The sequence below is a fragment of the Bifidobacterium sp. wkB338 genome (genome assembly GCF_003688325.1).
Lineage (GTDB): Bacteria > Actinomycetota > Actinomycetes > Actinomycetales > Bifidobacteriaceae > Bombiscardovia > Bombiscardovia polysaccharolytica.
This window is the reverse complement of sequence record NZ_NPOR01000011.1, coordinates 288,358-346,028: the sequence shown is the minus strand read 5'-3', so window position 1 is coordinate 346,028 and position 57,671 is coordinate 288,358. Positions and strand designations below refer to the sequence as shown.

Below are 57,671 nucleotides of genomic sequence, written 5' to 3'. Positions count from 1 at the left end.
ATAGGCATGGGCCTGCCGGCCAACAGGGCAAAGAGGGCCGGGGCACCCTGCACCTGGAAGGTCTGGGCAATCTGCGGATTGGTCGCGATGTCGATGCGGGAGAGCTGAATGCGCCCCTCCTGGGCGTTAACGGCCTCGGCCAGGCGTGTGGCCAAGGGGAAGAGACGATCGTCGGTGGGTACCCAGAGCAGGACCAGAATGGGAAAGGTGGTCGAGGTCTGGACCATGGCCTGGAAACTGGCCTCCGTGGTATCAATCACGTAGCCACCGGCAGCGGGCGCCCCTCCCTGCTGCCCTGGCTCGGCATCAACCTGGTGCTTAAGCGCGCCCAGGTCGACTGCTCCTGCCAGCGAGACGCCCGGCTGCCCCTGCCCGTTCTTGTTCGCCATGTCAGTCCTCCTTAACCTGGCGGACGCCGACTGCAGCTTCGGTCCGCCCTCGAATGCAAACTCCTGGAAGCCAATCTAGTCCAAGGCCCGGGCGTTCACCCAGCGCAATCCCGCCGTTCAGACCGCTTCCACCTTGATGGGTTCACGCTCGGCGCCCACGGCCCTGATGGGCTCGTGCGAGTCCGCCGACGGCACGTAGAGGGCGATCACGTTGACATAGGTGACCTTCATAGTACTGGTGGGCTTGCCCTGTCCAAAGAGGGCCTTCTCGGCATCCGATGCGGGCGAGGACTCCCGGCCCTCACCCGCCTGCCTGGTCCATACCGAATCAATCCGGGCCACGACCAGGTCGCCCCCATCGGAAGAGTGCATGACCCGCAGCTGCCCCTGTGCCGGGGTGAAGGTCTGCGACTGGCTGCCCTTGTTGGCTTCGATTCCCTGCTGAACCACCTGAGTCAGCGTACCCAGAGAGTTGCGGAAGTCATCCTGGGCGAACTCCTTGGCATATTTGCTGCCCTGGGGATTCTGCAGGAGGTCGGCATAGCGGCGCACGGCCTCCACCGGCGTGGCCTTGAGACCCTGATCGTCGCCCTGCCCCATCCTGGCACCGATGGTGGCCACCGGGAACTTGGGCAGCTGGGCTCCTTGGAAGAGCCGTGCCACACCCCAGAGCTTATAGTTCTCATGGGCGGACTCCTGGTCCAGAACCAAGAGGCGCTTGGACTGCTGATCCTGCGTGGTGGTGGTAATCGAGAAGACCGAACGTGGCCACCCCGGATCGCCGGGAATGACCGTCTGGGCGATGGTGGTGGGAATGGTCGTCTTGGGATCCAGCTGCCCGGTGGCCCGGGCTATGGTCAGCTCGCTAGTGCGGATCTCCAGCTGGGGTCCGCTGACTCGCCGGTCCAACCCGGCCGGGTCCCTGGCCTCGTTGGCCTGGTCCAGAACAGCCCCGATGCTCTTGCGGATGCGGGCCTCCTGGGCCGGAGTCAGGTTGGGCGCAGGAGCAGTGGTTGCAGTGCTCTGAGGCTCGGTTCGGCTGGCCTGGGGAACCTGCCCCTCGCAGGCAGACAGCCCCGGCAGAAGGCCCAGGGACAAGGCCAGCGCCGCTGCAACCCCTACCCTGTTCATCGGTTTGTTCATACTCATTGGCGCTCCTCCTCCCCCTCGTGGGCAAGCCTGGCCAGGTAGGAGGCCATCTCCTGGCTGCTGATGACCCTGGTGGCCGACATATCATCGGCTCCTCGGTCGCCGCTGACGGTACGGCCGTCGCCATCCTCCTGTTGGTCAGCGACCAGGTTCCGATTGCGCGGATCAATCACCACGGGTGGCCTGGGCGGGGGTCCTGGATCCCCCTGCCGTGCCTGTCCGCGAGCGTGACGCAGGCGTCGGCCTGAAACCGAGCTATGCCGATTTCCGAGACCAGGCAGAATGGCGCTGCCCAGGGCCTGAGCCACACTGACCTCGGGAGTCTCTTCAGCCTCTTGTTCAGGTTCGGTCTGCTTGCGGCGCTTGACCGGATCCATGGCGAAGACTGTTGCTGAAAGAACGGCCAGCAGGGCCAGCAGCCCGCCGGCAAAATAGAAGGGCATGGCGAAGTTGGGCAGCCTGTCCCGCTGCCAGAGCATTTCCAGACCCAGGGAATGGGAACCCTGAGGAACCGCCACCAGCAGGACGGCCTGCGGATCGTCGGTCTTCAGGGACATGGACACGTCGTTGTCGGAGCAGGTTACCTGTTTCCACATGTCCGAATCCTGAAAAGCCACGCCCTGATTACTTTTGACGGCCTTGCCGGGGCTGGTGTCCCTGCCGACGGACAGGGTGTGCCAATCATCCAAACCTCTCACACGTGCCACATCTTGCCCGGCCGTCCAACCAGCTGCATCCTTGGCCGTGGTCAGGGCCATACAGACGGTAGGCTTGCGTGAATTCTGATCTGCGGACGCGGAGGTTCCATTCGATGTTACATCCACTCGCATGGTCACTTTGCTGTCCACCAAGGGAAGCACGCCTGGATCGGTCACCACATAGGCTGCCTTCGTACGCGCATGCGCATCCACATGAGCCGAAGGCTTCCAGACCGTGGCGTTGAAAATACCCAGCACAATGGCCGTTACAGCCAGCAGTCCGAAGATGGGGGTGACGATGCCGCGCATGATCGTGCTATGACGCGAAGGCTTTTCAGGCCGCGTCATCTCATCTTTTTCCTCGGGTACTCGCTCCATATTATCGACATTCTACCGTCGGCTCCCTATGATCTGGTTCCAAGCACAGGGAAATCACCCATAAGCCCTAAACTGTTCTTCTATGACCATCATCGCAAGGAAATCAGGCAGCAAGCGTCTGCTGGGCGCCATGACGGCTCTGGCCCTATGTCTTGGGCTGTCAGCCTGCAGCGGGAAATCTGACGGGGACGCGCACGCGGGCGACACCATGCAGGGCGTATCAGCCAGTGGCAAACTTGGCAGCAAGCCCGACATCAGCTTCAAGACCCCCTTCAAGGTCGAGAACCAGGCTCATCAGGTCATCCAGGAGGGCAACGGCGAGGTCATCCGCGACGGGGATCGTGTATGCACAAGGAGCCTGGCCCTGGATGCCAAGACCGGCAAGGTGCTCAACTCCACCTGGGACAAGAGCAGTCCGGAGTGCTCGATCGTCATCAGCAAGAAATCCATCCCGGCATACTACGACACCTTCAAGGGCCTCAAGGTCAACTCCACCGTGGCCGTGGGCATCGATGAGTCAGGCTCCGGCAGCAGCCAGGCGACCGACTCCTATATCATGGCCCTGACCTTCGTCTCCCGGTCCAAGAACCTGACCCGCGCCCAGGGACAGAAGGTGACCGATCTGCCCAGCGACCTGCCCAAGATCAGCCTGGACGACAAGGGCAAGCCCTCCCTGGATCTCAACGGCTACCAGCCTAAGGAAGGATTGGTCGTCCAGCCCCTGATCAAAGGCAAGGGGGCCAAGGTCGGCCAGCATCAGAGCGTCAGCGCCAACTACACCGGCTGGCTGGCCTCCAACGGCAAGCAGTTCGACTCCTCCTGGGACCGGGGACAGCCCAGCGATTTCAGCCTGGACCAAGTGGTCAAGGGCTGGCAGCAGGGTCTGGCAGGCCAGACCGTGGGCTCTCAGGTTCTTCTGGTCATTCCGCCCGACCTGGGCTACGGCAGCCAGAAACAGCAAAGCATCCCGGCCAATTCAACCCTGATCTTTGTGGTTGACATCCTGGCCGCCTACTGATTCGGCAATCCATCGAGTCAGACGACAGGGCCCGTACCCATCCAGTCGCATTTGGATGGGTACGGGCCCTGTCATAAGCCAGACAGTCAGGTCAGTCCTTGCCGCCCTCGACCACAATCTCGTCGGGGTTGGCCTCACTTCCATAGACCGGCTCCAGAGTCTTGCGGTAGTCCTCATGGAAGAACCGCTCCTGGCCCAGTTTGACCAGCTCTTTGTTGATGTAGTCCAGCAAAGGCTTGTTTCCCTTGCGCACGGCCGGGGCGATGACAGCCTCATCCCCAAGCTTGGTGATGCCCACCGAGAAGCCCTTGTTGGCCTTGGCCCAGGCCAGCACCTCGGTGTTGTCCGTACTCATGGCGTCGCCACGGTGGTCCAGCAGAGCGTTGTAGGCATCGGCGTACTGGTCGTACTTCTGCAGCTTGACTTCCGGGTAGTGCTGCTCGAAGTAGGGCTCAGCCGTGGTCCCCTTGGCGATGATCAGAGTCTTGCCGTTCAACTCCTTGACATCTTTGATCGGCGCCGAATCCGGGGAGACCACGCCCAGGAAGACCTTCATATAAGGCTTGGCGAAGTCCACCTTGCGAGCGCGATCATCGGTGACGGTGAAGTTGGCCAGAACCACGTCCACCTTGTTGCTGGACAGCACATCCACACGGGCGGCCGGGTCCACCGAGGTGTATTCGGGCTTGACGCCCAGATCCTTGGCCAGGCGCTCGGCCAGGACCACATCGTAGCCCTGGTTCTTGCCGTCCTTATCCACGTAGCCGAAGGGGGCCTTGTCAGTGAAGACCGCCACCTTGAGTTTTCCGGACTTGGTGATCTGCTCCGGGGTGCGTGCAGACCCGGATGCTGCCGAGGAGCCGGAGCTGCTTGCTGAGCCGCTTCCAGCGTCACTGGGGGCGGCCGCCGAAGGGCCGCAGGCCGCCATGGAAGCCATCATCGCGATCGTCGCCCCCGTGGCCAGCGTCGCCCGTATCAATCGGTTCACTACCCTTGCGGTCATGATCCCTCTTTTCCTCTTATCTTTCCTATGGCCGCCCCTGAAGGCGGTTCCGGCGAATACCACCGGACGAATATGCGAAGTCCTCATCAGGACTCCTGATCCTGGTCCTGATCCCGCCTGCGCTCATAGGTGAAGGTGGACAGGAAGCGTTGCGCCCGGTCACTGGCCGGGTGAGTGAAGAAGGCCTCCGGATCGTCGGACTGCTCAACCAGTGAGCCTCCATCCAGGAGGACGATGTGGTCGGCGATGCCCCTGGCGAAAGCCATCTCGTGGGTGACGATCATCATGGTCAGCCCCTGGTCGGCCAGTTCCAGAATGACCTGGAGGACCTCGCGGACCATCTCAGGATCCAGAGCAGCCGTCACCTCATCGAAGAGCATGATCTCGGGATGGAGAATGAGTGCCCGGCAGATGGCCACCCTCTGCCGCTGGCCGCCCGAAAGCTGGCTGGGCCAGGCATCCCGGCGGTCGGCCAGACCTACCCGGTCCAGCAATTCCAGAGCCTCCTGACGTGCCTGGTCCCGCTTGCGCTTCTGGACCAGGACGGGCGCCAAGGTCACGTTATCCAGAACGGTCCTATTGGGAAAAAGATCGTAGCTCTGGAAGACCATGCCGATCCTGGTGCGCAAGTCAGAGCTGCGACTGCCCGACATAAGGCCGCCAGGACCTCCGCTGCGGTTGCCCAGGGGGTGGCCGGTCTCCACCACCTGACCGTCCAGAAGGATGCGGCCGCCCTGTATGGGCTCCAGTCCGGCTATGGTCCGCAGCAGGGTGGACTTGCCTGAGCCTGATGGGCCCAGGACCACAAAGACCTTCCCCTTGGGCACCTGGAATGAGATGTCATTGAGCACAGGGCTCTGCGCCTGCGGATACTGCTTGACCAGATGCTCCACGGTCAGCACCACCCGTTCCTCCTGGTCATTTTGTGGCTGGTTCGCCCTCGTTTGCCCCTCAGTCATGGGCCCACCTCTTTTCCAGATGCCGGGCCGCCAGAGACAGGGGCCAGCAGATGAAGAAATACATGAAGAAGATCACCCCGTAGATCCACAAGGTTGCTTGAGGATAAGCGAATCGGTTGGCATCGATGATCTGCTGGCCGACCTTGATGACCTCGATGACGCCCAGCAGGGCAGCCAGAGAGGTGGTCTTGACGATCCTGGTGGCCAGGTTGACACTTGCCGGCAACAGTCGGCGCAGGGCCTGCGGAAGGATGATCCTAGAGAAGGTCTGCCAGGACCCCAGTCCCAGCACGTAGGCCGACTCCACCTGGGTACGGGGAATGGACTCCAGGGCCCCGCGGACCAGATCGCCCAGCTCGGCCCCGCCCCAAAGCACAAAGACCAGCAGGCAGGCACCGGTGGCGTCAAGATTCAGGTTCCATGCCCTGGACAGCCCATAGAAGGCGATGAAGAGCAGGGCCAGCTGGGGCATGATGCGGATGAAGTCCAGATAGACCCTCATCAGGAAGCGAATCAGGGGGTTGCGCAGGGTCATCAGCCATCCGACCACCAACCCCAAGGGCAGGGAGAGTAGAACCGAGACGCCGGCTATCCAAACGGTCACCCAGAGCCCCTGGAAGAGCCTGGGCATGACCCCTGGCTGGAAGAGCACCTCAACGCCGTGCATAGTCGAACCTCCGCTCAAGAATTGTTCCGATGACGGAGATAGGCAGCAGTATGACCAGATAGGTGACGATAAGCAGGGTCAACGACTCGTATGTGTCGTATGAGGTACCCATCAGATCCTTGGTGACATACATGACATCGGCCAAAGCGATGGCCGAGACCACCGATGATTCCTTGATTAGGAAGATGATGTTGGCCACCACGCCCGGTATGGCGCTGCTCAAGGCCTGAGGCAGCACGATCCTGGACAGGGTCTGGCCTCGGGTGAATCCCAGAACGCGGGCTGACTCGATCTGCACTCGAGGCACCGCCTCCAGTCCCCCACGCATGGCTTCGGCCATATAGGAGCCGCCCAGGAAGGCCAGCCCGACGATGGCGCAGGTCTGGGCGCTCCAATTGACCCCGAGCTTGGGCAACCCGAAGTAGAGGAAGTAGAGCTGAACCAGGAGCGGGGTGTTTCTCGACAGTTCGATGTATATCCTGGCCACCTGCGAGAGCAGAGGGACCCTGAAGACCTCCAGCCCGGCGCAGACCAGCCCGATCAGCATGGAAAACACCACGCCAAAGAAGGAGATGAAGACCGTGACATAGGCTGCATTGACGAAGAAGTGCAGATTCTGCGCCATAAAAGTCCAATTCATACCCTCACCTCCCTACTCGCTTGAGTCCTGTTCATCGTCTCCTCTTCACTGCTTTCCGCTCGCTTCCCGCCGACTGCGGCATATAGTCGCCAATCCTAGAGAAGACGAACCGTTTTCCTTTGCTTTTCGATATACGAATACCGGATACCGCGTTATCATCCGCTCTCACAGCAACTTGAACGGTGATTCGTATCCATGCCGCAGCCGAACGGCAGGAATGAGATGGCCTTAGCCCGCAAAGGCTGATCGACCGGTACACTCCACAGACGACAGATGATCGCTCTGTCATTGCAATACCTATCAACCGAACAGTGCCAAATCAAACAAGGCCAACTCATTAAGCACTTGCAGAACAATAATCAGCCAATTACTCGCCTACCCAACACCTACTAACCAAGTAGGCATACAAGATGATTTTCACTGCCCCGACTGCTCGCCAAACTATCAAAAAAGCCCGGTCCACATATTCGTGAACCGGGCTCCGAGTGCTTTGATCAGGCAAAGACCTTGGCGCTCTGTGCTATCTTCCTGATCAGATCGGGGCGATACCCGCTCCACGTCTCCTGGTCAGTGACTACGATAGGGGTCTGCTTGAATCCCTGGGCGATGAACTGGTCAATCAAGGTCTGATCCTCGGTCAAATCCACCTGCTCGAACTCCAGCCCCTGCTTGGTCAACTGACGCTTGGTGGCATCACACTGGGGACAGTGCGCCTTGGTGTAGACCGTGATGGACATGATCGCCTCTCCCTTAAATGTAGCCGTGGTGTTCCAAGCTCTATAGCCCTCTGCTCGGAACCTGATGATTGCACTCTACACACTCCCAGGCGCTGGCACAATACCACCTGTAGTGGCGTGTCAGGCCATAAACCCCAATATCTAGTAGCCTTTCAAGTCCTGCAGATCTAAGCGAGAATATATGTGAGCTATCTTACATACATGTTGTTTAAGACCGAAAACTGGCTTAGAAGAGGGTCAGTTCGTCGCTGTCAGCGCCCTTCATGGCCTCGTAGTCCAGGATTAGGCACTCGAATCCCCTGTCCTCGGCAAGAACCCTGGCCTGGGGGGTGATGGTCTGAGCAGCGAAGATCCCGCGGACAGGGGCCAGCAGAGGGTCGCGGTTGAGCAGGCGGCAGTAGCGGGTCAGCTGCTCCACCCCGTCAATGCCGCCGTGCCGCTTGATCTCAATGGCTACATGCCGTCCCTGGCCGTCCACGGCCATGATGTCCACCGGGCCGATGGGCGTGGGATACTCCCGGCGAACCAGGGTGGCTCCTGGGCCGATCCGGTCGATCTGTTCGGCCAAATAGCGCTGCAGATGCGCTTCCACGCCATCCTTGACCAATCCCGGATCCTCTCCCAGGTCGTAGCTGTCGTCGGCATATACCTGGTAGAGCCTGATGGTGAGCACATCGCTGGATTTGACAGCCGAAACGCGCAAAACCTTGCGTACATGCCGAGACTGGTCCTGATCCTGCTCCTGGGCAATCAGCGCATCGGGCGCGGCGGCTTCAGCTACCTCATCCGGACCGGTTCCAGCCACGGAACCAGACTTGACGCTCACGCCGTCCTGGCTTGCCTCTTCGGGTTCGATTTCCCTGATGGTACAGGGGGCGCACATCCAGTTCAGTGGCTTGTAGGAGCCCAGCTCCGAAAAGATCAGACAGCTCATGTCGGCCTTGATCAACAGGACGCGTCTGGCCGGCGGCAGGCTGGCATTGAGACGCCCGGAGTATTCGGCGGAGCAGTCGGCAACAATGATTCGCACAGGTGCCAATATATCAGTCGCTGCTCCGGGCGGAAAAGAAAAGCCCGGCCGATGCAAGTGCACCAGCCGGGTATAAAAGGAAGGAAGTCAGGACTTTTGGCCCTGATCAGCGTCCTCCAGGTAGTGGTCCACGGCCACAGTCAGCTTGTTGCTGTCGAAGGAGGCGAATCCGCTGTCCACATGGAAGGACTGACGACCGCCATCGGTGGCCTGAACCCGGATGTTGCCCTCCTGGAGCAGGGCCAGCACCGGCTCGTGGTCAGGCATGATGCCCATGGACCCCTGGGTGCCGGGCACGGTGACCGACCGCGCCTGGCCCGACCAGATGGGCCTGTCTGCCGAGACGATGTTGACCTGCATGGAGGCCTTGCCCGTGTCCGCCATGACTACCGGTATTCCTTCTGCATATCGTGCCACTTGTGTTCAAGGTCGTCGATGCCGCCGATGCCGGAGAATGCCTGCTCGGGCACGTCGTCGTAGGCGCCGTCACAGATCCGGGTGAAGGCCTCGATGGTCTCGTCCGCAGGCACGTAGGAACCCTTGCGGCCGGTGAACTTTTCGGCCACATAGAAGTTCTGGCCCAGGAACTGCTCGATCTTGCGGGCGCGGTTGACGGTGGTCTTGTCTTCCTCGCCCAGCTCGTCGATGCCAATCAGAGCGATGATGTCCTGAAGCTCCTTGTTCCTCTGCAGGATGGCCTTGACCCGGTTGGCGCAGTCGTAGTGGGCCTGTCCCACATAGCGCGGGTCCAGAATCCTGGAGGTGGATGCCAGCGGGTCCACAGCCGGGTAGATGCCCTGGGAGGCGATGTCACGGCTGAGCTCGGTGGTGGCGTCCAAGTGGGCGAAAGTGGTGGCCGGGGCCGGGTCAGTGTAATCATCGGCCGGCACGTAGATGGCCTGCAGGGAGGTGATCGAATGACCACGAGTGGAGGTAATCCTCTCCTGCAGGGCACCCATCTCGTCGGCCAGATTGGGCTGGTAGCCCACGGCCGAAGGCATGCGGCCCAGCAGGGTGGAGACCTCGGAGCCGGCCTGGGTGAATCGGAAGATGTTGTCGATGAAGAGCAGCACATCCTGATTCTCCACGTCGCGGAAGTACTCCGACATGGTCAGGGCGGTCAGAGGCACGCGCAGACGGGTCCCCGGGGGCTCATCCATCTGTCCGAAGACCAGTGCAGTCTTCTCCAGCACGCCGGCCTCGTCCATCTCGCCGATCAGATCGTTGCCCTCACGGGTACGCTCGCCGACGCCTGCGAAGACGGAGACACCGCCGTGGTTCTGCGCCACGCGCTGGATCATCTCCTGGATGAGCACGGTCTTGCCCACGCCTGCGCCGCCGAACAAGCCGATCTTGCCACCCTCCACGTAGGGAGTCAGCAGGTCGATGACCTTGATGCCGGTTTCGAACATCTGGGTCTTGGACTCCAGTTGGTCGAAGGCAGGCGGGTTGCGATGAATGGGCCACCGCTCGGTGACCTTGATCTGCTCACCCTCCTTCTTGTTGAGGATATTGCCGGCCACGTCGAAGACGTGCCCCTTGGTCACGTCGCCCACGGGCACCGTGATGGGCCCGCCCGTGTCGGTGACGGTGGCGCCGCGGACCAAGCCGTCGGTGGGCTTCAAGGCCACGGTGCGAACCGTTGAATCGCCCAGGTGCTGCTCCACCTCCAGCATGATGGTGGTCAGCGACTCGCCCTCGGTGTCCGAAGACTTGCTCAGATTCACGGTCAGGGCATTGTAGATGTCCGGCAGATGACCTGCCGGGAACTCCACATCGATGACCGAACCCTGGACTCGGGTGACGCGCCCCTTGGAGGCCGAATCCGGCTTGTGGCTCGCTGTGGTCGGCTGTTCTTGCTGTGCAACCATTGGCGTTCCTACTCTTCCTCTTTGTTGAGCGCATCGGCGCTGCCGACGATCTCGGTAAGTTCCTGCGTGATGGCCGCCTGACGGGTGGCATTGAGCTTGCGCGTCAGGTCGTCGATCAGCCCCTTGGCGTTATCAGTGGCGGTGTGCATGGCGTTCTGTCTGCTGGCGGTCTCCGAGGCGGCCGAGGTGAGCAGGCATTCATGGATGCGCGACTGAATGTACTTGGGCAGAACGGCATCCAGCACCTCCTGGGCACTGGGCTCGAAATCATAGAGGGCCGCATAGCGGTCGCCCTGGCGTCCATGCTCGTCGTCCGGCACGGGGGCATCAATGGCCTCCTCAGGCTGCTCCTGGTCAGGCCTGATCAGCTCAAGGGGCAGCATGCGCAGCACCCGAACCTCCTGCACCACCATGTTGATGAATTCAGTGAAGACGATGTAGAGCTCGGAAACGCCCCCCTTGGCCGCTGGAGTCATGTAGGTTTCCAGCAGCGCCTGGGAGATCTCCCTGGCTACATCCACACCGGGCCGATCGCTGTCGCCTTCCCAGGTCTTGACGATGCTGCGGTTTCGGTAACGGTAGTAGGAGACGCCACGGCGACCGTAGACGAAGAGCTGGGGCTGTCGGCCCTGCTGGTCCAGGCGGGCCAGCAGAGACTCAGTCTCGCGGATGACCGAGGAGGTATAGGCCCCAGCCATGCCGCGGTCGGCCGTCAGCGCCAGCACAGCCACCCGCGGGTTCTTCTCGTCCTTCCTGACAATGGGGTGACGGATGTCGTCCGTGTGGGCCACCAGGGCCTGGACTGCATCGAAGATCGCATCAGAGTAAGGCTTCGCTTCCAAGGCCACGGTCCTGGCCTTGGCGATATGCGAGGAGGCTATCATCTCCTGGGCATTGAAGATCTTCTCCAATGCCGAAGTGGAGGCGATCCTTGACTTGAATGCGAGTTGTGAGGCCATGGTCTACCGCTTCCCGGCCTTGCTGCCACTCTTGCCGTCGGCCACCAGCTTCTCCTGCTGGACGGCCACCGGCTGCTCCTGATCCTGATCGGCCTTGTGGCCGTCCAGAGTCTGACCCTTGTGGGTCACAAAGGTCTTGGCGAACTCGTCCACGGCCTTGTCCAGGGCCTTTTCGGTATCGTCGGTGAAGTCCTCCGTGTCGCGGATGGTCTTGAGGATGTCGGTGTTGTGATCCAGGTAGTCCAGGAGCCCGGACTCGAAGGGCAACACGTCCTCCAGGTCCAAATCATCCAGCTTGCCATGGGTGCCCACCCAGACCGAGACGACCTGCTTCTCCATGGAGTAAGGCGTGAACTGAGGCTGCTTGAGCAGCTCGGTCAGCCTGGCGCCGCGGGTCAACTGGGCCTTGGAGGCCGCATCCAGATCCGAGGCGAACATAGCGAAGGACTGCAGGGAGCGGTACTGGGCCAGAGAGATCTTCAGAGTCGAGGAGACTTTCTTCAGAGCCTTGGTCTGTGCGGCGCCGCCCACGCGGGAGACGGAGATGCCCACGTCCACAGCAGGACGCTGATTGGCATTGAACAGATCGGACTGCAGGAAGATCTGGCCGTCGGTGATGGAGATCACGTTGGTCGGAATGTAGGCCGAGACGTCGTTGGCCTTGGTCTCAATGATGGGCAGACCGGTCATGGATCCACCGCCCAGGTCATCGGAAAGCTTGGCACAGCGCTCCAGCAGACGCGAATGCAGGTAGAAGACGTCACCAGGATAAGCCTCACGCCCCGGCGGACGACGCAGCAGCAGGGAGATGGACCGGTAGGCCTCGGCCTGCTTGCTCAGGTCGTCAAAGACGATCAGAACGTGCTTGCCGCCGTACATCCAGTGCTGGCCGATGGCCGAACCGGTGTAGGGGGCTATGTACTTGAAACCTGCAGAGTCGGAAGCCGGGGAGGCCACGATGGTGGTGTACTCCATGGCGCCGGCCTCTTCCAGAGAGGAACGGACCGAGGCAATGGTGGTGCCCTTCTGGCCAATGGCCACATAGATGCACCGCACCTGCTTCTTGGGGTCTCCGGACTCCCAGTTGCGCTTCTGGTTGATGATGGTGTCGATGGCAATGGCCGTCTTGCCGGTCTGCCGGTCGCCGATAATCAGCTGACGCTGGCCGCGTCCGATGGGTGTCATGGCGTCGATGGCCTTGATGCCGGTTGCCAAGGGCTCGTCGACGGGATGCCGGTGCATGACGTCGGGGGCCTGCGCCTCCAGAATTCTGCGGCCCTCGCTTTTGATTTCGCCCAGGCCGTCAATCGGCTCGCCCAAGGGGTTGACCGTACGCCCCAGATAGCCGTCACCAACGGGCACTGACAGCACCTCGCCGGTCCTGTGGACTTCCTGGCCTTCTTCGACGCCTGCGAAGTCGCCCAGGATGACCACGCCGATCTCTCGGGCGTCCAGGTTGAAGGCCAGACCCAGCGTGCCATCCTCAAAGGTCAGCAGCTCGTTGGCCATGCAACCAGGCAGTCCCTCCACATGCGCAATGCCATCACCGGCCGTACGGACGTAGCCCACCTCCTGGGTGGGGGTGTCCGTCGGCTTGTAGGACTCGACGAACTGGTCGAGCGCCTTGCGCACCACGGCGGGATCAATGGTCATTTCTGCCATGATCACTCCTTATTTCTGTTCTTGTTCAAGTCTGTCGGTTCTCCGCTCATCCTGCCACGGCCATCCGCCGCCGCAGGTGCTTCAGCTGGGTGGCCACCGTGCCGTCGGTGGAGACCGAGCCGTACTGGACCTTCATGCCGCCCAGGACCGAGGGATCGACCACCGAGTTGATGTGGACCGGCTTGCCCAGCTTGCGCCCGTAGGCATCCTGCAGACGACTGACCTGCTCGTCTTTCATGGAGACCGCCGTAGTGACGGTGACCATGACCTGATCCATGTGCTCGGAGAAGCGGTCCACCAACCAAACAATAGTGTCAGGGAAGCGCCGTCCGCGCAGATCGATGGTGGCGTTCAGGGCCATCTGTTCGGTGACCGGATGCATATGCTGCCCGGCCAGGAGCGCCCTGAGCAGGTCGGCTCGAGATCTGGAATCGCTGTATTCATCCGAGAGCCGGAAGAGCACAAGAGGCATACCCAGCAGGGCCGAATGAATCTCAGCCAGCTCGCCGGCCACCTGGTTGGTGATGCCCAAGGCGTCGGCGTAATAGGCGGTGGCATCCACCGACATGTCCTCGGCCGCGTTGGCGATGTGCACCACACGGCTCCACTGATGATCAGTCAGATCATGGAGGATATCCACGGTCAGCGGATCGGCCTTGTCAGCCAGGATGGTGTCGATCACCTGCCACTTGTCCTCAGCTGGACGGGAGGGGTCGGTCAGCGCACGCTCCAAGGGCCTGTTGGCATCAAGCAGGGCCACGAAGGTATAGAGCTCCATAGCCACGCGGAGGGCATCCTTTCCCTTGCTCTTCAGCAAAGGGGCATACTTGGCCCTGGTCTCCTTGTCGGAGCTCAGCGAAGTCTCTCCTCGCATGTCACCTCCCCTTTCGCGAGACGGGCGCGCCCGTCGTCCGCCAATCAGTCATCATGCCTGCCGCTTGTCCGAGGACTGTCCGCCCTGGTCCGCGATAATCGAGTCGATCATGGAGGACTGCACGGCATCATCCTGAAGCTGCGATCCCAGGATTTTGCCGGCAAGAGCCGTAGCCAGCGTGCCCACCTCGCCCTTGAGCGAGACCAAGGCCTGCTGCTGCTGGGACTTGAGGGATCTTTGGGCGTTCTCGGTAATCTGGTTGGCCTCGGTCTCTGCACGGGTCCTGGCATCCGCCACGATCCTCGAGGCCTCAGCGCGGGCGTCATCCCGGATCTGGGATGCCTCCACACGAGCCTTGCTCAGCTGATCCTGATACTGCTTGCGGGCCTGATCCGCCTCTTCACGAGCCTTGGCGGCCTTCTGGATGTTGCCCTCAATCTTGGACGAGCGCTCATCGAAGATGGCCTGGAACTTGGGCATGAAGAACTTGTAGAAGAAGACGGCCAGGATGACCAGGATGACCAGCGACCACACAATGTCATAGATCTGGGGGATGAATAGCTGAATCCCCTTGCCTGCCGCTAGAGCGTACATTGGCTCCTCCTTTCCCTTATCGAAGCCGGATCATGCAAGAATCGCACGGCTCAGGCGATGAAGAGCGCCACGAAGCCCAGCAGGGCCAGCACCTCGATCAGAGCCAGGCCGATGAACATGGTGGTGCGCAGCTGTCCGCTGATCTCAGGCTGGCGAGCCATACTCTCGACGGTCTTGCCGACGGCGATGCCCAGACCCAGCGCGGGGCCGAGAGCTGCGATGCCGTAACCCAGGATGCTCAGATTGCCGGAGACCTCAGCAAGTGTGATGATGTCCATTTATTTTCCTTTCCTCCACCGTTGCCGGTTCTTGGATTGTGGTTCAGCCCCGACCCCCGTCTACTGGTCGGAACCGACGAATATGTGGGCTGCGACCGCCTGAAGCGCCGACCGCGGCTTTTCTTTTCCGCTCAACCTTCCTCAGGGTAACTCATGGAGATGTAGACCGTGGTCAGGATGGCGAAGATATAGGCCTGAAGGGCCGCCACAAAGATTTCAAAGGCAGTCAGGGCAAAGCCCAGAACGAACCAGCCCACACCAGCCAGGGCCAAGAGCTTGTTGCTGGCCTCAATGATGTAGAACTGCGTGAAGGCCAGGCTGACAGCCACCAGCAGATGGCCGGCGATCATGTTGGCAAAGAGTCGAATGGTCAGGGAGGCCGGCTTGACAATCACCATCTCCAGCAGCTGGATGGGCGTCAGAATGATATAGAGAGGCCAGGGCACTCCAGCCGGGAAGAGCTCCGATTTGAAATAGCCCCAGACACCCTGCTCCCGGAATCCCGTCACCATGTACTGGCAGAAAGTCCAGATGGCGAACACCAAAGGCATGGTGATGGTCGCTGTTGCCGCGATGTTCATGCCCGGCACGATGCCGCAGAGGTTGAAGACCAGGATAGTCAGGAAGATGGTCGTAATCATGGGCACGTAACGCTTGCCCCGAATCTCGCCCAGGGTGTCGTAGACGACTGAGTCGCGGATGAACTCAATGACCCATTCAATAGCCCCCTGCCAACGGGAGGGGATCAGCTTGGCCCTGGCGGCCGTGATTCCCAGCACCAGAAGGATGATGACCATGGCCACGAACCTGATCAGGATGATCCTGTTCATGGCGAAGGGCGTTCCCTGGAAAAGAATCTCAGGAGGCAGGAAATCTTCGATGGTGGGTAGCTCGCTCGGCTTGGCCATGGCCAGACTGAAAGCTTCACTTCCCATTGCCTCTAGCATCTATCGCCTCCTGAACGACACAGTGAACACTATAGCGCGTATGCGACTCATGGCAGCACCGTATCGGTAGTGTAGCCCACACCAAGAGCCACGGTAACCATGGATTCATCCAGTGTGTCACAGATAGTGGCCACAGGTCGAATCCGCCCCGCGGTGTGGACGGGTTGATAACGAATTTAATCCAAACGTCATCAACTATTAACAACGCCAGGAATAAGACCATATCCGTCACCTGCCAAGGGACGATACCCATCAGTGCGTGGACATCCAGGAGCGTGTCTGATGGTTCGGTCGGTGCCTAGTTGGCCCGCCGCCCGCAGAGTCGGCACCTGGTCCAGATCGTAAGGAGTGGTCTCGTATACCCAGTTCAGCCAGTTGCGCCAGAGCAGGTTAGCGTGGGCCCGCCAGGAGAAGACCGGCTCCAGTGCGGGATCGTCATGTGGGTAGTAGTTGACCGGGAAAGGCACCTGGTCCAGGCCCTTGGCCATGTCACGCTGGTACTCGTGAGCGAGAGTGTCACGGTCATACTCCCAGTGGCCCAGCACGAAGATCTCTGAGAAATCCTGGGTGCTGATAAGCCCTGGCCCTGACTGAGGACCCCAGGTCAGCACTTGCAGATCAGGACAGGCCCGCACTTGGCCCTCGTCCACCCCGGCCCAGCGGGAGTGGGGCTGCAGGGCAATCTCGTCGAAGCCATTGGTGATGAAGCAGTACTCGTCTTGCAGGTACTGGGGGAAGACCCCGAAGACCTTGCGATCCAGGTTGCGCTTGGCGATGCCGTGACGGTAGTAGAGCCCGGCCATGGCCCCCCAGCACAGATACATAGTGGAGAAAACGTGGGTGGACGACCAGTCCAGAATGCGGGTCAGCTCCTCCCAGTAGTCGACCTGCTCGAAGTCCATCTGCTCCACTGGGGCACCCGTCACGACAAGACCGTCATAACAGTTGTCCTTGAAGGAATCCAGATTCTCGTAGAACTTGACCAAGTGATCCATACTGGTGTGCACAGCCTGATGAGTGGAGGTCTTCATGAAGTCGATCTCCACCTGAAGCGGTGACTTGGAGATCAGCCGCAGCAGCTGGGTTTCAGTCTCCACCTTGGTAGGCATCAGATTGAGGATGACCAGCCTGAGCGGACGCATCTCCTGGCGCTCCGCCTCGTGGCTCTCCAGGGCGAAGATACGCTCCGAATCGAGGATGGATCTGGCCGGCAATCCGGTGGGGATGGTGATAGGCATGACTCCATTATGGCCCAGCGTAGGCCTTCCCACACACGGACTTGACAAGCGCGCTGGAATCCGTAACATAGATAACTGCTGTGTTGAACAGCCGACGCGGGGTGGAGCAGTTCGGTAGCTCGCTGGGCTCATAACCCAGAGGTCTCAGGTTCAAATCCTGACCCCGCTACCAATAAGGCTCGGAATCGTTTGGATTCTGAGCCTTTATTTCTTTATATCGTTTTTCTGTCTCAGCGTATTTGCGGCCGTTCGGAACACTGGCCAGTATGGTGCAGTCAAATATGGACGGACGATGGACGACCCAACCACAAAGTCAGAGATAGCCGTTTACGTCCATCACCTTACATGACTGCACCGTTCATAGTCTCAGTCTCCTATTGCTTTGGACTTCTTTATTTCGTCGAATTTGGCTTTCATCGTCTCATTGTTTCTGGTCAGTCTTCGTATGGTCACATCCTGCGCCTTGTTGTTGGCCAGACGAAGCTGGTTTTCAGAACCCAGCAGGGCGTCCTTGATCTTGTTCAGGTGATTAATGGATTTGTCGATCTCCTCCACTGCGGTCTTGAACTTCTTAGAAGCAATATCGTAATTGCGGCCAAAAGCACTCTTGAAGGAATCCAGCTCTTCCTCGAAATGCGTTATATCGATGTTCTGTGCCTTCACCTCTTCAAGTTCATTCTTGTATTGCAGAGAGTTCTTGGCGGCATCACGAAGCAGGGTGATTATCGGAATGAAGAACTGCGGACGAACAACATACATTTTCGGGTAGCGATAGGAGACATCCACGATACCCGTGTTGTACAGGTCGCTGTCAGGCTCCAGCAGGGAGACCATGATGGCGTATTCGCAATGCTTCTCATGCCTGTCCTTGTCGAGCTCCTTGAAAAAGTCCTCGTTCTTGTGCTTGGTGGATGTGGTGTCCATCTCATTCTTCATTTCGAACATGATGGACACGATCTCCGTGCCGGAATCATCCCAGTCGCGGAAGATGAAGTCGCCCTTGCTGCCCGTCCTGGCATCGTTGTCCTTCTCGAAGTAGGCATGAGGGAAGGCCGTGGATCGCAGCTTGTTGAACTCGATCTGACAATGCTGCTCAAGCGTCTCTCCCACCATCTTGGTGGACAGCTTCGCCTTCAGATCACGCAGCCGCTCAATCTGCTCGTCACGATCCTGGATCTGGACCTCGTAACGCTCCTTGAGGGACTTGGCCTCGACCTTGCTCTGCAGCTCCGCCTTGTCCAGACTGCTCTTCAGCTCCGCTATCTCGGAATCCTTGTCTGCGACAACCGCCTGCAGCTGCGACTTCAGCTGCTCCTTGGAGAGCTTCTCCTCCGATTCCTTCTGAAGCTGCAGCCTCTCAAGCCTGCCCTTGAAATCATCACGCTCCTTCTCCACCGGACTCAGCGCTTGGGCAAGCTCCTGCTTCTTCTGCAACTCAAAAGCATCCAGTTGATTCTGCAATTTGACGATCTCGGCATCTTTATCTGCAGCCGCCTTCTGCAGCTCGCTCTTGGAATTGGCCTCTGCCAAATCGAGCGCCTGCTGCTTCTCCGACTCGGCCTTGTCCAGCTTGGCGCTCAGATCGTCTTTCTCTTTCTCGACCTTCCTCAAGGCTTCTGAAACAGCCAATTCCTTTGCAGCCTGCTCGGATTCCAGCTTTGCCTGCAGCTCCTGTATCTGGGCGTCCTTAGCACTTTTGGTCTTCTGCAGCGTCTGCTCGGCCTGCGCCTGGTCCAGTTCACGAATCTTGCTATTCTCCCTTTTGGCCTGCTCAAGCCGTTCATGAAGCTGCCTGTCAAAATCCTTGTCACGAACCTGCTTCAGGATATCGGCATATCCGGCCTCGTCAATAGTGAATGCGGTTCCGCATTTGGGACAAACAATCTCAGGCATATACAACTTTCTCTTTCCAAACCTGTGTTAAAAACAACCCTTGCTCTAAGCAGTCTGCATTGAAAACTGAATACTTATGGCACTTAATAAAAAGTATATTTGATCTACGTCGATATCATTACAAGGATTCGATAATCATGGACCAGGTAATAATCTTGCGGATCGCGCCACAAGCCCGGCGATAGTCTCCCGCCTGCCTTGCAGCCTCGAAAGCTGCTGCTACAACCGGCTCTTCAATGCCAACCGCCTCGGCAATCCACAACAGGGACGCAGCGTTCTCCAATTTGTTGAAACATCTTTTGGCGCTGTTATTCGGCTTCTGCCGGGAATAGGCGCCTGATCCATGGGTTGCGTTGTCTGCAAACCAGTGCACCATATGCTGTTTTTCTGTTCTTGTATGCGTGTCCGGCGAATTGTTTACCTCGCTAAGGTACCTATCGGAATAAGGATAATGCGAGCGTTTGAAACGCAACAAATGTGAAAAAGCAACGCAGCTCATATCAGTTCTTCTTGCCACGTGAGCCCTCTTCGTTAAAGGTTAGCTTCAACTGTTACATCAATTATATCAATGGAGAATAATGACATATCCAGTTGGCGACTAGCCTGCCCGCATTGCTCGGATCGCACCTATTCCAAAGAACAAAGTACGTATATGACCCACGTGCATAAATGAACATCAGTCACGACCTGTTGAGGCAGTTATATTCGGTATTCAATTTCACCGTTAACAAGACTCGAGACTGCAAGGTTGAGGACTGGCTGACCCCAAAACTACTCTCAGAAAATAAAGCAACCGGTATCGACGCATTCTTGAGCACTTGACAAAGCAAAAGGACGGACGCGCAGAGGATCCCAAGGCCAGTGTCCACTTGTCTTCGCTCGCCCAAAAGGTCATTACACACATTCAACTGGGCAAGTATCAAGCCCAAAGCCCAACCCTTGCCATCAATAATGACTGCATTCACTCACATTCAAGCTCTTTACCTTCTTATACTGCTTGTTACGGTTCATAACAGGTCATCGATAAAAGGCTCAGACGACCTTTTCTCTGTCTTTGCTCACTGCCCAAACCAAAGAAGTAGACTTCCACCGACTCGAACTTGCTAGCATGATTGCATCTGCACCAAGGAAGGCCAAGGAAGGGGCTTAAATGCAGTACACACAACTAGGCGAAACGGGCATCAACATATCGAAGATCTGCGTGGGGTGTATGAGCTTCGGCAAACCAGGCACCATGCACGACTGGACACTGAACGAGGAGGGGACTGACGCGGTCGTTGCGCACGCACTCGATCTGGGCATCACCTTCTTCGATACGGCCAACGGCTACTCCGCTGGAACCAGTGAGGAGTACTTGGGAAAGGCGCTTAGAAAGCATACAAGCCGCGAGCGGGTGGTCATTGCATCCAAGGTCTATTTCAATGAGGGGCGCCTTTCGTCCAAGGCCATCCATCGGGAGATCGAGGGGACGCTCAAGCGGCTGGGCACCGACTACCTGGACCTCTATATCATCCACAGATTCGACTATGAAACTCCCATCGAAGAGACCATGGAAGCACTGAACGATCTGGTTCAGGCCGGCAAGGTGCGGGCGCTGGGGGCCTCAGCCATGTATACCAGCCAATTTCAGGACATGCAGAAAGTCGCCCAAGACAACGGTTGGACCCCCTTCAGCGCCATGGAGAACCATTACAACCTGCTCTACCGGGAGGACGAGAAGGACCTGATACCCTTCTGCAAAAAGACGGGTGTCTCGCTCATGCCCTACAGCCCTCTGGCCGCCGGCCATCTGACACGTCCCACCTGGACAGCCGACACTCTGCGCAGCGCCACCGACAAGGTCTCGCGTGGCAAGTACGACCGGGCCGAAGACAACGACCTTACCATTATTGGCCGCGTGCAAAGGGTGGCAGAGCGACACAACGTTCCTATGGCCCGGGTAGCCATTGCCTGGCAGTGGGCCAAAGGCGTCGCTTCACCAATCATCGGCGCCACGAAGGCCCGGCATCTTGACGACGCTGCGGCTGCGCTGGATTTGGAGCTCACGCCTGAAGAAATCGCCTCCATGGAGGAGCCCTACCTGCCGCACGAGACCGTGGGAGCCATCGACAGCAATCCGCCCCAGGGAGTGGTGCTGCTGGACGCTGAGGAGAATTGACACCGTCACCCTTCGCGTCAGAACTTCTGCGGCATATGCTTGGAAGCCGATATCCCCAGCTATACGAAGATTCAGCCGTAACGCAGAACTGGCGGCAGTGGGGCCAAACATAAGGCGGGCGGTCCACTAAAGGATCGCCCGCCTCGACCGTTGGACGCTTTTCAGGCAAGTACGAACAGCCCAATCATTCACTTGCCCAGATGTTTACTTTGCGTAGTACTCGTCATAGGCCTTCTGCTCCAGCTTGATGTTCTGGTCCAGATTGGCCTTCTTGAGGGTGTCCAGGTACTGATCCCATTCGGCATCCACTCCCCCCTTGGTGGTCCATTGCGCAAACTTGGTCATGGCCGTATTGAGTATGGTCGTGTTGTTGTTCTGCAAGGTGCTGTTGTCAGCCGAAGAGAATTTGAGCCCACCAGGCAGTATGTCACGCTTGGGATCGACATGGCTGAGGATGGGCTCCAGGGTCTTGACCTGGCTGTGTGCCTCCTGCACATCCGCCGGCAGCTCGATCTTCAGGTCCGGACGAATCCAGTATGGCGAACCATCGGCCAAGGTCTGCGACCACTTCCATGTCGAGGGATCCTTGGTGGAGTCTGCAGGCGGCAGAATCTTATAGGACTTCTCACCGGTCTTCTGGATATCCTTGCCCATGTCGCCCCAGAACTGCTCAAGAGACGCTTCCTGGCCGTAGAGGGCGTTGACCACCTTGAGCACAGCATCCTTGTTCGAAGGCTTGGCTGACATGGCCAAGGCTGATTCATTGTAATCGTACTTGTCGCCCACATGGTCGTAGACCAGCTCGTCAGGATTCTGATCAGGCTTGGCTTTGAGCGTCGACATGGTCACGTACTGCTTGGCCAACTGGGCGCCGAACCGATCAGTAGCCGTCCAGCCCCAGGTGAACCCTACCTTGGCGTTGTCGCCCTGGCCACGGGCGGTGGATTGCGCAGTGGAGTAATCGTGGGTGAAGGCATCCTTGGCGATGACCCCGTCCTGCCAGAGCCTGTTCATAAACTGCACGACCTGCTTATACCTGGGATCAGTGAAGAAGGACTTGACCTGACCCTTGTCCACGTAATACCCCTGGGCGCTTCCCAATGAGGTCACGATTCCCAGACTATTAAGAAAGAGTACGGGCTCGTTCTTGCCGAATCCGGCCGGGGAAGGCGAGTAGAAGTCGAAAGGCACCTCATCAGCCTCGCCATTCCCGTTGGGATCCTGGGTCTTGAAGGCCTTGAGCACATTCTCCAGCTCGTCCCAGGTGGTCGGTACCTGCAATCCCAGCTTGTCCAGCCATTGCTTGTTGATGAATGTGTGGCTGGCATCGGCCGGCATGATCCCCTTGGCCACTGAGGGAAGGATGTATATGGCTCCGTCCTTCATGGTGACCGATCGCTTGGCGGCAGGATCAGTAGTGAACATCTTCTTGACGTTGGGCATCTTGTCCAAGTCCTTGCTCAGGTCCTCGAACAGGGTGCTGTAGGTGGCCAGATCGGCCAGAGTAACGCCCTTGAGGATCAGATCCGGCACGTCCCCGGCTGCGAACATGGCCTGTTTCTTCTGATCCCAGTCGGAGCTCGCCTCCTGCCAGTGGATCTCGCAGCCGCATTCCTTCTCAACCTGCTTGGGCCAGGCCATCTTGGACATCTTCTGCGTCAAGGGGTGCTTAGCCACAGCTATGGTGACGATGGGCTTGCCCTCGGCATTGGTTTTGGGCTTGCTGGATGAGCCGCCACACCCCGCCAGCAGCATGGACAGGGCGACTATGCCCGCGCCCACGACAGCCAAATGGGTGCGAATGCCCCTTGGTTCATGGTTTTTCATCATGTTTCCTTTCTCTCGGCTGATGATTTGTTTGATCACGGCTATGCATTGCTGCAACGATGAAGCAGGGACCGGTCAGCCCTTGATGGCCCCGATCATGACACCTTTGTTGAAGTACTTCTGGATAAATGGATAGATGACAAGCAGGGGCAGGGTAGAGACGATGATGACCCCGTACTTGATCTGGTCGGCGTATTCCTGGCCGTATCCAGCCCCGGAAGTGGCCCCCGATCCGCCCTGGAAAGCCTGATTCGACAGGAGGATGTCCCTGAGCACTATCTGCAGGGGCTGCTTGTCATAGGTGCGGATATAGACCAAGCCGGTGAAGAAGTCGTTCCAGTGTCCCACCATGTAATAGAGTCCGATGACCGCAACGATGGCACTGGATAGGGGCAGCACCACGCGAGTGAGATAACGGAACCAGCCTGCGCCGTCGATCTGGGCCGCGTCATGCAGATCCTCGGGAATGCTGGTCTCGAAGAAGGACCGGGCAATGATCAGATTGTAGACGCTGACCGCTCCGGGAATGACGAAGACGGCCCAGGAATCCAGCAGGCCCATCTGCTTGTAGAGCAGGTAGGTGGGAATCAGCCCGCCGTTGATGAACATGGTCACGGTGAAGAAGAGCATGATCAGACGGCGACCTCGCAGCTCGCGGCGCGAAAGGGCAAAGGCCGCAGGCATGGTGACCACCAGATTCAGGGCAGTGCCGACAACCGTGTACAACAGGGTGTTCCTGTAGCCATTCCAGATGCGTCCGTCGCCGAGGATTTGCCGGAATCCATACAGGGAGAAACCCTTGGGCAGCCAGTTGACCTGCCCGGTATTGACCATGGTCTGGTCGGAGACCGAGGCGATGATGATGAACCATATGGGGTAGATGATGCTGGCGACCACCGCCAGGAGGAGAATGACGATGACCAGATCGGCAAATCGGTCCTTCCAGCTCTGAGGATGGGTCAGCCGCCGGATACCGCTGCTCTTGATGCCATGGTTGATGCTCATGTCGGCTTCCTTCCGGATTCAGAAGATGCTGGTGTCGGAGATACGCTTCGAGATTTGATTGGCGGTGACCAGGAAGATCAGATTGATCACCGTATTGAACAGGCCTATAGCCGTCGAGTAGGAGAACTGATTCTGCAAAATGCCGATCTTGTAGGTGTATGTACTGATGACCTCGGAGGCCGGCAGATTCAGGGTGTTCTGCATGAGGAAGACCTTCTCGAAGCCCACGTTGAGCACACCTCCCATGTTGAGGATGAGCAGAATGCCGGCAGTAGGCAGGATGGCGGGAATGTCGATGTAGCGGATCAGCTGGAAGCGGCCGGCGCCATCCATTCTGGCCGCCTCATAGAGGGCCGTATCCACAGAGCTCAGAGCCGCCAGATAGATGATTGAATTCCACCCCATATGCTGCCAGACTTCGCTGATCCAGTAGATGGGGGTGAAGGCTGCGGGATCTCCCATGAAGTTTGGATTGACCACATGCAGAAAAGCCAAAAAGCGGGTCAGCAGCCCTGAGGAGGGAGTAAGGAAGAGATTGATCATTGCCACAATGACCACGGTGGAGATGAAGTGGGGCATATAGGTAATGGTCTGCACAAATCCCTTGACCTTGCCGGAATGGATCTGATTGATGAGCAGGGCCAGAATGATGGGTGCGATGAAACCCATGACCAGGGTCCACAGACTGATGCGGACCGTGTTGATCATCAGAGGCTTGAACATGGGTGAGGCGAAGAACTGGCGGAAGTAGTGGAAGCCCACCCATTTGCCACCGGTCAGGCCCTTGGTGAAGTCGAAATCGCGGAAGGCCAGCTGGATGCCGTACATGGGACCGTAATGGAATATGGCCACAAAAACGATGGCAGGAAGCACCATCACCCACAAGGGCCAGCAACGATGCGCATATTCAGCGAAGCTCTCCCGACGGCGCCCACGCCTGTCCGAGGTCTGTTGCCGCCGGAAGCGGGATGATCCGCGCTCTGAGTTCAATGCATCCTTGTGCGAGGTCATGACATGTCCCTTCTTCATCGAGTGGGATGCGCAGGAGCCGAAAGGATCAACCTCGATCGCACTTGAAACCGGACCAGACGACCTGCGGCCCTAATGCCTATCGGCAACTCTGACACTGGTCATGATAAGAAGGAAAGAAAAGTTTGTCAAATAAAAAAGTTTCTTAAGATTGAAGGGCGAAAGACTCGCTTATGGTGGTGAAATTGCGATTGCAGTGATATCCGAAATTGAGCGACGGACTGCTTTAGAGCGGCATTCTGGTAGAGGCGCGCTGGACCAGCGTGCCCTTGACGCATTCGATACCTTGGTGACCTCGGCCGTCCAGCATGTCAGCAAGGCAGCTGGCCGCCCTGGTGCCGATGGCTTTCAGATTCAGGTCGACGCTGGTCAGCGGAGGACGCGAATTGCCGACAATGACCGACCGATTGTCAACCCCAACCACCGATACCCTATCCGGAACGGCAATATGCCGATCATGCAGGATATCCAGGCACCCCCGGGCTATCTCGTCGTTGCCGCAAGCCACGCCGTCGAAGTCGATGCCCTCATCCAGCAAGCCAATCATGGTGCGACGTCCGGTCTCTTCGTTCCAGCCCCCATACCGAACTGTACGCACAGCAGCCAGCCCACGGCTATCCAGTTCGGCCATCTCGCCCTTGAGTCTCCTGACCGAGGACTGGAAGGCCGGATCGCCAGCAATCAGCACGATTTTTTCGGATCCACCCTCGACCAGATGCCGTACCATCAGCCGCCCGATATCCTCGTTGTCAGTGACGACCGAGCAGTCATGGGGATCCAGGGACGCCTGGTTGGCATAGACAACCGGCACCGGACAGCTGGTCAGTGCAGGCCGCGGATCGGTACGCCATCCGACCATCAGCAGACCTTTGACTCCATAGGCCAGCAGATTATCTATATGGTGCTGTTCAAGAGCAGGGTCCCTGCCGGCGTTGCAGAGAAAAACAGGAATGGACTCGACTCCGAAGTAACTTTCCGCGCCGATCAGGATGGGCATGGAAAACTGACCGTCCAGGTCCGATGTGACCAGCCCCACCGATTTAGGCAGGCTGGGAGGCTGGGACTGCTTCTGACGCTCATTGAGCGAAAAGGAGAGCTCCGCCGCGGCCTTGAACACCTTGGCCCTTGTCGGACCGCTGACCTGTGCGCTGTTGCGTAGCGCCTTGGAGGCTGTGGACACCGCAACCCCCGCCTTGGCAGCCACGTCGGCCAGCGTCACTTTCTTGCTCATCGGATCGCCTCCCGGCTCTGCTGGACTGTGAGCGTCTCCAACTATGGTAATGGAGGGAGACGGCCATCGAACCTTGTCAGTCGTATTCATTTTTTTGCTCATTGAAAATTTTCCTAATCAGGTGTTAGCCTATGGGTGTCCGAACATAGGCGGCAGAGCATCCGCCTGATCAGCAGACAGTGGGAGCGCCACCATGGTCACCTTGTTTCATCCCCAGCCCGGAACCATCCCAGTGACCGCCGGGTCGGGCGCAGTTCTGGCCGATTCAGGGGTCCGGCCCAATTGGCTGCTGGATCATGGCGAGGATTCGGCCGTGCAAATTGCGGCAAGCAATCTTATGAGGGATTTTGCGACCGTCACCGGCCAGACCCAGAGACCAACCAATCTGATCGACGAGAGTAGCCCGACCATCTGCCTGGGCACCCTGGGCCATTCCAGTTGGATCGATTCGGCTGTCTGCTCCGACCAGCTCGATCTGACCCCGCTCAAGGACCCCCAAGGAGAGCATCGCTGGGAAGGCTTCACCTTACAGGTCATCGACGGCACCCTCTATATCGCCGGGACTGATCGGCGCGGAACCATCTACGGGATCTACGCTCTCAGCCGGGCCATCGGCATCTCACCCTTGCACTGGTGGGGGAACGTGCCGGCACGTCACCATGAACGAATATGCCTGCCCGACGATCTGCGCGTCTTCGACTGGCCCTCGGTCAAATACCGGGGCTTCTTCATCAACGACGAGGAGGAGCTGGACGACTGGGCTCGCCTGCACACTCCCGACGGAACCATCGGACCGACGACCTACGAAAAAGTCTTTGATCTGATTCTGCGGCTGGGCGGCAACTATCTGTGGCCGGCCATGCACGTCAACGCCTTCAATGCCGATCCACGTAACGGCAGGCTTGCCCAGAGCATGGGGATTGTCATCGGAAGCAGCCACTGTGACATGCTCCTGCGGAGCAACCAGCATGAGTGGGACCCCTGGGTGGCCTCGCAGGGCACGCATGTGGACTATGACTATTCGCTGCCCGGACGCAACCGGGATATGATTCGGCGCTACTGGTCGCAGAGCGTGGACATGAACCGGAACTACGAGGTCACCTGGACCCTGGGCATGCGCGGTATACACGACACGGGCCTGACCACGCGCGCCATCGACGAGGATCCGAACCTGGACCAGGAGGGTCGTCTGCGAGCGCGGGTCGATCTGCTCGGTCGGATCATTCGCGACCAGAGGGACATCCTGCGTCAGCACCTGGGTCGACCTCCACAGGAGGTACCTCAGCTCTTCATTCCTTACAAGGAGGTGCTGCCCCTCTACGACGCGGGCCTGGACCTGCCCGAAGACGTGACCATCATGTGGGTCAACGACAACTACGGGTATATGCGTCGCTTCCCCAATCAGGCCGAACGGGCACGCAGCGGAGGCAATGGGGTCTACTACCACAGCTCCTACTGGGCGCCACCGAGGACAAGCTACCGCTGCACCTCATCCACTCCCCTGGCTCTGATGAACGACCAGCTGGGCAAGTGCTGGGATCGGGGCATCCGCCGGGTATGGGTAGATAATCTGGGAGCCATCAAGCGCCTGGAGCTGGAGGGATCCTACTTCCTCCACCTGGCCTGGAATGCAGACGAGGATCACCACAGTCTGTCGGCCCGGGACTTCGTGGCCGCCTGGTTCGACCAGACCTTCGCCGACGATCGCGGCTCTGAGGTGGCCGATCTATGCATGAGCTACTACCGGATCAACAATCAGACCAAAATCGAGCACCTGCACGAGGACTCCTTCACCCAGACAGGTTACGACGACGAGGCCGGCGGCCGCCTGGCAGCCTTACGGGAATTAGCTGAACGCTCGCACGATCTTGGCAGGAGCATGAAGCCAGAGTTTCGCGAAGCCTATCGATCGTTGGTGGATCTGAAGATCGCCATGGCCTACTACGTGAACGCCCAGTTCTACCATGCGGACCGCAGCCGTCTTGAGGCCGCCCGAAGCGCCTTGCCAGCCGCCGACAGGCAGATGAGGATCTCCCATCTTTTCCAGGGGATGATCCGGGCTCTGCTCCATTGGTACAACAAGGAGCTGGCACAAGGCAGTTGGGACGGCATCCTCACTCCCAACAGGTTCCCTCCTCCTACGCTGCCTCAGTACCCGGCTTGCAGGCCGGTGAAGGTCCAACCAAACCAGAGACTGATCCTGACGCCACAGGGAGCACAGGAGGGCGTCATAGTCCCGGGCAATAGCCATCACGCCAAGCTGGTCTTCGATCCCTATGGCATCACCGACCGTTGGATTGACCTGGACCTTATGGGAAGCCCTGCACAGGAAGTGTGCATCAGCGTCGATCAGGACTGGATCCGTCTGCAAGCAGACCGGCGAATTGTCAGGGATGAATGGCGAATCCATGTACAGGTCGAGAACGCCTCAACACATGCGGGTCGCCAGGGTACGCTGACCATCATCACCCGTCCCAGCAAGCCGGAGACAACTGAAAAAGCCTGGTCTACCCCGATCAGGGTCGATGTTCTAGTAGGCGAGAATCCTGGCTTCAGACAAGGATTCACCGGCTTCGTCGAGGCGGATGGCCACATCAGCATGGACCCCTCACGCGGACGCGTCAACCCCGACCTCACTCAGGCCACTGCTTGGCTGGCGACGCAAGACCTGGGACGTTTTGGCCCAAGCCTGATGCAGACCAAGGGCTGGAGCGACCCGGAATCAGGAAGTGGGGCCTGTCTGAGTCTGGACTTCTGGCTGAAGACCCCCGGCCGCCATGGTCTGGAGGTTCACCGGCTGCCCACTCTGAACTCACGCGGGCGAATTCGCCTGCGTATCAGCCTGGATGGCGACCAGGGCGAAATCCTGGAATCATCCACCACTGACGAGTTCCGTGGCGACTGGCAGGAGACCATCGTATACAACGCCGAGCAACTGACCATGACGCTGCCCTATTTGAAGGCCGGACCCCACCGGCTGCAGCTGATCGCTGTGGACGACTCCTTCGGCATCGACAAAGTGGTGATCAACACCGGCCGGGAACGGCCCAGCCAACTGGGACCCGCTTTCAGTACCTGGGTGGCAGATGGTCAACCATCCAAACAGACCGACAACAGGAGCTCTCACTCTTCTCACAAAGACAAGGCTCAGACCGGCAATCAGATTACGGACCATCAGCCAACGCCCACGGCCGAGGTCTTGGACCGCCCCCTACGGAACCTGGCCATCGGAGACTACGGAATCGATCCGGACCACACCCCGGAAGAACCTGTACCCTACTTCGATCAGGACTACTGGCTTCACGGCGGTTTGTATACACGGCCGAAGCTGGTCTGGCCTGCCGGGCATCAGCATGAGCAGAAGCTCAGCCAGGACAATGACGCCAACAAGACCCCAGAGCATATCTACCTTGAGCCCGCCGACTGCCTAAGACAGGACGAAAACGCCTGGCTGTCACAGGATGGTCCACAGAATGGCAGGTGTCGGAAGGGCTGCTGGGTCCCTACCGACGCCCCCATTCACAGGGGCCGAGGCCTGGCCATGCGGACCGAGCCAAGGCAACAGCTCTGGCTCAAACCCGGCCGAGCTCCCGGCATAAATTTTGCCTTCCAGGTTGACAGGCCAGGCAACTACCGGATCTGGCTCCTAGCCCAGTTCGCCTCCGACCTGGAGGACTCCTGCCATGTGATCTTGGACGGCGACCCGCTGGCCCCGGACGACATCTTCCCCCGAGGGGGAAGACTGATGACCTTCGCCACCGAGCATGTCTGGGGTTGGTCGGAGATGGCCGCCGTCCAGCTGACCGGCGGTCGGCACGTGCTGACCTTGGAGCCGGAACGGGCCGGCATGCGCATCGCACGTGTCTACCTGGCCTGCGATGGATCTCAGCCCCCCTTGGATGAGCAGTGGCCCAGCGAGAAAGACGACAGACCAGGGGACACGCATGGGCTGGACGTGTGAAATCAGCGGTCACTGCCGCCCCTACGGCCCTTGGACGCCCGCCTGACCAGGCCGAAGAGGAGCGAGCCGGTCATGACTGCCGCTGCAACAATGGCCAGAGGAAGAGCTACAGCTGCCCCTGTTCCGGGCAATGCTTCCCCAAGGGCGTTCCAATCGTCGCTATTGGAACGGACAGCCCGATCCGAACACAGCAGATGGCCGTCGACCATCACGCCTCGGGAATCAGGCTGTAGAGAAGCCTTACCGGCATCTTCCCGCTCAGGAAGGGCCGCATCATCTTCTACCGGACAGGGCACCAGAGGACTGCCGATCACTCTGACCCTGTCGGTGTGCCTACCTGATATGCCCGTCACCGTGGCATGCACGTCTACAGACTGGCCAGGTCGTAGCATCAGGGTCGACCAGTTGTCGGGATAGCGAATCCCGGTCACCCGCCCCTCACCGACGACTGTCTGATCCTCCAAACGCAGTTGCCGGGCGGGGAAGATGGCTCCGGTCCCATCGCCGGGATCGCGAGGAGAATCATTGGTGATCCGGAAGACAATGGGGACATCATCATGAGTTCGAAGGGCCTGTTCCGGCTGATCCCGATCACCCTTGGGCAAACCGCCGGCCTGATCAAACTTCTCGATATGCAGTGCCGGGGTCATATCGGGCGTTCTGGTCCAGACCGTGTTGGAGACCATGGTCTTGTCCTGATAGAACTCAGTAAATCGGTTCTCATGACGCTCCACGTTCTTCAGCCGTCTGCATTGCAGGTAAGTCCTCCAACCGACCGAGCGGTCGCCTGAAGCGCTGACCAAGGCCAGATATCGGGGTGTGGCCTCCACTTTGACCAGACCTGCCGGGTCTGCGGTCATCGTGAACAGGGGGCCGCCATGAATATCTGCAGATATATCCGAACCAGCCATGATTTGTCCATGATGAATCAGGATGCGCCCATTCTCGTAGAGATCCTGGTTGGCGTAGACGGCCCAATGGCCGGTGAACCGGTCCACCGAGGGGTCCAGCCGATCCTCGATCCGCCAGGTTTTCACCTGCGGATAGGCCCGTCCGGCCGGCAGGAGACTGGAATCCAGACGATAGAGGAAGAGCCGGCCACGGTAGAGACTGCTGCTGTGGGCGCTGTCCCCGCCCACGTCCACTACCACATCCTTGGCGGGATTGAGCGGCTTGACCGGATTAGCGACCACATTGGTCGCTTTGCGCATGTCGTTGACTATCTGAGTTGCCTGGTTGCGCACCACGTGACCAGGCTCTGCACGGATGACCGTGTAAGGCAGGACCAGATCGTAGGTGCGCCCCAGCAACCCTTGGTCAATGGCCGGCTCCCTGAGGGGACTATGGCCTCGGGCAGCGGCATAGGCAGCCAGATCGGGAGGCTGAGGATCTCCTTTGAGGGTCGCACCTGTGGCCGGAACATAGGTGTCCACAGTTTTGGCGAAGACCAGAACCATGCCGTTTCTTACCTGGATATTGAAAGCCTTGGTGTAATCGCGGCCGTCGGAACCCAGGACCTCGATGCTCTTGGGATCGATATCCAGATGCCGAGCGTCGTAGGCATCTGTCATGCCCAGCCGCCAGACCGGATAGGCGGTGTCTTTACGGCGGGCGTCCAGACTGATTCGATAAACTCCCCGGTCACCCACAAAGAGCACCTTGCCGTTGATGCTGATGCCTGGATTATGCACGCTGACATCGCTCTTCGAGGGACGGAAGTCAGCAGGCGGATTGCTCACTTGGTTGGAGGGGGTCAGTGAATTGTTCAGCGTCAACAACCACTGATTTCCCACCCGATGATCCCTTGGGGCCTTGGGATCAACCCTGCCCTCAAAGCGCAGGCGAATTCTGGGGTTGCTCCCGGCACGCCACTGGCTGATCCGGCCGGGATCGGTAATGGTCACACGCAAACTGTGGTCCTTGGCCTTCCACTTTGTGGCGTATCCGGTCTTGGCGATGATATCGCCGCTCTGCAGGTCAGTCACCTCAAGGGTCTGCTTGTCAGGCAAGAACCAGCGGTCATACACATCCGTCAGGATGATTGATTTGACAGGATAGGCCAGATTGCCGGGCAGGCTGGGCTGGGTATCCAATTGATACTCCAGCCGCTGACCAGGGAAGACCACCTTGCCGTCGACGCTGGCCTGCTCCCCGCCCTGACCAGCCTCAGAGATTACGTCCTTGCGTACCGGGGGCAGATATCCGCAAATGCCTGGCTTATTAGTCTCCACGCTCTGCCTGTTGACTGTCTGGGAGCCCGAGTTGGTCAGAGGCTCGCCTTGGCTGCCATGGCTATTAGGAGCCCGGCAAAAGATCAGCTCCTGGTCAGGTGCTCCACCCATATCCTTGCGGACCTTGGCCGCGCCGCCGCCGTTGGCGAAGCTGACCGTGAAGGGAACCAGCATGGTGACCTGCATGGGGTCCTCCATCCCCTTAAGACCGCTCAACCATCCGCTTTTGGCTTGTGCCCGCGCTCGTGTACCGGTCACGCTGATCTCGAAACGATCGGTCACATCCCTGCCCTTGGCCACAATGTCCTCGATGCTGCTGCGCCGGTAGTGCCCGTCCGCATCCGCCTTGGCCTTGGCTACGAAGACGCGAATGGCCCGAGCCCCGTCCTGATCAACCAGATAGTCAGCAGCGCTCCAGTCGTCAGTCAGTGCGAAAACCTTGGGAGCCTCAATCAGATGGGCTTCGACAGTGGCGTTGACCACCGACCCCACCCGGTCCCCGTCCAGAAAGGCATGCCCGTCGGCCCCAGTTCCGTTACTCCACTGCGGGTCTATGACGCTCTTCCACACCCCCGTAGCCGTATCTCGCAGGATCCAGGATTTGTCGGGCCTGGGCTTCCATGTGGGTGTACGACGTTCCGAAGTCGACTGGTCAATCTGCCGGGCGGCGCCCTTCCAGTGGACTCCTCCCTGGTCCAGAATCACCCCGGTCTCTGGCCGCTCGACAGTCACATCCAGCTGCCACACCCAGCGGTGTTTCTGCGGCAGAGCACCGCCCTTCCAGGTTGCTGTGGCCCGGTCACCAGGCGGCCTAGCTCCTTCGGCGGTGTTGAAAATGAATTTGTCAGTCAAATCTTCACCGCTGGTCTGGTCCCTGACATGCTGGCCGCTTATACGGTACTGCTTGCCCTGAGGATTAAAGACATCGCTAAAAGTCAGTTCTCGCCCGCCGTGGCCGGTTTCAGTGATGATACGGGTGCGATTGGTCATCCCATCCGCGCTTGTTCCACGATCTACTTCCTTGTCGGGGGGATCCGGCGGCAGATCTGCCGGCTTGGGCTCGTAGTCATTGAGCATGATCACCACCAGGGAAATGTCATTCTCGTTGCCTGCATACTCGTCAGCAAATTTGTCCAGACTGTCCTCGGGCTGATCCCAGAATGGGTCGCCGGTTCGGTAGGTCACCCCGCGGTTGCTGAAGGTTCTGTTGGCCACCTGGCTGCGCCAGTTATCCATCCAAAGCTTGTGAATAGCCACACAGATCCCGTCAAAGATACGCTGGGATCCCCGATAGCCAGCAACCACTCCCACGCCGGTTACCCGACAGTGGCCCTGTCCTGATTGGTCGGCATGGGCCTCGTTAAAGCGCGCCTGACAGTTGCCGTTAGCCTCATCCAGAGCCTGCCGCTTGACCCGGGCCGTAGTGGCATTGCCCCCATCCACCACACCCATTTGGGACAACGCCCTGTCTATGCTGCCTATCTCATAACCGCCAAAAGCGCCCTGGTCGTCATCCTTGTAGGCCCAGCCCTGCCAGATCCGGACATTTTCGCCGCCGGGGGGCACAGGTCCGCCACCGGCATGACCCGATCCTCCGCCAGCCATGGCAGGAGCCGCCGGACCGGCAAGGGTCGCCAAGGCAACCAGAGCCGCCAAGAGGCTGACCCGTCTATGCTTGTTCATACTCGTCCTCACTCTTCGCCCGCTCCATGCCTTGAGTATGAGCGACTGCCGGGCGTATAGGTGCGTGAGCGGGAGATTGTGGTCGAATGTGCCGCGGGACGGTTATGCTGTGTATAACACATACCTATGCTGTCCAGACCGAGAAGGAGACAGGACAATGGCAGAGACATTCGACGTGTTGGTCGAGATCCCCCGGGGCTCCCGCAACAAGTATGAGATGGACCACGATAGCGGCCATATCAGGCTGGATCGCACCCTCTTCACCTCTATGGGCTACCCCGACGACTACGGCTACATCGACGGCACCCTGGGCGAGGACGGCGATCCCTTGGATGCTCTGGTCATGATCCCCGACTCGGTCTTCCCTGGTTGCATCGTCGAATGCCGCGCCGTGGGTCTCTACCACATGGTCGACGAGGCCGGCGGGGATGACAAGGTCCTCTGCGTGCCTGCCGATGTCCGCTACGATGCCATCAAGGACATCGATGACGTCTCCGACTTCCACAAGCAGGAGATCAAGCACTTCTTCGAGCAGTACAAGGCTCTGGAACCAGGCAAGGAGGTCATGCCCGGCGATTACTGGACCAACGCCGAGGCTGCTGAGACACAGATCAAGGCTGCACGCGAGCGCCTGGCCGCCCAGCACTGACCTCTCAAGGCCGACCAGTCTGCACAATCACCCCGGCAAGGGCCCAATCGAGCGCCCGAACCGGGGTTTTGCATGCCCAAATCCTCCCAAAACGCGTCTGGCCGTCTACGATTGCGAATTGCGGGTGCGCGCGCAAGGGCAGGAGCGGCTATGACTTTCTATACGTACCAATACCTCAAGGGCGGTCAGACCAACTGGACCATGATCAGGATCATCGTTGTCGTCGTTCTGGCCCTGGCCTTCCTCTTCTTCCTGTTCATGTACTCCCGCCACCGCTGGAACCACAAGTACAAGGATCTGTCCATCATCCTGGCAACCCTGCTCCTGTTGGCGGCGGCCATCCAGTACAGCGACTACACCAATCTGCGCACCGCCAGCCTGCAGAGCGGACAGCTGACCACGGTCATCGACAAATCCGCAGCCAAGCTCAAGGTCGATCCTGAGCAGATCAGCATCAACGACACCTCGCGCAACAACGACATGATCATCAAGACCCCCAAGGGCTACTACACCCTGGTATTCAACAGTTCAGGCTCCGAATTCCTGTTGCAGCGCGCCGACCTGTACCACCCAGACATCACCGTGATCGGAGAGTGACCCATGGATATCAATTTCTACGTCAACGTGGCCCTGAAGCTGATCGTCGGGCTGCTCTTCATCACCCTGCTCATCAACGTGACCGGCAAAGGGAACCTGGCGCCCACCTCGCCCATGGACCAGCTGCAGAACTACGTCCTGGGCGGCATCATCGGCGGGGTCATCTACAGCGACAGCATCTCCATGGCCCAGTACATTGTCATCCTGCTGATATGGGCGGCACTGATCCTCATCACCAGGTATGCCAAGACCCACATCCACGCGGTGGGCAAGTACATTGACGGCGAGCCGGTCACCATCATCAAAAACGGCAAGCTGCTGGTACAAAACTGCCTCAAGGTCAACCTGACAGCCAAGGAGGTGGACTTCAAGCTGCGCACCAAGGGCATCAACGACATCCGCGACGTCAAGCGGGGCATCGTCGAACAGAACGGCGGCCTGACCATCATCTCCGAGGGCGACAAGGACGTGCGCTATCCGGTGGTCATGGACGGACGGGTCAATCCCGACGTTCTTGACACCATGGGACGGGACGAGGACTGGCTTGACGAGCAACTGGCCAAGCAGGGCATACACAAGGTCAGCGATGTGTACATGGCACGCTTCCAGAACGGCGAGTTCTACGCCGTGACCTACCAGGACCAGTAAGACCTGTAATACTCGAAAACCGGCAACAGAATCCGTTAGTCACCCGACATCTAGATGTCATGAGCAATTGCTCTAATGTCTACTGTAGTGTACACTTTTCTTGTGGGGAATGGGACGCATCTTCTCGAAAATAAGGGAGGAGAAGCGGCACCATGCCCCTGTCCATCATTGAAGTACTGGAGACTGAGGAATTCAGCCGGTGGATTGATGAAATGAAAGACACCCAGTCGGCAGTACGTATCCTGCACCGATGGGAACAAGTAAAGCTATCCTGGCACCTGTCAGAGGATTGGAAAACTTTGGGAGAAGGCGTATTCGAAATGCGTTTTCACTATGGTCCTGGTTACCACACCTACTTTAGCCTGAAGAACAGACAGGTCGTGTTACTGCTTTGCGGCGGCAGCAAGGCTCATCAGAAGAGGGACATAGACCATGCAAAACATCTGTGGAAGTCATATCTGGAAAGCTGATGTCAGCCAACGGGCAAGGAAACGGACCACATTAAGGACAGGGTTGTGATGATGTTGAAGATCAGGAAATTTCATGCAGGCGACCATATACATAGCGAGCAGGCGGCCGTCACCTACCTGCAGGTTGCCATGGAGGAGGCCGACAAGGCCGAAAACCCTCGGCAAGGAGCTGCCATCATCGCAAATGCACTCGGCGAGGTAGCGCGAGCGCAGAGGCATATGAGCGCCATCGCCTCGGATGCCGACCGATCCCGTTCGGGCATCTACAAGGCCCTGAGTAATCAGGGGGATCCGGCACTGAGCACGGTCATCAGCGCCATCCACGCAGCGGGGGGCAGCCTAACGGTGACTATGGCTCGCTAACGGGCCTGTCCGATAGCCTGTCATGCTTGATTCTCCAGCGCTGACAGGTAAAATCTATGTCCATATTGTTATGGCGTAGCATGTGAACGGCATTCAACGAATTCAAAGCCGACTCGAATCGGCAGTTCCGCGCTCGACGCTCCCGAGGCGTAGGCGGGTTTGAGGAGACCTGGTCGAGGCCCATCCCACCGGGGATGAACCCTTTCAAGGAATGCCGTGTTCTTAAGATTGTTGTTTGTCGCTTTAGGTGTATCTTCTGACGCTTTTGCCGTCTCCATCAGCAAGGGACTGTCTGTAAAGCGACTGCGGGCCCGCCATCATTGGCTGGTCGGACTTTGGTTCGGCGGGTTCCAGACTCTGCTGCCCCTGCTTGGCTACTTCGCAGCCTCCATGTTGCAGGACTCCCTGGCCGCTGTGGATCACTGGATTATCTTCGGCATTCTGTCGGCCATCGGGGTCAACATGATCCGCGAGGGCGTCTACGGCAAGGAAGAAGGAGCGAACGGCGAAGAGGACTTCTCTTGGCGGCAAATGCTTCCTGCGGCCATAGCCACCAGCATCGACTCATTCGGCGTGGGCGCTGGCCTGGCCCTGCTGGGCATCAACATCTTGCTGTCCGCATTGGTCATCGGACTGGTGACGGCTGCGGTCTCCATAGCGGGATTGCGCATTGGATACGTCGTCGGTTCCCGCTGGCGCAAGCCGGCCAGAATCGCCGGCGGCATCATTTTGATAGTCATGGGCATCCAGATCCTTCTGGATCACCTGATGAACGCCTAGCTCAGATCGTCGTCTGAAGGACGAGTGCCGCCAGTACCACAATGGCTCCGGACAGAAGCACCGACATCAGCGCCAGACCAATGGCCCCAGGCCGATCAGCTGCTTCTTCGGCCCAGCGATAGCCTGCGATGATGAGCCCGATCAGCAGCAGCAAGGCCACAAGCACTACCAGGATTGGCATCAGGTCAGGTCCGAAGCCCCTGACCAGCTCTGGCAGGAAGACCCATCCCGAGGCGGCGACAGCAGTGACCCCGCCCATGGCGGTTGCAGAAATGCCCCGGATGACCATCCGCCTGTCCCTACGCAGCATCTGCCGAACAAACATGAACACGGCCAGAAGGGCAAGCAGGAATGCCGCAGTCGACAGCCAGACCCTGAAGGCGTCAGACCCCTGCATGACCAAGGCCGGAACCAGGCAGACCAAGGTCAGCAAACCGAACATGGCTCGGTCTGGGCCGGGGCGAATACCCCGACCCACCAAGGGCCAAGAGGCCAACAGGGCCAATCCCAGCACCAGAACCAGGAAGGCCTGCACCCATCGGGCGACCCGAGGCTCGGCCAACAAGCCCGCCGCCACGCCCGGCAGGATCAGCGCCGCCAGGGCCAGCAGCTGCGTCAGGGCGGGCGCGCGCCCATCCCGGGTTTCTTTTACGGTCTGCGCCATGGGTCCTCCTGCCTGTCCCCATCGGGGAGCCATACGTCACATCCTAGGGCAAGGCCATCCTGTGAACTCGAAGCCCTGTGACGGGCCGATTGTACAATGATGACGACTGTTCAACGAATCCACCCCTCTATGGACGAACGGACAGGGAAGAAGGTACCCCCGTGACGGATCTGACCTTGATGACCTGCGCCGAGGACCCGGCATCGGTTCTGCCAGCCTTGGCCCTGCTCTCCCATCGGGTGCGCGTTCTGCCCTTGGACGCCGCCTCCCTGGTAAGAATGCCCGAGGACACAGTGCTGCTGATCGATGCCAGCGACGACCTGGCCGAGGCCAAGACCCTCTGCAACCTGACCCGGGCCTCGGGCCTGTCCACGCCCATCATCCTGGTTCTGAGCGAGGGCGGCTTCACCGTGGTCAATGCCAGCTGGGGCGTGGCCGACGTCATCATTCAGTCCGCATCCCCCGCCGAGGTCGAAGCTCGGCTGCGTCTGGTCTGCCAACGCGAGACCCCGACACGCAAGCCAGATGCTCAGCCCGAAGAGGCTGAGGACCAGGTGCCCACTGGTCAGGTCCGCTCAGGCGATCTGGTTGTGGACACCGAAAGCTACACAGCCCGAATCCACGGTCGTCCTATCAACCTGGCCTACAAGGAGTTCGAGCTGCTCAAATACCTGGTTCAGCATCCCGGCAGGGTCTTCACCAGGGCGCAGCTCCTCCAGGAGGTCTGGGGCTATGACTACTACGGCGGCACCAGGACGGTTGATGTGCATGTGCGGCGGCTCAGGGCCAAGCTGGGCAGCGAGTACGAGCACCTGATCGGCACGGTCCGCAATGTGGGCTACCGGTTCGACCCGCCCTCGTCAGCACGGACGGCCTCAGCCCCCAAGCCCGAGCCGGATGCCGGGACCAACCCAGATCCAGCCGAACAAGAGGACAGCCAGTCAGAACAATCCCAGGACTCCAAGAAGAAGAAAACCGATCATAGTGACTGATGCATCATCAAATCGAAAGCGTCCCCAAGGCAGGGAAAGCAAGGCCCACCGCCTGGCCCGCATGCACGAGGAGTACCGCATCCTCTGCCAGGTCTTTCCCGAGGCGGTCTGCGCCCTGCACTTTCACAACCCCTTCGAACTGCTGGTGGCCACTGTCCTGAGCGCCCAAACCACCGATAAGCGGGTAAACTCGGTGACCCCTGAACTCTTCGAGCGCTACCCCGATCCCGCAGCCATGGCCCAGGCCCAGCCGAACGAACTGGAGGCCATAATCCACCCGGTGGGCTTCTATCACGCCAAGGCCCGCCACCTGCTGGGGCTCTCTCAGATGCTGACCGAAGACTACGGCGGCAAGGTTCCCCAGACCATGGAGGAACTGACCAGTCTGCCCGGCGTGGGGCGCAAGACCGCCAATGTAGTCCTTGGCAACGCCTTCAACATCCCCGGATTCCCGGTGGACACCCACGTCACCAGGGTCACCGGCCGCCTGCGCTGGCGGACCGACTGGCGCAGCACCCACCCCGATCCAGTGAAGATCGAGCATGAGATCTGCGACTGTTTCCCGCCCGAGGACTGGACCAATCTGTCGCACAGGCTGATTCTCCACGGCCGAGCCACCTGCCACGCCCGCAAGCCCGACTGCCTCCACTGCCCCCTGGCCGAAACATGCCCCAGCGCCGAACTCCTGGCCGGACCAGCCTCTCGATAGAATCAAAACCATGGCACGGGGCAGACACACACAAATCAGATCCGGAATCATCTTTCTGCTGGTACTGGCGATCCTGACAGCGGGCACCTACATAGCCTGGCCGCTGGTGACAGGTCAGGGAAGCTGGCAGCTGCCCTGGGTTCAGGGGAGCACAGGCCAGATCGTGCGCATTCGAGCCCGCCAGGCCCCCGTCTCCCTTGACATCCGCACCGAACCCGGATTTGCCACCGACCAGGCCCTGATGGGCAATGTCTACCAGACTCTGACCAGGCCCGACGCCAAAGGCCGGCCGACGCCCGGCCTGGCTCAAAACTGGGAGGTCTCCTCAAACGGGCTGCTCTACACCTTTCATCTGCGCAATGACGCCCACTTCGTCGACGGACGCCGCCTGACCTCGGAGGATGCCCTCTGGTCCCTGCAGCAGATCATCGACCACCAGTACCAGGGCCATCGGGACCTGGATGGACTGGCCAGGGTCACCAACCCCGATGATGCCACACTGGTAATCGGCCTGAAGAGCCCGAACGCCAGGCTGCTGACAGCACTGAGCGGTCGGGCGGGCATAGTCTACGACCGCCGGGCCCGGGTCAACTATTCCACTCGATCAGCTGGCTCAGGCCCCTACCAGGTGGATGACTGGCAGCCGGGTACCAGCCTGACCCTGACCGCCAGCAAGTCCTACCAAGGCCCGGACAAGGCCGCCATCCACAAGGTGATCATCAGCTACACCGGCAGCCCGCAAGAGACCATCAAGAATCTGGACCAGGGACGCCTGGACGCTGTAGTGGACATGGATCCCGCCACCGCCAAACAGGCCGGCAAGGCGCCGACTGCCACGCCCAGCACAAACAATGTGGTCCTGGCCTTCAACAACGAGGCATCCAGCCTGCTATCCGACCAGCATGTGCGCGAGGCCGTCCGCTATGCCGTGGACCGCCAGGCGCTGGCCGATCTGGAAGGCGGCGGAGCCAAAGTGTTGGGCGGGCCGCTCAACCCGTTGAGCCCCGGCTATGATCCCGGTCTGCAGGCTTTCCCCTTCGACCGCATCCAGGCGGCCCGTCGAAACTCCTACTACGCCCCGTCCTACTATCACGGCGGTCTGCGCCTGATCTACCCCCAGGAATTCGGCAACCAGGTGGGCGATCTAATCAGCACGCAGCTGAAGGCGGTAGGCATCCCCAGCCAGGTCTCCATGGTGGACCAGACTGCATTCCGCGACCAGGTACTCAACCGCCACGACTATGACATGGCCCTGCTGGTCATGGACAATGATGAAATCGACCGCTTCGCTGACCCCGAATCCACGATGCACTTCGACAACATCGATATTCAGAATTCCTGGAAGCAGGTGACGGACTGCACCGACCAGAACACCTATGCCGAGCGACTGAAGGACTTTGCCCGACAGGTCAGCGACCTCTCCCCCAGCGACTGGCTGTATCAGCGTACGCCCCTGGTCCTCACCGCCCCCCGCCTGCAGGGCATGCCCAGCTCTCTGGTGGACCGCTACCTGCCCCTGTGGAACCTGCGCATCCAGGGGTGAAAAGGCCGGTGGCCCTTGTCACTGTTCGTCCATAAAATGCTGGTATGTCTGCTGAAAACCAAGGAATCGTCAATGCCCATCTGACCCCCCTGCCTGACAGGGTGGGCGTGGATGGTCTGGAGGAAAAGTGGTGCCGCGACTGGGATGAGTCCGGCGTCTACCGCTTCCGCAACACCCGCGAGCGCTCCGGCGTCTACTCCATCGACACCCCGCCGCCCACGGTTTCGGGGCATTTGCATGTGGGGCACGTCTTCTCATACACCCATACCGATGTGATCGCCCGGTTCAAGCGGATGCAGGGCTACGACGTCTTCTACCCAATGGGCTGGGACGACAACGGCCTGCCCACCGAGCGGCGGGTCCAGAATTATTACGGGGTCCGCGTGGACACTTCGCTCAAGTACGATCCGGACTTCAAGCCCCCCTTCCACGGGACCAAGGGCAAGAAGATCAGCGCCAAGGACCAGGTGCCCGTCTCCCGGCAGAACTTCATCGAACTATGCGAGGAACTGACCGCCGAGGACGAGAAGCTCTTCGAGCAGCTCTGGCGATCGCTGGGCCTGTCGGTGGACTGGTCGCAGACCTACCACACCATCGGCGAGCATCCCCGCCGGGTGGCACAGAAGGCTTTCCTGCGGAACCTGGCCCGAGGCGAGGCCTATCAGAAGGAAGCCCCCGGGCTCTGGGACGTGACCTTCCAGACCGCCGTGGCACAGGCCGAGCTGGAGTCGCGCGAATATGACGGCTTCTATCACCGTGTGGCCTTCCGGTTTGCGGACGGCACGCCAATTTACATCGAGACCACCAGGCCTGAGCTGCTGGCGGCCTGCGGCGCCCTGATCGCCCATCCGGACGACAAGCGCTACCAGAAGTACTTCGGGCAGAAGGTCTACTCTCCCCTGTTCAAGGTGGAGGTGCCCATCCTGGCCCACCCCGCCGCAGAAATGGACAAGGGCGCCGGCATTGCCATGTGCTGCACCTTCGGCGACGTGACCGACGTGCAGTGGTGGCGGGATCTGAACCTGCCCACCAGGTCCATCATCCAGCGCAACGGACGAATCGTCATGGATGTGCCGGACTGGATCACCGATGAAGGCGGACGGCGAATCTTCGAGCAGACCGAGGGCAAGACCACCTTCTCAGCCCGCAAGATCATCGTGGATGCCCTGCGCGAGTCCGGCGACCTGGATGGCGAACCCAAGCCCACCAAGCGCATGACCAACTTCTATGAGAAGGGCGACAAGCCCCTGGAGATCGTCACCTCCCGTCAGTGGTACCTGCGCAATGGCGGCACCGACCAAAAACTCAACCAGGAGCTGCTGGAACGTGGCAAGGAGCTCAACTTCCATCCGGACTTCATGCGGGTACGCTACAACAACTGGGTCGAGGGACTTAACGGCGACTGGCTGATCTCCCGCCAGCGCTTCTTCGGAGTCCCCTTCCCCCTCTGGTACCCGGTCAGGGAAAACGGCGAGACCGACTACGCCCATCCCATCACCCCGGCCGAGGACAGGCTCCCCATCGACCCCAGCAGCGATGTGCCCGAGGGCTTCGAGGAGTCCCAGCGCGACCAGCCTGGCGGCTTCACGGCCGAGAAAGACATCATGGACACCTGGGCCACCAGCTCCCTGACGCCTCAGATCGTGACCCACTGGGCAGAGCCGGGCGAACAGGACCAGGCCCTCTTCAAGGCGACCTTCCCCATGGACCTGCGTCCCCAGGGCCAGGACATCATCCGCACCTGGCTCTTCAGCTCCATGGACCGCGCCCATCTGGAGAACGGCTGCCTGCCCTGGAGCGACACCACCCTGTCGGGGTGGATTCTGGACCCGGACCACAAGAAGATGAGCAAGTCCAAGGGCAATGTGGTGGTACCCGACGAACCCATCAAGAAGTATGGCGCTGACGCTGTGCGCTACTGGGCATCCTGCGCCCGGCTGGGCCTGGATGCTACCTACGATGAAGGACAGATGAAGATCGGCCGCCGCCTGGCCGTCAAGCTCCTCAACGCCGTCAAGTTCGCGCTGGCCATCGGACGTGAGGATGAAAACCATAAGGTCACTCAGGCAGCGGAGGCCACCTGGGACCCGGCTGATGTGACGGTCCCGCTGGATCGCGCGGTCCTGGCCGGCCTTGCCCAGGTGATCGACCAGGCCACCAAGGCCCTGGAATCCTACGAGCACTCCAAGGCATTGGAAGTGACCGAATCCTTCTTCTGGGACTTCTGCGACAACTACATCGAGCTGGCCAAGAACCGGGCCTACGGGACCGCGGATGCCACCGGCAGGACCCCTGACGAAGCACAGGTGCTGAGCGCCCGTACAACCCTGGGACTGGTCCTGGACGCTCTCGATCGTCTCCTGGCTCCCTTCCTGCCCTTCGCCACCGAGGAGGCTTGGCAGTGGATGCATCAAGGGGACGGATCGGTTCACAGGGCCTCCTGGCCACGTTCAGAATCCTACCGTGCAGCTGCCCAGGGCCAGGATCCGGATCTTTTGGCCTGGGCAGGCACGGCCTTGGCCTCACTGCGGCGAATCAAGTCCGAGGCCAAGGTCTCCATGAAGACCCCCATCCTCTCCGCCTCCTTGAGCGTGGCGCCAGAGGGCCTGGAAGCCGTGAAGGCAGCCCTGGACGACATAGCCGAAGCGGGTAGGGTCACCGGAGATCTGAATCTGGTCGAGGAGACCAGCCAGCCCGATACCAAGGGAGCCGGCGAGGATGAGGAAGGCATCCGGGTGACTGCCAGCCAGCTGGGTGAACCCCCGGCTAAGAAGCCTCGTAAGTAGGTTTCATTCCCGATGGCAACCGGGGCGGTTCGGCCATAGGCACCGCCCCGGTTGCCATCAGTTTGCACTGGCGACAAGGTCGTTATCAGTGCAGCTAGCATTACAGCCTGAAGGCCATACGAACAACCTTCACCCATGCAAAAAGCAGAACCGATCAGCATTCATGCAGTTTTGTAGCCAAAAGCATGCCCATTACGAACTGCTCGGACCGAATTTGCTTGTGGAACGCCTAATTACAACACTTTGTGGCTCGCCAAGATTGTAATGCTAAACTAGAACCAGTAGCGGGATTTTACTTGGTGTGCGTCGACGCAGTTATGGGGACTATGACCTGGGAAGTCAGCACGCTTGGGGAGGAAGATTAAATGGGGAATGCTCATAGCACCCGTAGACTGTTGACCTTAACGGCTATGATTGGACTGGCGCTGCTCGTAGCTTCAACCGGAGCATACGCAAACACCGACGACATGGCGCCTACACCTACAGCAGGAAGCAGCAGCGCGAACTCATTGCTCAAAACAGGTGAGCAGGTAGGGGCTATGATGCCGACCGCATCACCATCGCCGCTGGCCAACAATAATCCCTCGCCGTTCAAGTCCATCCAACCATTCAATAAACAAAAGACCGACAAGTCGCCCCAGACCAGGGATTCATCCTCATATACCCTCACTTTCGACGCTGACGGGGGCTCGCCGGCATCCGGTTCGTCGGCCCTGAGCCAGACGATAGCCTCAGGTCATCTGGCATCCCCTCCCACCGTCACCAAGACAGGCTACCTGTTTGACGGATGGTTCGTCAAAGCAGCCGACGACAGCTCCAATGTGGCCTACGATTTCGGCAAGCCGGTCACCAGCACCAGCGCGAAGTCGCTGATAGCCCATTGGTCATCAGTCAAAGACTCCCAGTGGACGACAGCCAACGCCAGCGGCAACGACACAGGGGGCTCTTCAATCACTCTGACTCCCCCCAAGCCCAGAGGGGTCAGATTCGCACAGGTCAGCGCCGGCCACGACCACACCCTCGCCGTAGGCTCGGATGGTCATGTCTACGCCTGGGGCGACAACAGCAAGGGCGAGCTTGGCGATGGCACCAAAATCAACAAAAACGCACCGGTGCGGATCACCGAAAATGACGCTATAAAAGGAAAGACCTTTATAGCTGTCAGCGCGGGAACCACATTCTCCGTAGCACTGGCTTCTGACGGCAGCGTCTACACCTGGGGCGACAACTCACGCGGCGAACTCGGCAACGGTTCCACCACGGATCCCGATTCCTCAGTACCGGTAAAGGCGAATCTCAACGTCACCATCACCGCCATCAGCGCCGGATACTGGCATGCCATGGCCCTGTCCTCGGACGGGACGATCTACACATGGGGAGACAATCAATACGGCCAGCTCGGCAACGGGCACACGGGGGTCAACGTCAACCCTTCACCCGCGGCAGTGGCCTCTCCATCCGGCGTCACCTTCACCACCATCAGTGCCGGATACGATTTCCAGACGGCGCTGGACAGCAACGGCTATGCCTACGCCTGGGGACGCAACCAGGGCGGCCAGCTTAGCATCGGCACCATCGACGACACCAGCAGCGGTTCCAATGTCTACAAACCAACGCGCATTTACGGCGACTCGACCGGCAACCCAGACAGCACTGTCTACACCGACATCGATGCAGGGTACCTGCACGTCCTGGCACTGAGCAATTCAGGCAAGGTATATTACTGGGGTTATCTCCTGACCAAGACTGACACCAATCCCGGCGTTCACTCCCTCTACCCCAGTCTGTTAAGCCTGCCCCCGGAAGCGGCGACGCCTGTTTCAGTCAGCGCCGGGGACTACTCCTCTGCGGTGGTCGACTCTGCGGGCAGCCTGTACATGTTCGGCAGCAATTCCAGCGGTCAGCTGGGCGACGGAACCACAACTGCTAATTCAAAGATGACCGAGGTGAGCCTGACAGGCGTCACAGTCGCCGCATTCGATGTCTGCCGGCACAGTCTGGCCATCGGCTCGGACGGGCTCCCCTACAGCTGGGGGGAAGCGAAAAGCGGCAAGCTGGGACAGGGCAGCAGCGGACCTCAAAGCGGCTCACAGACCAAGCCTGCAGCGGTCAGCCCACCCCAGATAGATCTGGCCAAGGTGACCTTTGGCAAGACTGATGTTGCCAAGACCGACAGCGGCAGCCCAATCAACCGAACTTCAGCAGGTGACGACACTTGGAGTACGAATACCCCATGGACGGTCACTACCCCGCACCACACCTACGGAACCACCAAGATCAAAATCAATGAATGGACCATTGGCGGCGCAGCACAGCAGGCGCAGCCCATCGCCGACTATACATTCACACCCACTGCTCAGAAGGTCACCTTTGATTCGGACGGGGGTTCATCGGTCTCGGACCAGTCCGTCACTTCAGGCAAGCAGGCTTCGCCTCCCAACGTGACCAAGACAGGTTTCCTGTTCGACGGCTGGTTCGTCAAAGCGGCCGACGGCAGCTCCAATGTGGCCTACGACTTCAGCAACCCGGTCACCGGACCGCTGAATCTGAAAGCCCATTGGTCGTCGCCAGACACCAAATGGAAAACGTCGAATGCCCTCCATGGCGATGACACCGGTGGCTCCACGATTACTCTGACTCCTCCCAAACCCAGGGCAGTGAGGTTCGCACAGGCCAGCGCCGGGCGCTACCACACTCTGGCTGTAGGTTCGGACGGACACGTCTACGCTTGGGGAAATCAGGCCAGCGGGAGTCTGGGGAACGACAAAACCTCAGGCACGGCGACTACACCAGTACGGATCACCGAAAATGACGCCATAAAAGGAAAGATCTTCATAGCCGTCAGCGCCGGCGACGCTTACTCCATAGCCCTGGCCTCGGACGGTACCGTCTACACCTGGGGCAGCAACGACAAAGGCCAGCTCGGCAACGGCACCACAGGAGGCTACTCCGCCGAACCAGTAAAGGCACAGACAGGCAATGCCAAAATCACCGCCATTAGCGCAGGACGGTCATACGCCATGGCCCTGGCCTCGGACGGCACGGTCTACACCTGGGGAAACAACCAGTACGGTCAGCTAGGCAACGGCAGCTCAGACAACAGAAGCCATGCCTCCCCTGCCAAGGTCACGGCGCTGTCCGGCATCACCGCCATCAGCGCAGGGTTCACTACAGGTACTGCCCTGGACAGTCAAGGCCACGCCTGGGCCTGGGGCCAGAACGACAAGGCACAGCTCGGCAACGGCACCCTTAATGACAACCCGACACCGGCACGCGTCCAAGACCTGGGCACCGGACAGCCTGATACGCGGTTCTATATCGCCATCAGCGCGGGCTATCAGCATGTGCTGGCGCTCGATACGGATCACAACGTCTATGGGTGGGGTTCCAGCACCGCCATCGGATCCTCGACTGATACCAATGTCAGCACGAAAGGATCCACTAAGATCAGCTTCGGAGACGACGCTGTCAACATCACCGCCATCAGTGCAGGCGACGATGGATCCGAAGCCATAGACGACAACGGAAGGATCTACACCTGGGGCAATCAGGGTTACGGCCAGCTAGGCAACGGCAATAATGATGCATGGCAGACCAATCCGAAAGCCATCACTCTGGCCCAATCGGTGAAGGCCTGCGCGGTAGCCACCTCCGGCCATCACCAGACGGCCATAGGGTCTGACGGATTGCTCTACACCTGGGGATACAACTACTACAACCAGCTGGGGCAGAGCATATCGGCATCAAGGCCCGGCACCACACAGCCGCCACAAATCACCCTGACCAAGGTGACCTTCGGCACCATGGCCAGCAGCACCAAGCCAGCCACGAACCTGACCCAGACAAGCAAAGACACCTGGGATAAAAACCGGGATTGGACCTTCGTGACGCCCGCGTACCCGTACGGCCCGTCCAGTTTCACCATCACATGGAACATTGCCGGCGATGCCGGGGACTCAACGCAAACACAGCAGTTCGACTACACCTTCGATCCGACCAACAAGCGCATAGATCTTGACCCCGTTGGAGGCGTCGGGGCTGCATGGACAAGCAAGGACATCAAGGAAGGCGAATTGGTGCCCCGACAGACTGTCACCAAAGCAGGCTTCCTATTCGATGGCTGGTTTATCAAAGCATCCGACGGCAGCTCCGATGTGGCCTATGACTTCGGCAAGCCGGTCACTGACCCGCTGACCCTGGTCGCACACTGGACACGTTCGTCTTCAATGACTGTCAACCCAACCATCAGCCCATCCACCGGCGGGTACCAGGTCACCATCACTCCACCCTCGCAGCGTGGCATCCGTTTCGCCCAGGTCAGCACAGGCAAAAACCATTCACTGGCTGTCGGCAGTGACGGCAACGCCTACGCCTGGGGAAACAATAGTACGGGGCAGCTCGGCAACGGCAGCAAAGATAGCAGCAAGACACCGGTCCAGGTGAAGAAGCCCGACAGTGTTGCCGACAAGGACAACTTCTCCTACATCCAGGTAAGCGCAGGTTATGGATTCTCGCTGGCCCTCGGCAGCGACGGCAACGCCTACGGCTGGGGAAACAATAGTACGGGGCAGCTCGGCAACGGCAGCACCGATAGCAGCAAGACACCCGTCCGAGTGAAGAAGCCCGACAGTGTTGCCGACAAGGACAACTTCTCCTACATCCAGGTAAGCGCAGGAGGCTATCATTCCCTGGCCATCGGCAAGGATCATCAGGTCTACGCCTGGGGAGACAGGAGCAGAGGCGGACAGGTGGGCGACGGTAGCACGACTGGGAACGTCCCTACTCCAGTAGCTGTCAACGCAAGCGCCACCAGCCCTGGATTCCAAGTCAGACAGGTCAGTGCAGGATATCAGCACTCGCTGATCATCGGCATAAGCGGGCAAACCTACGCTTGGGGATTTGGCTACAACGGCAGACTGGGCAACAATTCCACAGCCCCACAAGCCAGCCCCGTATCGGTGTCGTCACCCAAGAAATACGAAGACGGATCGACAGGATTCTTCGCCACTCAGGTCAGTGCGGGAGGCTCACACTCCCTGGCCATCAGCAGAGACGGCAAGGCCTACGCCTGGGGTACGAACACCGACGGACGCCTGGGCACCGGAGACACCAACGATGCCGCAATACCTACCCCGGTGGCCGATCCTGACGGAGGCAGCGATGGATTCAAACCCACCGAGGTCAGCGCTGGAGGATACTTATGCACGGGAATCGACGATAAAGGGAAGGTATACACCTGGGGAAGCAATGGTCAAAACGCCCTGGGCAATGTCTCCATCACCGGATCCATCAGTGAATCCCCCGTTCTGGTAAGCAAAGACGGCAGCACCATACAGATCACTGCAGGCGAGCGCCAAGTCCTGGTCATCGACTCCGACGGCAAGGCCTACGCCTGGGGCGACAACAGCGGCAGGCAGCTAGGCACCAATTCCGACAACCCATCCGTCAAGGCGGCCACCTTGGTCTGCCCGCCGCAATTGACCATCAGCTCGGTCACGGTCGGCACGGACCCGGATACCGTTGCAGTTCTCCAACTGACACGGAACGGCACGGCAGAGACTTGGGGATCCTGGAATACCTGGACTTTCTATACCCCAGCGTTCAAGGCAGGTTCAACTACGGTCAACATCACCTGGAACATTGGCCAAGGCAGCTCTCAGACCGACAACCTGGACTTTTCCTACAGGGATGTTCTGCCCCTGACCGGCAGCCAAGGCCTTCTCGCCATACTGCTTGTCGGGCTGTTCGTTACGGTGACGGTCCTGGCATCAAGGCAGCACTACCAGGAAACGGCTCATCAGACTAAAGCCAGCACTCGCTGACCAGGCGATCCCGTCATCGCTGATATCTAGTGGTCGATGGCATAGTAGTTCATCTACGCCATCGACCACTAGCGTGCTATGGATTCCCTCAGCGTGAACCCAGCTGGCTGGCCAACTGTTCGTGGCCCTGTTTAGCAGCGTCAGCCACCAGATGCAGATAAGCCTCAGCCAGATTCGGATCGAGGCCATAATCTTCAGCCTTGTCTCGCAAGGCCGCTATCTGTGAAGCCTCCCGACGTAGGTCAGCTGAGGCGAATCCCGCCTGGGCCTTGAGCAGACCGATGCGGTGGGTCACCCTGAACCGTTCGGCCAGCATGGCGACAATGGCGGCATCGATGGTGTCCACATCGGCACGCAGTTCCCCCACCTGGCGGGCGGCCTCGGCCTGGGGTCCCCCGCTCTGCGCCTGGTCATCGATCACTGTTTCCATCTTCTCAGAGCTCATGGCAACAGTGTAATCCTGCCACCAAAGTTCCGACGGCCTGGTCTAAGGACAGAGCGCTGCTAATCCAATTTTTGGTCATTCCCGAAATCCGCAGGTCATAGATAGTTCCGCTGCAAATCGCGGATCCTCTCGTATTCCTGATGGGCCTTTATCGAGGATTCGATATGAGCCACCTCAGGAGTGGCCACCTCCCAGTAAGCGTCGGCTGCATCGTCACGTTCCACCGGTGCCACCTTTGCATAGATGGCGGTGATTTGATCACTGGCGAGCGCCTTTCGCAAAGCCTGACGCAGTTGGTCCGCATCCTCGACGGTATAGGTTTTGACCCCGTACCCTTCAAGAATCTTGGGAAAATCGACCTGCAGCGGTTCCTTAGGATTCTGCCGGCCGTTATCTCCCCGGTAGTAATACTTGGTCTCAAATCCTTGAGAGCCGACCTGCATGGACAGTGAATGAATCGATCCATAGCCGCCGTTATCCAAGAGCAGCAATATGATTTTCTCCCGCTCCTGAATCGCCGTCAGTACATCCTGGTGGTACATGATGAAGGAGGCATCGCCGATGAAGGAGAAGATCTCCCTGCTCGGATCAGCCATTCGCATACCCAGGGCTGCAGGAATCTCATAACCCATGCAGGAATAGCCGTATTCGACCGAGTAGCCAAGCGGACTACCCGCCTTCCAGAGCTTCTGAAGATCGCTGGGCATGGACCCGGCGGCGTTCACGACCACATCCTGGGGACGGGCGAATTCGTTGACGATGCCGATGACCTCCTTCTGCCCCAGCCCCTCAGTGCCTGGGATATGCTGGACCATGCGGTCCACAGCCTGCCGTTGCTCGTCGGCCTTGGCCACGGCCTCACGGCGATAATCCTCGTCCACCTGCCAATCGCCCAAAACCTCCTGCAGCTCGCTCAGCGTCTCACGGGCATCGCCAATGACCGGAATGGCTGCCTCCTTGTGCGCATCGAATGACAGGACGTTGATATTGACGAAGTGCACCTGGGGATTCTGGAACATCGTGTTGGATGCCGAGGTGAAATCCGTATAGCGTGTGCCGACACCAATGATCAGGTCTGCAGTGTGGGCCAGGCGGTTGGCAAAGCGCAGTCCCAGAGCACCCATGGGGCCCGAGTTCATCGGATGGTCATAGGGCAGGGCGCCCTTGCCTGCCTGGGTGCTTCCGACCGGAATCCCGGTCCTTTCGGCGAATTCCGCCAAAACCTTACTGGCTGACGAATACACGACACCTCCGCCAGCAATGATCAGCGGGCGCTTCGAACTCTTGATGGCCTCAGCAGCCTGGGCCAGGGAATCCTTGTCTGGTCTGGTCCTGGGGATTCGCCAAATCCGCTCACGGAAGAGGTCGAGGTCGAAATCATAGGCTTCGGCCTGCACATCCTGGGGCAGACAAAGCGTCACAGCGCCGGTGGTAGCTGGGTTGGTCAAAGTCTCCATGGCTCTCATCAGGGAGGCCGACAGCTGCTCGGGCCGGTCGATTCGGTCCCAGTACCGACTGACGGCCTTAAAGGAGTCATTGGCGGAAATATCGTTGGACTGTTCATTCTCGACCTGCTGCAGAACCGAGCCTGTCCGCCGGGTCGAGAAATAGTCGCTGGGAAGCAAAAGGACCGGCAGACGGTTGACCGTCGCAGTGCCAGCCGCAGTGATCATATTCGCTGCACCAGGCCCTATCGAGGTAGTGACGGCCATGGCTCCCATTCTGTTCATCTGGCGGGCGTAGCCGACGGCTATATGTGCCATGCCCTGCTCGTTCTTCCCCTGGATGAAACGGAATCGGTCGATCTCCTCCAAGAGCGCCTGCCCGACCCCGGCTACATTGCCATGGCCCAGAATGCCCAGAGCCCCACCGAAGAAGGTGGATACCTGCCCATCCCTTTCCACTTTCTGGACCTCCAGAAAGCGAACGACGGCCTGTCCAACAGTCAGCCTGACTGTATTATCAGTCTTGCTCGTCCCTATCATTTCCTCGCACCTTTCCTATTAGCCGCCGTGACCCTCTCAAACTGGGGTAATGCAAACCCCGCGCTGTCCGCCATGGACTAGGCCTGCGGGGAACCGTCACCGCTTGCCCTAGTTCGCTAGGGTTAACGGTCCATAGGTCAATCATGGCCGTCGACGGCCGCGCTCTTGGCAACCAAGGTATAAGAGCAAGTGATTTCATAACTATCCTGCATTTTTTGTATATCGCCCCGGTACCCCGCGATGCCATGCCTTTCTTCCTGCCCTCCGACAGCCCAAGGCAGAGGTTGAACCGGAATGAAGCCGTCTTAGAAAATGGCTAGGAATCTTATAAATACTTGCAGACCTGTCAGGATCACCCCTGGAGGATGCAAGGTTGTGGCCTAGAACTGGAGAACAACCAATGTCTGGAGACAGAGTCGTGCCAGACAGTATCAGCTGAAAGGAATGGCCATGTCGTCATTTGAAACGCTGGCTAAAGCCGAGAGCCCCGCTGAGCTATCCAAACGCCGCACCCGTTACACTCGGCTGATGATATGCCTGGGACTGTGCGCAGGGGGGCTGTATGGATACACGCTGACAGCCCTATCCGGCGCACTGATAACCATGAACATAGGATCAGGCCAGCTGGGCCGTCCCACCGACTTCGAACAGGGGCTCATCACCTCGGCAATGCTGCTGAGCGCAGCGGTAGGCGCCTTTGCGGGCGGCAACCTGAACAACCGCCTTGGGCCGAAAAAGATGATCCTGACCGGAGCAGTACTGGCAATCCCCGGGGCAGTAATCTGCGCTGTAACGCCCAGCATTCTTATCCTTTGCCTGGGCAGGGTCATTCTCGGCCTGGCAATCGGCTTCACATCGACCATCGTCCCTATTTATCTGGGGGAGATGACCGAAGCCGCCAATAGGGGACGCATCGTCTCGGTCAATTCAGTCATGATCGTGGTCGGACAGCTCCTGGCTGTGTCAGTCAACGCCATCCTGACACAGATGGGCATCGGCTGGAGGGCCATGCTGTGGGCGGCCGTCGTCCCAGGTATCCTGCTCCTGCTGATAGCCTTTGTCATCAAGGACAGCCCCGATTACCTGATTCGGCACGGTCTGCAGGATCAGGCCATCCAGCTTCTGACTGAAACCCGGGACCTGCCCGAGGCCGAACAGACCTTCAAATCGCTTTCCCAGGCCCGTGAGAACAGCAGTCAAACCGCCGCCCGGAACAACTCCGACAGCAGTTTTGCGACACCATGGCTGCGCAGGGTGCTGATAATTGGGATCGGGCTGGCTTTGATTAATCAGCTCAGCGGGCAGAATATGGTCAATTACTACGCCCCCACTATTTTCACCAAGACCTTGGGCTTTGCACCATCCATGTCCATACTGGCCACCGTACCTGTCATCCTGGTCTCCGCCATCGCCGCCACAATAGGCGGCCTGGGTTTCATCGACAAAATCAATCGACGGACCATTCTGACTGTCGGCCTGGTCGGCACGATTATTTTCCTGGTCGCTATCGGCATCAGCTACCGCTTTATCGATCCCTCCAGTAGTTCCCGTACTGCCTCCTGGGTCATGATCGTCATGATGATGATCTATCTGGTGTTCGTGCAGGGCATGGTAGCGCCGGTCACATGGCTCTTGATGGCCGAAGTCTTCCCCACCAGCGTCCGTGGCAAGGGCATGGGATACGCCAACATAGCGCTCAATTTGGCCAACTTCCTCTTGTCGCTGATCTTCCCGCTCCTGCTCAACGGTCTGGGAGGCTCGGGAACCTACCTGCTGTTCGCCCTTATCAACATTGGGTGCCTGGTGTTTGCAATCACCATGATTCCTGAGACAAGAGGGAAGAGCCTGGAGGAGATTGAGGCCGAAGAACGCGCCTTGGGACAGCGGAAGTCAAAGAATTGAATAAAGGAGACAGGATGACTCAATGGGTATATCCAAACGGCAGCGCAGCCAAGGGTGATTGGGAGGTGAGCCTGGGAGCCTCGGACTCGCAACCCGTTCCAGGTTGGCAGTACACCGGCATCAGGGTCGCCAACCCCCGGAAAAACCAGGTTCTTACCCTGCCTGCAGCAGATGAGGAACGCCTGGTCGTCCCCCTCTGCCAGCGATTCGATGTCAGGACGCCGGATGGTCTTTATCACCTGCGCGGACGCCAAAACGTCTTCACTGCACCAACCGATGTTGTATACGTAGGCACGGGAACGCCCTTGGAGATATATGCCCCATCGGGGGGACGGGTCGCTGTCGCATCAGCGCCCGCCAGCACCCACTACCCAGACCAGCTGGTCAAGGCGGAAGACAATGAAACCGTCCTCAGGGGCAACGGGCCCACCTCCAGGCAGGCCCGAAACTTCGGCATGATGAACAACATCGAAGCTGAACGGCTGTTGGTGTGCGAGGTCATCACCCCCAGCGGCAGCTGGTCCTCCTACCCCGTCCACAAACATGACCGGAACAATGACCATGAGACCGCTCTCGAGGAAATTTACTACTTCCAGATGAGGGCGCTGCCGGGTGCCCCTGACCAGGCCCGGCCCCTGGCCTACCAAGGTGCCAGCACAGCCGACGAACGGCCTCTGAATATTATGACCGAAGTGCATCCCGGCGATACGGTGCTCATCCCCTACGGCTGGCATGGCCCCTCCATCGCCGCCCCCGGATACGACCTTTACTATCTGAATGTGATGGGCGGCGGCGGACAGCGCGACTGGAAGGTGACCATCCGCGACGATCAGACCTGGATCAATCAAGCCCTGCAGAGCCAGCCCTGCAATGACCGGCTGCCCATGATCGACTAAAAGGGGCTCAGATCGCGGATTTCTATGGCTACAGAACAACTCCAACCACCAACAAGGAGAGCACTATATGGACATCACCGGCGCTGTGCTGAGGACGATGGGTACGCCCGGCCCGTATGCACGGACCATACCGCTGTCTATCGAACACCTTGAACTGGATCCGCCCCAGCAGGACGAGATATTGGTCAAGGTCACCGCTTCCGGCATCTGCCATTCAGACCTGTCGGTCGTCAACGGCAGCAGACCGAGGCCCATGCCGATGCTGCTGGGCCATGAGACCACGGGCATCGTGCAGGCCTTAGGGCCTGGGGTCGAGGACTTGAAGGTCGGGCAGCATGTCACACTGGCCTTTCTGCCTCGCTGCGGCAAGTGCGCCAACTGCCTGACAGGCGGCCGGCTGCCCTGCACTCCTGGCTCCAAGGCCAATCAGGCCGGCACCCTGATGAACGGCGGCATTCGCATCCACAAGGGACCGGAGCGGATATACCACCACGTAGGCGTCTCCGGCTTCGCCACCTACGCCGTCGTCGATCGACGCTCAGCTGTGCCTGTCCCAGAGGAACTTCCCTCTGCCATAGCAGCCGTCCTGGGTTGTGCCGTCCTCACCGGCGGAGGCGCCGTGCTCAACGCCGCCGACCCCCAGGACGGGCAGGATGTCATGGTGATCGGACTGGGCGGAGTCGGCATGAGCGCCCTGTTGACGGCTGCAGCACTGGGCAGAGGCCGGGTCATAGGGGTGGACCGCAACAAGGATAAGTTCAACGATGCCTTGGGCATGGGCGCCACCGATGTCTACACGGTTGACGAAGCCCTAAGCAAGGGCATCAAAGCGCCTATCGTCATCGAGGCAGCCGGCGCTCCAGGAGTCCTGGACCAGGCCTTCGAACTGACGGACATCGGTGGCAAAACCATCACGGTAGGGTTCCCGGATCCCTCGGTCAGAGCGTCACTGCCATCCAGCGTCATCACCGGTGAGGCACGAACAGTCATCGGCAGCTACCTGGGATCGGCGGTCCCCGCTCAAGACTTACCCAGATATGCCCGACTATGGCTGGACGGGAAGCTGCCGGTGGAAAAGCTCATCAGCAATCACATCAGGCTTGATGACATCAACGAAGCCATGGACGACCTCGACAGGGGCCAGGCCTTGCGGCAAATCATCGAATTCGACTCATGAGCCAAGACCCGGACCGAACTAGCACCGCTTACGCCTTGATGAGAAAGGACACACAGTGAAGTGGACAAAGAAAATCGACACAGTGCTGCCAGAGGCATCGAACACCCTGTTTATCAACGGGCAATGGAGGAAATCCCGGACGGGAAGAACATTCGCCGTCGACAACCCATCAACTGGCGAGCGCCTGTTCGAACTGGCCGATGCCGGAGCTGAGGATGCCATTGATGCCTTGGATGCCGCAAGTTCCAGCGCCGAAGGCTGGGCAGCCTCTACGCCCGTCGAGCGCCGAAATCTGCTGGACAACAGCTACGAGGCGGTCATGGACAACAAGAAGCTCTTTGCCGAGCTCATGACCAAGGAAATGGGCAAGACATACCAGGAAGCCCTGGGCGAGGTCGATTATGGAGTCGGCTTCCTCAAGTGGTTTGCCGAAGAGGCCATGCGCTCATATGGACGGACCTTCCACCTGCCCGACGGCCGCAAGGGCCTGGTGACCCACGATCCCGTGGGCCCCTGCTATCTGGTGACGCCCTGGAACTTCCCCTTGGCTATGGCCACCCGGAAAATCGGACCTGCGCTGGCAGCTGGTGACACCATGATTGTCAAGCCCGCAGGTTTGACGCCGCTGACAACCCTGGCCATGGTTGAGGTCCTCCGCCAGGCCGGCGTTCCCGACGGAGTAGTCAACGTCATTACTTCAGAGCACTCCCCCGAAATATCCGATGCGCTCTTCGCCGACGGTCGACTGCGGAAGATCAGTTTCACAGGCTCCACCACGGTTGGCAAGACCCTGATGAAGCAGGCCGCCGACCAGGTTCTGCGCACATCCATGGAGCTGGGTGGCAACGCCCCCTTCCTGGTCTTCGACGACGCGGACATCGACCAGGCAGTCCAGGGGGTCATGATGGCCAAGTTCCGCAACAACGGCCAGGCCTGCACCTCCGCCAACAGAATTTTCGTCCAGGACGGCATAGCCGATGAATTCGTCAACAAGCTTCAGCGGGCGGTCAGCGCTCTGAAAGTCGGGGACGGCATGGACCCCTCCACCGATATCGGACCGCTTATCAACAAGAAGGCAGTGGACCGCATGGAGCGCATCGTCAAAGATGCCGTGGATGCCGGGGCCGACCTGCT

46 protein-coding genes and 1 tRNA gene (2 of these 47 only partly in view) are annotated in these 57,671 nt (G+C 59.4%); 19 read left to right on the top strand and 28 right to left on the bottom strand.

From position 1 onward, the window contains the following. The 3 genes from CI603_RS02920 to CI603_RS02910 all read right to left on the bottom strand — a co-directional run. Positions 1-389, bottom strand: the beginning of a protein-coding gene (locus CI603_RS02920) for a tetratricopeptide repeat protein (protein WP_121912966.1). Its footprint begins 577 nt before the window's first position; 389 of the gene's 966 nt are visible here — the first part of the coding sequence; it begins with the start codon at positions 387-389; its stop codon lies beyond the left edge, outside the window. A gap of 117 nt (positions 390-506) precedes the next feature. After that, a complete protein-coding gene (locus CI603_RS02915; RefSeq protein WP_121912965.1) occupies positions 507-1,532 on the bottom strand; it encodes a hypothetical protein in 1,026 nt (341 codons plus the stop codon). A gap of 2 nt (positions 1,533-1,534) precedes the next feature. Continuing rightward, positions 1,535-2,584, bottom strand: a complete 1,050-nt coding sequence (locus CI603_RS02910) for a hypothetical protein (RefSeq protein ID WP_121912964.1) — start codon at positions 2,582-2,584, stop codon at positions 1,535-1,537. A gap of 112 nt (positions 2,585-2,696) precedes the next feature. Here CI603_RS02910 and CI603_RS02905 point away from each other — a divergent pair, with 112 nt between their 5' ends. Continuing rightward, positions 2,697-3,632, top strand: coding sequence for an FKBP-type peptidyl-prolyl cis-trans isomerase (locus tag CI603_RS02905; RefSeq protein ID WP_183122214.1), 936 nt, complete (start codon positions 2,697-2,699; stop codon positions 3,630-3,632). A gap of 91 nt (positions 3,633-3,723) precedes the next feature. Here CI603_RS02905 and CI603_RS02900 read toward each other — a convergent pair whose 3' ends face one another. From CI603_RS02900 to metA, 15 genes are all read right to left on the bottom strand, one after another. Beyond that, positions 3,724-4,635 carry a cysteine ABC transporter substrate-binding protein gene (locus CI603_RS02900; protein ID WP_046323377.1) on the bottom strand — a complete coding sequence of 304 codons (912 nt, stop codon included), beginning with the start codon at positions 4,633-4,635 and terminating at the stop codon, positions 3,724-3,726. Positions 4,636-4,721: 86 nt separating this feature from the next. Beyond that, complete coding sequence (locus CI603_RS02895) at positions 4,722-5,594, bottom strand: amino acid ABC transporter ATP-binding protein (RefSeq protein WP_121912963.1); 873 nt, start codon at positions 5,592-5,594, stop codon at positions 4,722-4,724. Further along, the gene (locus tag CI603_RS02890) at positions 5,587-6,261 is read right to left on the bottom strand and encodes an amino acid ABC transporter permease (protein WP_121912962.1); all 675 of its coding nucleotides are present in this window, start codon (positions 6,259-6,261) and stop codon (positions 5,587-5,589) included. Before CI603_RS02890 ends, CI603_RS02895 begins: the two co-directional genes overlap by 8 nt. Then, complete coding sequence (locus CI603_RS02885) at positions 6,248-6,901, bottom strand: amino acid ABC transporter permease (RefSeq protein WP_046323380.1); 654 nt, start codon at positions 6,899-6,901, stop codon at positions 6,248-6,250. The genes CI603_RS02890 and CI603_RS02885 overlap by 14 nt, the downstream gene beginning before the upstream one ends. A gap of 494 nt (positions 6,902-7,395) precedes the next feature. Beyond that, complete coding sequence (nrdH, locus tag CI603_RS02880) at positions 7,396-7,638, bottom strand: glutaredoxin-like protein NrdH (protein ID WP_046323381.1); 243 nt, start codon at positions 7,636-7,638, stop codon at positions 7,396-7,398. A 226-nt stretch (positions 7,639-7,864) separates the two neighbouring features. Further along, the gene (gene nucS, locus CI603_RS02875; RefSeq protein ID WP_121912961.1) at positions 7,865-8,668 is read right to left on the bottom strand and encodes an endonuclease NucS; all 804 of its coding nucleotides are present in this window, start codon (positions 8,666-8,668) and stop codon (positions 7,865-7,867) included. A gap of 87 nt (positions 8,669-8,755) precedes the next feature. After that, positions 8,756-9,052 carry a F0F1 ATP synthase subunit epsilon gene (locus tag CI603_RS02870; protein WP_046323383.1) on the bottom strand — a complete coding sequence of 99 codons (297 nt, stop codon included), beginning with the start codon at positions 9,050-9,052 and terminating at the stop codon, positions 8,756-8,758. A gap of 2 nt (positions 9,053-9,054) precedes the next feature. Beyond that, the gene (gene atpD, locus CI603_RS02865; protein WP_046323384.1) at positions 9,055-10,539 is read right to left on the bottom strand and encodes a F0F1 ATP synthase subunit beta; all 1,485 of its coding nucleotides are present in this window, start codon (positions 10,537-10,539) and stop codon (positions 9,055-9,057) included. A gap of 8 nt (positions 10,540-10,547) precedes the next feature. Beyond that, positions 10,548-11,498: a F0F1 ATP synthase subunit gamma gene (locus CI603_RS02860; protein ID WP_046323385.1), complete on the bottom strand. Its 951-nt coding sequence runs from the start codon at positions 11,496-11,498 to the stop codon at positions 10,548-10,550. Between the two features lie 3 nt (positions 11,499-11,501). After that, positions 11,502-13,160: a F0F1 ATP synthase subunit alpha gene (atpA, locus tag CI603_RS02855; RefSeq protein ID WP_046323386.1), complete on the bottom strand. Its 1,659-nt coding sequence runs from the start codon at positions 13,158-13,160 to the stop codon at positions 11,502-11,504. Positions 13,161-13,206: 46 nt separating this feature from the next. Further along, positions 13,207-14,034, bottom strand: a complete 828-nt coding sequence (locus CI603_RS02850) for a F0F1 ATP synthase subunit delta (protein WP_121912960.1) — start codon at positions 14,032-14,034, stop codon at positions 13,207-13,209. A 51-nt stretch (positions 14,035-14,085) separates the two neighbouring features. Beyond that, positions 14,086-14,628: a F0F1 ATP synthase subunit B gene (locus CI603_RS02845; protein ID WP_046323388.1), complete on the bottom strand. Its 543-nt coding sequence runs from the start codon at positions 14,626-14,628 to the stop codon at positions 14,086-14,088. 50 nt (positions 14,629-14,678) lie between these two features. Further along, on the bottom strand, positions 14,679-14,906 hold the full coding sequence (gene atpE / locus CI603_RS02840; RefSeq protein WP_015022486.1) for an ATP synthase F0 subunit C: 228 nt from the start codon (positions 14,904-14,906) through the stop codon (positions 14,679-14,681). 131 nt (positions 14,907-15,037) lie between these two features. Beyond that, complete coding sequence (gene atpB, locus CI603_RS02835) at positions 15,038-15,853, bottom strand: F0F1 ATP synthase subunit A (RefSeq protein ID WP_015022487.1); 816 nt, start codon at positions 15,851-15,853, stop codon at positions 15,038-15,040. 191 nt (positions 15,854-16,044) lie between these two features. Beyond that, complete coding sequence (gene metA, locus CI603_RS02830; protein WP_121912959.1) at positions 16,045-17,091, bottom strand: homoserine O-succinyltransferase; 1,047 nt, start codon at positions 17,089-17,091, stop codon at positions 16,045-16,047. A 95-nt stretch (positions 17,092-17,186) separates the two neighbouring features. Here metA and CI603_RS02825 point away from each other — a divergent pair. Next, positions 17,187-17,263: transfer RNA gene (locus CI603_RS02825), tRNA-Met, on the top strand. Positions 17,264-17,457: 194 nt separating this feature from the next. Here the strand turns inward: CI603_RS02825 and CI603_RS02820 are convergent. Beyond that, positions 17,458-18,984 (bottom strand): DUF2130 domain-containing protein, encoded by a 1,527-nt coding sequence (locus tag CI603_RS02820; RefSeq protein WP_121912958.1) that lies wholly within the window; start codon positions 18,982-18,984, stop codon positions 17,458-17,460. A gap of 118 nt (positions 18,985-19,102) precedes the next feature. After that, a complete protein-coding gene (locus tag CI603_RS02815) occupies positions 19,103-19,483 on the bottom strand; it encodes a hypothetical protein (protein WP_147438271.1) in 381 nt (126 codons plus the stop codon). Between the two features lie 651 nt (positions 19,484-20,134). On the opposite strand from CI603_RS02815, the gene CI603_RS02810 reads away from it, so the two are divergent. Beyond that, positions 20,135-21,142, top strand: coding sequence for an aldo/keto reductase (locus CI603_RS02810; protein ID WP_121912956.1), 1,008 nt, complete (start codon positions 20,135-20,137; stop codon positions 21,140-21,142). A gap of 204 nt (positions 21,143-21,346) precedes the next feature. On the opposite strand, the gene CI603_RS02805 is transcribed toward CI603_RS02810, so the two are convergent. From CI603_RS02805 to CI603_RS02790, 4 genes are all read right to left on the bottom strand, one after another. Beyond that, positions 21,347-22,972: an extracellular solute-binding protein gene (locus CI603_RS02805; RefSeq protein ID WP_121912955.1), complete on the bottom strand. Its 1,626-nt coding sequence runs from the start codon at positions 22,970-22,972 to the stop codon at positions 21,347-21,349. 72 nt (positions 22,973-23,044) lie between these two features. Then, positions 23,045-23,974, bottom strand: coding sequence for a carbohydrate ABC transporter permease (locus CI603_RS02800; protein ID WP_110425825.1), 930 nt, complete (start codon positions 23,972-23,974; stop codon positions 23,045-23,047). Between the two features lie 18 nt (positions 23,975-23,992). Beyond that, a complete protein-coding gene (locus CI603_RS02795; RefSeq protein WP_110425826.1) occupies positions 23,993-24,985 on the bottom strand; it encodes a sugar ABC transporter permease in 993 nt (330 codons plus the stop codon). Between the two features lie 244 nt (positions 24,986-25,229). After that, entirely contained in the window at positions 25,230-26,234 is a 1,005-nt protein-coding gene (locus CI603_RS02790; RefSeq protein ID WP_183122213.1) for a LacI family DNA-binding transcriptional regulator, read from the bottom strand. A 193-nt stretch (positions 26,235-26,427) separates the two neighbouring features. Here CI603_RS02790 and CI603_RS02785 point away from each other — a divergent pair, with 193 nt between their 5' ends. Beyond that, positions 26,428-30,195: a glycosyl hydrolase 115 family protein gene (locus CI603_RS02785; protein ID WP_121912953.1), complete on the top strand. Its 3,768-nt coding sequence runs from the start codon at positions 26,428-26,430 to the stop codon at positions 30,193-30,195. A gap of 2 nt (positions 30,196-30,197) precedes the next feature. Here the strand turns inward: CI603_RS02785 and CI603_RS02780 are convergent, their stop codons facing one another. Continuing rightward, a complete protein-coding gene (locus CI603_RS02780) occupies positions 30,198-34,109 on the bottom strand; it encodes an LPXTG cell wall anchor domain-containing protein (protein WP_121912952.1) in 3,912 nt (1,303 codons plus the stop codon). A 157-nt stretch (positions 34,110-34,266) separates the two neighbouring features. On the opposite strand from CI603_RS02780, the gene CI603_RS02775 reads away from it, so the two are divergent. The 6 genes from CI603_RS02775 to CI603_RS02750 all read left to right on the top strand — a co-directional run bounded on the left by CI603_RS02775 (position 34,267) and on the right by CI603_RS02750 (position 37,616). Beyond that, positions 34,267-34,758: an inorganic diphosphatase gene (locus tag CI603_RS02775; protein WP_046323398.1), complete on the top strand. Its 492-nt coding sequence runs from the start codon at positions 34,267-34,269 to the stop codon at positions 34,756-34,758. Positions 34,759-34,908: 150 nt separating this feature from the next. Then, positions 34,909-35,355 (top strand): DUF3290 family protein, encoded by a 447-nt coding sequence (locus CI603_RS02770; RefSeq protein WP_045924896.1) that lies wholly within the window; start codon positions 34,909-34,911, stop codon positions 35,353-35,355. A gap of 3 nt (positions 35,356-35,358) precedes the next feature. Then, positions 35,359-36,003 carry a DUF421 domain-containing protein gene (locus CI603_RS02765; RefSeq protein WP_198177229.1) on the top strand — a complete coding sequence of 215 codons (645 nt, stop codon included), beginning with the start codon at positions 35,359-35,361 and terminating at the stop codon, positions 36,001-36,003. Between the two features lie 152 nt (positions 36,004-36,155). Then, complete coding sequence (locus tag CI603_RS02760; RefSeq protein WP_220702251.1) at positions 36,156-36,473, top strand: type II toxin-antitoxin system RelE/ParE family toxin; 318 nt, start codon at positions 36,156-36,158, stop codon at positions 36,471-36,473. Between the two features lie 48 nt (positions 36,474-36,521). Beyond that, positions 36,522-36,836 carry an addiction module antidote protein gene (locus CI603_RS02755; protein WP_121912951.1) on the top strand — a complete coding sequence of 105 codons (315 nt, stop codon included), beginning with the start codon at positions 36,522-36,524 and terminating at the stop codon, positions 36,834-36,836. A gap of 216 nt (positions 36,837-37,052) precedes the next feature. Continuing rightward, on the top strand, positions 37,053-37,616 hold the full coding sequence (locus tag CI603_RS02750; protein ID WP_121912950.1) for a manganese efflux pump MntP family protein: 564 nt from the start codon (positions 37,053-37,055) through the stop codon (positions 37,614-37,616). A 1-nt stretch (position 37,617) separates the two neighbouring features. On the opposite strand, the gene CI603_RS02745 is transcribed toward CI603_RS02750, so the two are convergent. Next, a complete protein-coding gene (locus CI603_RS02745; protein ID WP_121912949.1) occupies positions 37,618-38,280 on the bottom strand; it encodes a hypothetical protein in 663 nt (220 codons plus the stop codon). Positions 38,281-38,441: 161 nt separating this feature from the next. Between CI603_RS02745 and CI603_RS02740 the strand changes: the two genes are divergently transcribed. The 5 genes from CI603_RS02740 (at position 38,442) to CI603_RS02720 (ending at position 50,132) form a co-directional block, all read left to right on the top strand. Beyond that, positions 38,442-39,272 (top strand): response regulator transcription factor, encoded by an 831-nt coding sequence (locus tag CI603_RS02740; protein ID WP_121912948.1) that lies wholly within the window; start codon positions 38,442-38,444, stop codon positions 39,270-39,272. Positions 39,273-39,333: 61 nt separating this feature from the next. Next, the gene (gene nth, locus CI603_RS02735; protein ID WP_121912997.1) at positions 39,334-39,981 is read left to right on the top strand and encodes an endonuclease III; all 648 of its coding nucleotides are present in this window, start codon (positions 39,334-39,336) and stop codon (positions 39,979-39,981) included. Positions 39,982-39,991: 10 nt separating this feature from the next. Then, positions 39,992-41,524: an ABC transporter substrate-binding protein gene (locus CI603_RS02730; protein WP_121912947.1), complete on the top strand. Its 1,533-nt coding sequence runs from the start codon at positions 39,992-39,994 to the stop codon at positions 41,522-41,524. Positions 41,525-41,568: 44 nt separating this feature from the next. Further along, positions 41,569-44,310 (top strand): valine--tRNA ligase, encoded by a 2,742-nt coding sequence (valS, locus tag CI603_RS02725; protein ID WP_121912946.1) that lies wholly within the window; start codon positions 41,569-41,571, stop codon positions 44,308-44,310. 539 nt (positions 44,311-44,849) lie between these two features. Continuing rightward, positions 44,850-50,132 (top strand): InlB B-repeat-containing protein, encoded by a 5,283-nt coding sequence (locus CI603_RS02720; protein ID WP_183122212.1) that lies wholly within the window; start codon positions 44,850-44,852, stop codon positions 50,130-50,132. Positions 50,133-50,220: 88 nt separating this feature from the next. On the opposite strand, the gene CI603_RS02715 is transcribed toward CI603_RS02720, so the two are convergent. Both CI603_RS02715 and iolD read right to left on the bottom strand, forming a co-directional pair. Further along, a complete protein-coding gene (locus CI603_RS02715) occupies positions 50,221-50,577 on the bottom strand; it encodes a chorismate mutase (RefSeq protein ID WP_121912944.1) in 357 nt (118 codons plus the stop codon). A gap of 95 nt (positions 50,578-50,672) precedes the next feature. Then, positions 50,673-52,562: a 3D-(3,5/4)-trihydroxycyclohexane-1,2-dione acylhydrolase (decyclizing) gene (gene iolD / locus CI603_RS02710; RefSeq protein ID WP_121912943.1), complete on the bottom strand. Its 1,890-nt coding sequence runs from the start codon at positions 52,560-52,562 to the stop codon at positions 50,673-50,675. 450 nt (positions 52,563-53,012) lie between these two features. Between iolD and CI603_RS02705 the strand changes: the two genes are divergently transcribed. From CI603_RS02705 to CI603_RS02690, 4 genes are all read left to right on the top strand, one after another. Next, positions 53,013-54,464 (top strand): sugar porter family MFS transporter, encoded by a 1,452-nt coding sequence (locus CI603_RS02705; RefSeq protein WP_183122211.1) that lies wholly within the window; start codon positions 53,013-53,015, stop codon positions 54,462-54,464. A gap of 14 nt (positions 54,465-54,478) precedes the next feature. Then, positions 54,479-55,360 carry a 5-deoxy-glucuronate isomerase gene (gene iolB / locus CI603_RS02700; RefSeq protein WP_121912941.1) on the top strand — a complete coding sequence of 294 codons (882 nt, stop codon included), beginning with the start codon at positions 54,479-54,481 and terminating at the stop codon, positions 55,358-55,360. 67 nt (positions 55,361-55,427) lie between these two features. After that, positions 55,428-56,537, top strand: coding sequence for an alcohol dehydrogenase catalytic domain-containing protein (locus CI603_RS02695; RefSeq protein WP_121912940.1), 1,110 nt, complete (start codon positions 55,428-55,430; stop codon positions 56,535-56,537). Positions 56,538-56,592: 55 nt separating this feature from the next. Beyond that, on the top strand, positions 56,593-57,671 hold the 5' portion of the coding sequence (locus tag CI603_RS02690) for an NAD-dependent succinate-semialdehyde dehydrogenase (RefSeq protein ID WP_121912939.1). It continues 385 nt past the right edge of the window; the window shows 1,079 of its 1,464 coding nt (coding positions 1-1,079); its start codon is at positions 56,593-56,595; the stop codon falls past the right edge of the window.

What these genes read in the sequence shown, in the direction of transcription:
- CI603_RS02915 (WP_121912965.1), bottom strand. Translation starts at nt 1,532, where the DNA reads ATGAACAAACCGATGAACAGGGTAGGGGTTGCAGCGGCGCTGGCCTTG.
- CI603_RS02910 (WP_121912964.1), bottom strand. Translation starts at nt 2,584, where the DNA reads ATGACGCGGCCTGAAAAGCCTTCGCGTCATAGCACGATCATGCGCGGC.
- CI603_RS02905 (WP_183122214.1), top strand. Translation starts at nt 2,697, where the DNA reads ATGACCATCATCGCAAGGAAATCAGGCAGCAAGCGTCTGCTGGGCGCC.
- CI603_RS02900 (WP_046323377.1), bottom strand. Translation starts at nt 4,635, where the DNA reads ATGACCGCAAGGGTAGTGAACCGATTGATACGGGCGACGCTGGCCACG.
- CI603_RS02895 (WP_121912963.1), bottom strand. Translation starts at nt 5,594, where the DNA reads ATGACTGAGGGGCAAACGAGGGCGAACCAGCCACAAAATGACCAGGAG.
- CI603_RS02890 (WP_121912962.1), bottom strand. Translation starts at nt 6,261, where the DNA reads ATGCACGGCGTTGAGGTGCTCTTCCAGCCAGGGGTCATGCCCAGGCTC.
- CI603_RS02885 (WP_046323380.1), bottom strand. Translation starts at nt 6,901, where the DNA reads ATGAATTGGACTTTTATGGCGCAGAATCTGCACTTCTTCGTCAATGCA.
- nrdH (WP_046323381.1), bottom strand. Translation starts at nt 7,638, where the DNA reads ATGTCCATCACGGTCTACACCAAGGCGCACTGTCCCCAGTGTGATGCC.
- CI603_RS02870 (WP_046323383.1), bottom strand. Translation starts at nt 9,052, where the DNA reads ATGGCGGACACGGGCAAGGCCTCCATGCAGGTCAACATCGTCTCGGCA.
- atpD (WP_046323384.1), bottom strand. Translation starts at nt 10,539, where the DNA reads ATGGTTGCACAGCAAGAACAGCCGACCACAGCGAGCCACAAGCCGGAT.
- CI603_RS02860 (WP_046323385.1), bottom strand. Translation starts at nt 11,498, where the DNA reads ATGGCCTCACAACTCGCATTCAAGTCAAGGATCGCCTCCACTTCGGCA.
- atpA (WP_046323386.1), bottom strand. Translation starts at nt 13,160, where the DNA reads ATGGCAGAAATGACCATTGATCCCGCCGTGGTGCGCAAGGCGCTCGAC.
- CI603_RS02850 (WP_121912960.1), bottom strand. Translation starts at nt 14,034, where the DNA reads ATGCGAGGAGAGACTTCGCTGAGCTCCGACAAGGAGACCAGGGCCAAG.
- CI603_RS02845 (WP_046323388.1), bottom strand. Translation starts at nt 14,628, where the DNA reads ATGTACGCTCTAGCGGCAGGCAAGGGGATTCAGCTATTCATCCCCCAG.
- atpE (WP_015022486.1), bottom strand. Translation starts at nt 14,906, where the DNA reads ATGGACATCATCACACTTGCTGAGGTCTCCGGCAATCTGAGCATCCTG.
- atpB (WP_015022487.1), bottom strand. Translation starts at nt 15,853, where the DNA reads ATGCTAGAGGCAATGGGAAGTGAAGCTTTCAGTCTGGCCATGGCCAAG.
- metA (WP_121912959.1), bottom strand. Translation starts at nt 17,091, where the DNA reads ATGCCTATCACCATCCCCACCGGATTGCCGGCCAGATCCATCCTCGAT.
- CI603_RS02820 (WP_121912958.1), bottom strand. Translation starts at nt 18,984, where the DNA reads ATGCCTGAGATTGTTTGTCCCAAATGCGGAACCGCATTCACTATTGAC.
- CI603_RS02815 (WP_147438271.1), bottom strand. Translation starts at nt 19,483, where the DNA reads ATGAGCTGCGTTGCTTTTTCACATTTGTTGCGTTTCAAACGCTCGCAT.
- CI603_RS02810 (WP_121912956.1), top strand. Translation starts at nt 20,135, where the DNA reads ATGCAGTACACACAACTAGGCGAAACGGGCATCAACATATCGAAGATC.
- CI603_RS02805 (WP_121912955.1), bottom strand. Translation starts at nt 22,972, where the DNA reads ATGATGAAAAACCATGAACCAAGGGGCATTCGCACCCATTTGGCTGTC.
- CI603_RS02800 (WP_110425825.1), bottom strand. Translation starts at nt 23,974, where the DNA reads ATGAGCATCAACCATGGCATCAAGAGCAGCGGTATCCGGCGGCTGACC.
- CI603_RS02795 (WP_110425826.1), bottom strand. Translation starts at nt 24,985, where the DNA reads ATGACCTCGCACAAGGATGCATTGAACTCAGAGCGCGGATCATCCCGC.
- CI603_RS02790 (WP_183122213.1), bottom strand. Translation starts at nt 26,234, where the DNA reads ATGAGCAAGAAAGTGACGCTGGCCGACGTGGCTGCCAAGGCGGGGGTT.
- CI603_RS02785 (WP_121912953.1), top strand. Translation starts at nt 26,428, where the DNA reads ATGGTCACCTTGTTTCATCCCCAGCCCGGAACCATCCCAGTGACCGCC.
- CI603_RS02780 (WP_121912952.1), bottom strand. Translation starts at nt 34,109, where the DNA reads ATGAACAAGCATAGACGGGTCAGCCTCTTGGCGGCTCTGGTTGCCTTG.
- CI603_RS02775 (WP_046323398.1), top strand. Translation starts at nt 34,267, where the DNA reads ATGGCAGAGACATTCGACGTGTTGGTCGAGATCCCCCGGGGCTCCCGC.
- CI603_RS02770 (WP_045924896.1), top strand. Translation starts at nt 34,909, where the DNA reads ATGACTTTCTATACGTACCAATACCTCAAGGGCGGTCAGACCAACTGG.
- CI603_RS02765 (WP_198177229.1), top strand. Translation starts at nt 35,359, where the DNA reads ATGGATATCAATTTCTACGTCAACGTGGCCCTGAAGCTGATCGTCGGG.
- CI603_RS02760 (WP_220702251.1), top strand. Translation starts at nt 36,156, where the DNA reads ATGCCCCTGTCCATCATTGAAGTACTGGAGACTGAGGAATTCAGCCGG.
- CI603_RS02755 (WP_121912951.1), top strand. Translation starts at nt 36,522, where the DNA reads ATGATGTTGAAGATCAGGAAATTTCATGCAGGCGACCATATACATAGC.
- CI603_RS02745 (WP_121912949.1), bottom strand. Translation starts at nt 38,280, where the DNA reads ATGGCGCAGACCGTAAAAGAAACCCGGGATGGGCGCGCGCCCGCCCTG.
- nth (WP_121912997.1), top strand. Translation starts at nt 39,334, where the DNA reads ATGCACGAGGAGTACCGCATCCTCTGCCAGGTCTTTCCCGAGGCGGTC.
- CI603_RS02730 (WP_121912947.1), top strand. Translation starts at nt 39,992, where the DNA reads ATGGCACGGGGCAGACACACACAAATCAGATCCGGAATCATCTTTCTG.
- valS (WP_121912946.1), top strand. Translation starts at nt 41,569, where the DNA reads ATGTCTGCTGAAAACCAAGGAATCGTCAATGCCCATCTGACCCCCCTG.
- CI603_RS02720 (WP_183122212.1), top strand. Translation starts at nt 44,850, where the DNA reads ATGATGCCGACCGCATCACCATCGCCGCTGGCCAACAATAATCCCTCG.
- CI603_RS02715 (WP_121912944.1), bottom strand. Translation starts at nt 50,577, where the DNA reads ATGAGCTCTGAGAAGATGGAAACAGTGATCGATGACCAGGCGCAGAGC.
- iolD (WP_121912943.1), bottom strand. Translation starts at nt 52,562, where the DNA reads ATGATAGGGACGAGCAAGACTGATAATACAGTCAGGCTGACTGTTGGA.
- CI603_RS02705 (WP_183122211.1), top strand. Translation starts at nt 53,013, where the DNA reads ATGTCGTCATTTGAAACGCTGGCTAAAGCCGAGAGCCCCGCTGAGCTA.
- iolB (WP_121912941.1), top strand. Translation starts at nt 54,479, where the DNA reads ATGACTCAATGGGTATATCCAAACGGCAGCGCAGCCAAGGGTGATTGG.
- CI603_RS02695 (WP_121912940.1), top strand. Translation starts at nt 55,428, where the DNA reads ATGGACATCACCGGCGCTGTGCTGAGGACGATGGGTACGCCCGGCCCG.